The 57,671-nt window shown below is 60.4% G+C and carries 46 protein-coding genes and 1 pseudogene; 19 read left to right on the top strand and 28 right to left on the bottom strand.

Annotated elements, in window-relative coordinates; all coding sequences use genetic code 11:
* Positions 1 to 379: 379 nt before the first annotated feature.
* Complete coding sequence (locus ASD60_RS23910) at positions 380 to 850, bottom strand: hypothetical protein (RefSeq protein ID WP_056856357.1); 471 nt, start codon at positions 848 to 850, stop codon at positions 380 to 382.
* Positions 851 to 1,311: 461 nt separating this feature from the next.
* On the opposite strand from ASD60_RS23910, the gene ASD60_RS23905 reads away from it, so the two are divergent.
* Positions 1,312 to 2,247: a chemotaxis protein CheV gene (locus ASD60_RS23905; protein ID WP_056856356.1), complete on the top strand. Its 936-nt coding sequence runs from the start codon at positions 1,312 to 1,314 to the stop codon at positions 2,245 to 2,247.
* 91 nt (positions 2,248 to 2,338) lie between these two features.
* Positions 2,339 to 3,145 carry an MOSC domain-containing protein gene (locus ASD60_RS23900; RefSeq protein ID WP_056856355.1) on the top strand — a complete coding sequence of 269 codons (807 nt, stop codon included), beginning with the start codon at positions 2,339 to 2,341 and terminating at the stop codon, positions 3,143 to 3,145.
* 70 nt (positions 3,146 to 3,215) lie between these two features.
* Here ASD60_RS23900 and ppnP read toward each other — a convergent pair whose 3' ends face one another.
* The 8 genes from ppnP to ASD60_RS23860 all read right to left on the bottom strand — a co-directional run bounded on the left by ppnP (position 3,216) and on the right by ASD60_RS23860 (position 12,707).
* The gene (gene ppnP / locus ASD60_RS23895) at positions 3,216 to 3,500 is read right to left on the bottom strand and encodes a pyrimidine/purine nucleoside phosphorylase (RefSeq protein ID WP_056856354.1); all 285 of its coding nucleotides are present in this window, start codon (positions 3,498 to 3,500) and stop codon (positions 3,216 to 3,218) included.
* A gap of 69 nt (positions 3,501 to 3,569) precedes the next feature.
* Positions 3,570 to 4,112: an exonuclease domain-containing protein gene (locus ASD60_RS23890; protein ID WP_056856353.1), complete on the bottom strand. Its 543-nt coding sequence runs from the start codon at positions 4,110 to 4,112 to the stop codon at positions 3,570 to 3,572.
* Positions 4,113 to 4,183: 71 nt separating this feature from the next.
* Positions 4,184 to 6,145 (bottom strand): acetyl/propionyl/methylcrotonyl-CoA carboxylase subunit alpha, encoded by a 1,962-nt coding sequence (locus ASD60_RS23885; protein ID WP_056856352.1) that lies wholly within the window; start codon positions 6,143 to 6,145, stop codon positions 4,184 to 4,186.
* Positions 6,146 to 6,302: 157 nt separating this feature from the next.
* Positions 6,303 to 7,100, bottom strand: coding sequence for an enoyl-CoA hydratase/isomerase family protein (locus tag ASD60_RS23880; protein WP_056856351.1), 798 nt, complete (start codon positions 7,098 to 7,100; stop codon positions 6,303 to 6,305).
* The gene (gene atuD / locus ASD60_RS23875; RefSeq protein ID WP_056856350.1) at positions 7,097 to 8,254 is read right to left on the bottom strand and encodes a citronellyl-CoA dehydrogenase; all 1,158 of its coding nucleotides are present in this window, start codon (positions 8,252 to 8,254) and stop codon (positions 7,097 to 7,099) included. Before atuD ends, ASD60_RS23880 begins: the two co-directional genes overlap by 4 nt.
* 148 nt (positions 8,255 to 8,402) lie before the next feature.
* Positions 8,403 to 10,019: a geranyl-CoA carboxylase subunit beta gene (gene atuC / locus ASD60_RS23870; protein ID WP_056856349.1), complete on the bottom strand. Its 1,617-nt coding sequence runs from the start codon at positions 10,017 to 10,019 to the stop codon at positions 8,403 to 8,405.
* Between the two features lie 3 nt (positions 10,020 to 10,022).
* The gene (locus ASD60_RS23865; RefSeq protein WP_056856348.1) at positions 10,023 to 10,892 is read right to left on the bottom strand and encodes an SDR family oxidoreductase; all 870 of its coding nucleotides are present in this window, start codon (positions 10,890 to 10,892) and stop codon (positions 10,023 to 10,025) included.
* Positions 10,893 to 10,904: 12 nt separating this feature from the next.
* Positions 10,905 to 12,707 carry an acyclic terpene utilization AtuA family protein gene (locus ASD60_RS23860; RefSeq protein ID WP_056856347.1) on the bottom strand — a complete coding sequence of 601 codons (1,803 nt, stop codon included), beginning with the start codon at positions 12,705 to 12,707 and terminating at the stop codon, positions 10,905 to 10,907.
* 163 nt (positions 12,708 to 12,870) lie between these two features.
* On the opposite strand from ASD60_RS23860, the gene ASD60_RS23855 reads away from it, so the two are divergent.
* The 3 genes from ASD60_RS23855 (at position 12,871) to ASD60_RS23845 (ending at position 15,513) form a co-directional block, all read left to right on the top strand.
* Entirely contained in the window at positions 12,871 to 13,494 is a 624-nt protein-coding gene (locus tag ASD60_RS23855) for a TetR/AcrR family transcriptional regulator (protein ID WP_056856346.1), read from the top strand.
* 94 nt (positions 13,495 to 13,588) lie between these two features.
* Positions 13,589 to 14,395, top strand: a complete 807-nt coding sequence (locus tag ASD60_RS23850) for a substrate-binding periplasmic protein (protein WP_177336604.1) — start codon at positions 13,589 to 13,591, stop codon at positions 14,393 to 14,395.
* Between the two features lie 101 nt (positions 14,396 to 14,496).
* Entirely contained in the window at positions 14,497 to 15,513 is a 1,017-nt protein-coding gene (locus ASD60_RS23845; RefSeq protein WP_056856345.1) for a GNAT family N-acetyltransferase, read from the top strand.
* 154 nt (positions 15,514 to 15,667) lie between these two features.
* On the opposite strand, the gene ASD60_RS23840 is transcribed toward ASD60_RS23845, so the two are convergent.
* Positions 15,668 to 16,216, bottom strand: a complete 549-nt coding sequence (locus ASD60_RS23840; RefSeq protein WP_056856344.1) for an RNA polymerase factor sigma-70 — start codon at positions 16,214 to 16,216, stop codon at positions 15,668 to 15,670.
* 384 nt (positions 16,217 to 16,600) lie between these two features.
* On the opposite strand from ASD60_RS23840, the gene ASD60_RS23835 reads away from it, so the two are divergent.
* Both ASD60_RS23835 and ASD60_RS23830 read left to right on the top strand, forming a co-directional pair.
* Complete coding sequence (locus tag ASD60_RS23835) at positions 16,601 to 29,599, top strand: non-ribosomal peptide synthetase (RefSeq protein WP_056856343.1); 12,999 nt, start codon at positions 16,601 to 16,603, stop codon at positions 29,597 to 29,599.
* A gap of 205 nt (positions 29,600 to 29,804) precedes the next feature.
* A complete protein-coding gene (locus ASD60_RS23830; protein ID WP_056856342.1) occupies positions 29,805 to 30,617 on the top strand; it encodes an alpha/beta fold hydrolase in 813 nt (270 codons plus the stop codon).
* Positions 30,618 to 30,773: 156 nt separating this feature from the next.
* On the opposite strand, the gene dsbG is transcribed toward ASD60_RS23830, so the two are convergent.
* Genes dsbG through dsbD form a run of 3 tightly spaced genes read right to left on the bottom strand, consistent with a single transcriptional unit; the run spans position 30,774 to position 34,107 of the window.
* Complete coding sequence (gene dsbG, locus ASD60_RS23825; protein WP_056856341.1) at positions 30,774 to 31,541, bottom strand: thiol:disulfide interchange protein DsbG; 768 nt, start codon at positions 31,539 to 31,541, stop codon at positions 30,774 to 30,776.
* A complete protein-coding gene (locus ASD60_RS23820; RefSeq protein WP_056856340.1) occupies positions 31,517 to 32,371 on the bottom strand; it encodes a TlpA disulfide reductase family protein in 855 nt (284 codons plus the stop codon). Before ASD60_RS23820 ends, dsbG begins: the two co-directional genes overlap by 25 nt.
* Positions 32,371 to 34,107 carry a protein-disulfide reductase DsbD gene (dsbD, locus tag ASD60_RS23815; RefSeq protein WP_056856339.1) on the bottom strand — a complete coding sequence of 579 codons (1,737 nt, stop codon included), beginning with the start codon at positions 34,105 to 34,107 and terminating at the stop codon, positions 32,371 to 32,373. Before dsbD ends, ASD60_RS23820 begins: the two co-directional genes overlap by 1 nt.
* Before the next feature lie 152 nt (positions 34,108 to 34,259).
* Here dsbD and ASD60_RS23810 point away from each other — a divergent pair, with 152 nt between their 5' ends.
* The 6 genes from ASD60_RS23810 to ASD60_RS28550 all read left to right on the top strand — a co-directional run bounded on the left by ASD60_RS23810 (position 34,260) and on the right by ASD60_RS28550 (position 39,536).
* Positions 34,260 to 34,940, top strand: a complete 681-nt coding sequence (locus tag ASD60_RS23810; protein ID WP_056856338.1) for a response regulator — start codon at positions 34,260 to 34,262, stop codon at positions 34,938 to 34,940.
* Positions 34,937 to 36,262, top strand: a complete 1,326-nt coding sequence (locus ASD60_RS23805) for an ATP-binding protein (protein ID WP_056856337.1) — start codon at positions 34,937 to 34,939, stop codon at positions 36,260 to 36,262. The genes ASD60_RS23810 and ASD60_RS23805 overlap by 4 nt, the downstream gene beginning before the upstream one ends.
* A 251-nt stretch (positions 36,263 to 36,513) precedes the next feature.
* Positions 36,514 to 36,996 (top strand): GNAT family N-acetyltransferase, encoded by a 483-nt coding sequence (locus tag ASD60_RS23800; RefSeq protein WP_056856336.1) that lies wholly within the window; start codon positions 36,514 to 36,516, stop codon positions 36,994 to 36,996.
* 57 nt (positions 36,997 to 37,053) lie between these two features.
* Complete coding sequence (locus ASD60_RS23795; RefSeq protein WP_056856335.1) at positions 37,054 to 38,460, top strand: aspartate aminotransferase family protein; 1,407 nt, start codon at positions 37,054 to 37,056, stop codon at positions 38,458 to 38,460.
* An 81-nt stretch (positions 38,461 to 38,541) separates the two neighbouring features.
* Positions 38,542 to 38,766 (top strand): MbtH family protein, encoded by a 225-nt coding sequence (locus ASD60_RS23790; RefSeq protein WP_056856334.1) that lies wholly within the window; start codon positions 38,542 to 38,544, stop codon positions 38,764 to 38,766.
* A gap of 461 nt (positions 38,767 to 39,227) precedes the next feature.
* Positions 39,228 to 39,536: a hypothetical protein gene (locus tag ASD60_RS28550; protein ID WP_156386295.1), complete on the top strand. Its 309-nt coding sequence runs from the start codon at positions 39,228 to 39,230 to the stop codon at positions 39,534 to 39,536.
* Between the two features lie 467 nt (positions 39,537 to 40,003).
* Here ASD60_RS28550 and ASD60_RS23780 read toward each other — a convergent pair whose 3' ends face one another.
* From ASD60_RS23780 to ASD60_RS29535, 10 genes and pseudogenes are all read right to left on the bottom strand, one after another.
* Complete coding sequence (locus tag ASD60_RS23780) at positions 40,004 to 40,906, bottom strand: metal ABC transporter substrate-binding protein (protein WP_056856332.1); 903 nt, start codon at positions 40,904 to 40,906, stop codon at positions 40,004 to 40,006.
* Positions 40,907 to 41,806: a metal ABC transporter permease gene (locus tag ASD60_RS23775; protein WP_056856331.1), complete on the bottom strand. Its 900-nt coding sequence runs from the start codon at positions 41,804 to 41,806 to the stop codon at positions 40,907 to 40,909. It abuts the gene before it with no gap.
* On the bottom strand, positions 41,806 to 42,666 hold the full coding sequence (locus tag ASD60_RS23770; RefSeq protein ID WP_056856330.1) for a metal ABC transporter ATP-binding protein: 861 nt from the start codon (positions 42,664 to 42,666) through the stop codon (positions 41,806 to 41,808). Before ASD60_RS23770 ends, ASD60_RS23775 begins: the two co-directional genes overlap by 1 nt.
* Complete coding sequence (locus ASD60_RS23765; protein WP_056856329.1) at positions 42,663 to 43,589, bottom strand: metal ABC transporter substrate-binding protein; 927 nt, start codon at positions 43,587 to 43,589, stop codon at positions 42,663 to 42,665. Before ASD60_RS23765 ends, ASD60_RS23770 begins: the two co-directional genes overlap by 4 nt.
* A gap of 35 nt (positions 43,590 to 43,624) precedes the next feature.
* Positions 43,625 to 44,197: a DUF6162 family protein gene (locus tag ASD60_RS23760; RefSeq protein ID WP_056856328.1), complete on the bottom strand. Its 573-nt coding sequence runs from the start codon at positions 44,195 to 44,197 to the stop codon at positions 43,625 to 43,627.
* A gap of 2 nt (positions 44,198 to 44,199) precedes the next feature.
* Positions 44,200 to 44,535 (bottom strand): hypothetical protein, encoded by a 336-nt coding sequence (locus ASD60_RS23755; RefSeq protein WP_056856327.1) that lies wholly within the window; start codon positions 44,533 to 44,535, stop codon positions 44,200 to 44,202.
* Positions 44,532 to 45,074 (bottom strand): hypothetical protein, encoded by a 543-nt coding sequence (locus ASD60_RS23750; RefSeq protein WP_056856326.1) that lies wholly within the window; start codon positions 45,072 to 45,074, stop codon positions 44,532 to 44,534. Before ASD60_RS23750 ends, ASD60_RS23755 begins: the two co-directional genes overlap by 4 nt.
* Positions 45,071 to 46,270: a PepSY-associated TM helix domain-containing protein gene (locus tag ASD60_RS23745; protein ID WP_056856325.1), complete on the bottom strand. Its 1,200-nt coding sequence runs from the start codon at positions 46,268 to 46,270 to the stop codon at positions 45,071 to 45,073. The genes ASD60_RS23750 and ASD60_RS23745 overlap by 4 nt, the downstream gene beginning before the upstream one ends.
* Before the next feature lie 372 nt (positions 46,271 to 46,642).
* A complete protein-coding gene (locus tag ASD60_RS23740; RefSeq protein ID WP_056856324.1) occupies positions 46,643 to 47,101 on the bottom strand; it encodes a VOC family protein in 459 nt (152 codons plus the stop codon).
* Between the two features lie 203 nt (positions 47,102 to 47,304).
* Positions 47,305 to 47,415: pseudogene (locus ASD60_RS29535) on the bottom strand (hypothetical protein); the annotation flags it as partial.
* 193 nt (positions 47,416 to 47,608) lie between these two features.
* Between ASD60_RS29535 and ASD60_RS23735 the strand changes: the two are divergent.
* The 4 genes from ASD60_RS23735 to ASD60_RS23720 all read left to right on the top strand — a co-directional run bounded on the left by ASD60_RS23735 (position 47,609) and on the right by ASD60_RS23720 (position 51,831).
* A complete protein-coding gene (locus ASD60_RS23735; protein WP_056856323.1) occupies positions 47,609 to 47,878 on the top strand; it encodes a hypothetical protein in 270 nt (89 codons plus the stop codon).
* 102 nt (positions 47,879 to 47,980) lie between these two features.
* Positions 47,981 to 48,595 (top strand): LysE family translocator, encoded by a 615-nt coding sequence (locus tag ASD60_RS23730; protein WP_056856322.1) that lies wholly within the window; start codon positions 47,981 to 47,983, stop codon positions 48,593 to 48,595.
* 206 nt (positions 48,596 to 48,801) lie between these two features.
* Positions 48,802 to 49,959, top strand: coding sequence for a cysteine desulfurase family protein (locus tag ASD60_RS23725; RefSeq protein WP_056856321.1), 1,158 nt, complete (start codon positions 48,802 to 48,804; stop codon positions 49,957 to 49,959).
* A 63-nt stretch (positions 49,960 to 50,022) separates the two neighbouring features.
* Entirely contained in the window at positions 50,023 to 51,831 is a 1,809-nt protein-coding gene (locus ASD60_RS23720; protein WP_056856320.1) for an aminopeptidase P family protein, read from the top strand.
* Here ASD60_RS23720 and ASD60_RS23715 read toward each other — a convergent pair.
* Complete coding sequence (locus tag ASD60_RS23715) at positions 51,824 to 52,744, bottom strand: LysR family transcriptional regulator (protein WP_177336603.1); 921 nt, start codon at positions 52,742 to 52,744, stop codon at positions 51,824 to 51,826. The two genes, ASD60_RS23720 and ASD60_RS23715, sit on opposite strands and share 8 nt — an antisense overlap.
* A 104-nt stretch (positions 52,745 to 52,848) precedes the next feature.
* Here ASD60_RS23715 and ASD60_RS23710 point away from each other — a divergent pair, with 104 nt between their 5' ends.
* Positions 52,849 to 53,847, top strand: coding sequence for a zinc-dependent alcohol dehydrogenase family protein (locus tag ASD60_RS23710; protein WP_056856318.1), 999 nt, complete (start codon positions 52,849 to 52,851; stop codon positions 53,845 to 53,847).
* On the opposite strand, the gene ASD60_RS23705 is transcribed toward ASD60_RS23710, so the two are convergent.
* Positions 53,844 to 54,434, bottom strand: coding sequence for a 2-hydroxychromene-2-carboxylate isomerase (locus ASD60_RS23705; protein ID WP_056856317.1), 591 nt, complete (start codon positions 54,432 to 54,434; stop codon positions 53,844 to 53,846). The genes ASD60_RS23710 and ASD60_RS23705 overlap by 4 nt on opposite strands.
* Before the next feature lie 39 nt (positions 54,435 to 54,473).
* Positions 54,474 to 55,202 carry an SDR family oxidoreductase gene (locus ASD60_RS23700; protein ID WP_056856316.1) on the bottom strand — a complete coding sequence of 243 codons (729 nt, stop codon included), beginning with the start codon at positions 55,200 to 55,202 and terminating at the stop codon, positions 54,474 to 54,476.
* 92 nt (positions 55,203 to 55,294) lie between these two features.
* On the opposite strand from ASD60_RS23700, the gene ASD60_RS23695 reads away from it, so the two are divergent.
* Complete coding sequence (locus tag ASD60_RS23695; protein WP_056856315.1) at positions 55,295 to 55,855, top strand: TetR/AcrR family transcriptional regulator; 561 nt, start codon at positions 55,295 to 55,297, stop codon at positions 55,853 to 55,855.
* A gap of 11 nt (positions 55,856 to 55,866) precedes the next feature.
* Here the strand turns inward: ASD60_RS23695 and ASD60_RS23690 are convergent, their stop codons facing one another.
* Positions 55,867 to 56,148, bottom strand: a complete 282-nt coding sequence (locus tag ASD60_RS23690) for a hypothetical protein (RefSeq protein WP_056856314.1) — start codon at positions 56,146 to 56,148, stop codon at positions 55,867 to 55,869.
* Positions 56,149 to 56,315: 167 nt separating this feature from the next.
* On the bottom strand, positions 56,316 to 57,203 hold the full coding sequence (gene rhtA, locus ASD60_RS23685; RefSeq protein WP_056856313.1) for a threonine/homoserine exporter RhtA: 888 nt from the start codon (positions 57,201 to 57,203) through the stop codon (positions 56,316 to 56,318).
* Positions 57,204 to 57,671: the final 468 nt, after the last annotated feature.

Genomic DNA, 57,671 nt, shown 5'->3' with positions numbered 1-57,671 from the left:
GAACTTGGTCGTTGCAGTCACCCACAATCACATCGCCATTAATTGACGTCAACTAATGGGCGCCATAATAACACCGAACATACCGTTGGTCGCGCTTGGGTTATATGTCCAGGAAGTCAGGAAACAGTCCGTTTTGTACGGTAGTTCCATGTTGGGAAATGTGTGGTCGCTGCTGTCACCGGTTCCCCTTGAACATAGGGGTTTGGATCCATTTGCGCCAAGCGACGCTCTGGACGAGCTGGCAGGAAAAACGCAGGAATAATGGTTTGTTCGAAGATGTCGTTAATGGGTACGTAATGTTCAATTACGACCTGTACTTGGCCAGGTTATATAGCACCGTTGGCCACAAACACATGGAGCTGCGCTCTATTGATGGCATTCAAGCCTGGCGTTCCATATAGGAAATGAGTGTAAACGGTCTGGAATTAACCGCAGGCTGGAAATGCTGCTGACCGACCTGGAAGGCGAACGCTTCGATCAGGGTCGTCTGTTCGCTTTCGTCGAGACTGAGTTGGCCGGTCTTCTGATCGATCAACTCAAGTTGCCAGGCGATCAACGTCAGGCAGTCCTTGAGTGCGGCCAGGGCTTCGTCGTGCAGATCCATGTGATGCTGCGCATGATTGAGCAAGCCGTGGATGTGCAACGAAAACTCTGAAACGGCCGCCAGTGCGAGGGCATCGGCCTTGCTGGCGAGCTTGAGAAGGGTGCTGAGCAAGCAGTCGATGGCGTCCTTGTCATTGCTGATCAGTTGCAGGTGACTGAGGCATTCTTCGGTTTTGGCCAGGAGGGTTTCGGCTTCGACAAGAAACTCCGGGACCCGCTTTGCCCATTCTGTGCGATTGTTCGGCATGCTTATCTCCACAACGTCATGTCAAATGAGGGGATGTCGTGTGTGTCGACGAGGACGATTGTCGCCCCGGTGTAACCGGGTCGTCGTGAGATCGCGCTCTGGCCGGCAGGAGAGCAGGCTGGAGAAGTCAAAAGGGTAGCTGGCCACTTACTTGCGATCGCACACAAAAGCCTGACTCCGTTCATGCAATGAGAATGGCGTCACATTAATGGCTATTGGATATCGCGAATATCAGGTTGCACCTGATTGTTGCTAGGGGAATCCCTTACGCAACGGAACCTGACGCGTAAACTATTGTCGCGCCTGGGAAATGTAGCAGATGAAAATACAACGCCAGTAAAGCATGATGTTAATGTGACATCAATGTTTGGACGCGGCATTTTGAACAGGGTCAAGGTCCGGCAAATACAGCCGATAACCCTCTATTAGTGATTTCATCAGTACAAGCCCAGGAGTGATTGATGGCCGGCATTCTCGATACGGTAGACCAACGTACGCAACTGGTGGGTGAGAATCGCCTGGAAATTCTGATGTTCCGGCTTGCCGGGCGGCAATTGTTCGCAATTAACGTGTTCAAAGTGCAAGAAGTCCTGCAATTGCCAAAGTTGACGTTGATGCCCCAGCGGCATCCGTTTGTGTGCGGTGTGGTCAACCTGCGTGGCCAGACTCTGCCAGTGATCGACCTGTCCCAGGCGATCGGCATGCGTCCACTGGTGCCCGGCCCTGGCAGCACGATCATCGTCACTGAGTACAACCGCTCGGTGCAGGCATTCCTGGTTGGAGGTGTGGATCGCATCGTCAACATGAACTGGGAAGCGATTTTGCCGCCGCCGACCAGCGCCGGTCGCCAGCATTACCTGACTGCCATCAGTAAGGTCGACGACCAATTGGTGGAAATCATTGATGTCGAAAAGGTCCTGGCCGAAATCGTCCCTTATAACGCCAAGGTGTCCCGCGACAAGCTTGATGATCCGGTGCTGGAGCGCGCCCGTGGTCGTGAAGTACTGCTGGTGGATGACTCCAATGTGGCGCTGGCGCAACTGCGCGACACGTTGGGTCAGCTAGGGGTGAAAATGCACATCGCCAGCGACGGTTTGAAGGCGCTGAACATGCTCAAGGCCTGGGCCGATACGGGTGTGAACATGACCGACAAACTGCTGATGGTCTTTACCGATGCGGAGATGCCGGAAATGGACGGTTATCGCCTGACCACGGAAATTCGCAATGACCCGCGCTTGCGCGGTCTGTATGTTGTGCTGCACACGTCGTTGTCCGGCAGTTTCAATGATTCGATGGTCAAGAAGGTCGGCTGTGACAACTTCCTCTCCAAGTTCCAGCCGGACAAACTCGTCGACGTGGTGCGCCAGCGCCTGATGCTCGACGCCGTTCCAGCCTGACCTTCGCACATGAGGCTGGCGTTGAGTCAGCCTTTGATTCGGCGATCAAGCTCGTATAGGGTGGCGTTTTTGGTCCATCAGGGAGCTGGTCATGCTGCGTCTGAGTGCGCTTTATCGTTATCCGTTGAAATCCGGCAAGGGCGAAATCCTGCAACAGATCGGTCTCGACAAGCTTGGCCTCGACGGGGATCGACGCTGGATGCTGGTGGACGAGGCCAGCGGGCGTTTCCTGACCCAGCGAGCGGTGGCGAAAATGAGTCAGCTGTCGGCGTTGTGGAATGCTGCTGGCGGCTTGACCCTCAGTGCCCCGGGCCATGCGCCGATTGATATCGCCTTGCCCGCCAGCGAAGCCGAACTGCGCGGTGTGACCATCTGGCGCGATACGCTGCGTGTGCCCGATGCCGGTGACGCCGCAGGTGCCTGGGTCAGTGAATTTATCGGTAAACCGACACGCCTGGTGCAAGTGCCACTCGACCGTGCCAGAACCACCCAGGCCGGATATGGCAAGGATGACGATCAGGTTGCGTTCGCGGATGGCTTTCCGTTGTTGTTGATCGGGCAGGCGTCGCTGGACGATCTGTCGGAAAAAGTCGGGCGGCCTATGGAAATGCTGAGATTTCGCCCGAATCTGGTGATCGAAGGCGCTGATGCGTTTGCCGAAGATGGCTGGAAGCGTATTCGCATTGGTGAAGTCGAATTCCGTGTCGTCAAGCCGTGTTCACGTTGCATCCTGACCACCATCGACCCTCAGACCGGCGAACGCAACGCCGATCGCGAACCGTTCGCCACTTTGCAAAAATATCGGTCCGAAGCGGATGGCGCGATGTTCGGGCAAAATCTGGTCAACGACGGTAATGGCCGGCTGGAAGTCGGCATGCCGGTGACCATCCTTGAATAAAATCGTTGAATAAAAAAATGCCCGCGTCCTTGGATGCGGGCATTTTTTTTGCGCTGTGAAACCCAGGGGATCAGCCGTGGTATTCGCACAGGTAAGCGGTGTCGACGGCCACTTTCAGCTGGAACTTGCTATTGGCAGGCACGTTGAACTGGCTGCCGGCGGCGAAGGTTTCCCAGTCGTTGCTGTCTGGCAGCTTGACGGTCAGGGCACCGGACACCACGTGCATGACTTCACGCTGGGCAGTGCCGAATTCGTATTCGCCCGGAGCCATGACGCCGATGGTCGCCGGACCGTCAGCGGTGCCAAAGGCGATCGACTTGACGGTGCCGTCGAAGTACTCGTTGACTTTAAACATGGGCGATTCCTCGAAAAGGGCTAAAAATGGCCGGCCAGTATGCACAAGGCCTTTGTTGGCGTCACCTGTCTAAAGCGGTAGAACCAGTGGTAGCAGTCGTGCGGTATTGCGAGCGTCTTCCAGCGCCCGATGCTGCTGACCGGTAAATTGCAGACCGGCCAGTTGCAAGGCGCCATTGAGGCCCAGCGGACGTTCCAGCCGTCGGGCTTTGGCAAAGCGTTGTTTGAGATTCATGTGCTGGATGCGACTCAAGACGCTGTCGAGTTGCAGGCGCTGCCATTCCTGCAGCAATTGCTTGCGATCGTAATCGCCCCAACTGGCCCAGCCTTCGAGGCGGCTGTGATGTTGGCCGAGCCAACGCTCGAACAAGGGCCAGACATCGCCCAAGGGTTGCGCGGTATCGATGTTGGCTTGGGTGATGTGCGTCAGGTCCCGGCAAAATGGTGTGAGCAACGGTCGGCGCGTTGGGCGGACAAATCGCTGGAAATGATCCAGTTCACGTCCCTTGCGATCCACCAGGGTGGCACCGATTTCGATGATTTCCATTTCTGTAACGGGCCAGCCACCCTCGTCGGTGGTGGCTTCCAAATCAATGACCAGCCAATGAGGCATCGCAGGGTTCCTGGTATCCGCGTCCTGATAGCCTTTGAGCGTAGCCAAACCCGGCGGTTCCGCCTAGCGGCTTATTCGACCTCCAACAGAATCTGGCGGTTTTTCACTTGGTCGCCGACCCGAACCTGCAAGCGCTTGAGCACGCCGTCGATGCCGGATTTGAGCGGATGCTCCATTTTCATCGCCTCGAGCACGACCAAAAGCTGGCCTTTGCTGACGGCGCTGCCCTCGCTGACCAGCACGTCGACGATCGCGCCGTCCATCGGCGCCTTGAGGGTGCCTGAACTGACGTTGGCCTGGCTGCTGACCCGGGCCTGGGTTCGGTCCTCCAGCGCCAAGCTGCCGGGGCGGGTGAACAGGCACAGTTGTTTGCCCTCAAGGCGATAGGCATGGCGTTGACGGATCCCGTCGATTTCCAGCGTGGCCCAGTGTCCGTCGCTGTGAATGAGCTTCACCTCAAGACTGTGGCCGACGGCTTCAATCCGGTAGATCTCTCCCGGTCCGGCGTTCAACACCACCGACCATTGCTGATCCTCCAGGCCGAGGCGATAGTGCAGCGGCACGCTGGCGTTATTGCGCCACCCGGCCAATGAGGCACGGTGCGTCCCGGCCGAGGCCTGATAGAGCAGGGCGGCGGCGATTGCCAATTGCTCAGGGTTGGGCGCAAAGGGTTGCAGGCACGGATGATCGGCAAACGCTTGGGCGATCAATCCAGTGCTGAATTCTCCAGCGATGAATGCCGGATGTTGCAACAGGCTGGCGAGCAGGCGCTGATTGCTTTGCATGCCCAGCAGGACGCTGTCCTGCACCGCCCGCAGCAGCTTGCGCCGGGCCTCTTCGCGGGTGGCGCCGTAAGCAATGATTTTGCCCAGCATCGGGTCATAGAAGGGGCTGATGTTCTGACTCTCGATCAGGCCGTGGTCGACCCGCACGCCGTCGCGCAAAGCGGGTTCCCACCCCGCAATGCGTCCGGTTTGCGGGAGGAAGCCTTGGGCGGGGTCTTCAGCATACAAACGCACTTCCATGGCGTGGCCGGTGAGTTGTACTTGCTCCTGACGCAATGGCAGCGGTTGGCCATCGGCAATGTTCAGTTGCCAGGCCACCAGATCAAGCCCGGTGATCAACTCCGTCACTGGATGTTCTACTTGCAGGCGGGTGTTCATTTCCAGAAAGTAAAACTGCCCCCGTGCATCTAGCAGGAACTCCACCGTGCCGGCGCCGACGTAATTCACGGCCCGCCCGGCCTTGAGCGCCGCTTCTCCCATGGCCTGGCGCAATACGTCAGTCATTACCGGGCAAGGGGCTTCCTCGATGACCTTCTGATGGCGACGCTGGATCGAGCAGTCCCGTTCACCGAGATAGATCAGGTTGCCATGCTGGTCGCCGAACAACTGCACCTCGACATGGCGTGGCTCGATCAACGCCTGTTCCAGAATCAGTTCACCGTTGCCAAAACCGTTCAACGCTTCAGAGCGTGCCGTGCGGATCTGCTCCAGCAAAACCCTGCTGTCATGCACAAGGCGCATGCCCCGCCCGCCACCGCCGGCGCTGGCTTTGATCATCAACGGATAACCAATGCGTTCGGCTTCGCGACTCAGGGTCGCGTCATCCTGAGCGGCACCTTGATAGCCTTTGATGCAGGGCACACCCGCTTCGCTCATGGCGATTTTCGACAGGCGTTTGCTGCCCATCAATTCAATCGCTTCAGGGCTGGGACCGATGAAGGTGATGCCGGCCTCCCGGCAGGCGAGGGCGAATCCAGCGTTCTCCGAGAGGAAACCGTAGCCGGGATGGATGGCATCGCTGCCGGTGCGCCGGGCGGCGTCGATGATTGCCGGGATATTCAAATATGATTGTTGCACCGGGGCCGGACCGATGTTGACGGCTTCGTCAGCCATTTCTACGTGCAGTGCATCGGCATCGGCATCGCTGAACACGGCGACGGTGCGATAACCCAGCGCCTGGGCGGTGCGTTGGATGCGGCAGGCGATTTCACCGCGGTTGGCGATGAGGATTTTGCTGAATCCGGGCATGGGATAGCTCTCTTGAGTTTGCAGTGCTTGTTCGGGCCTCATCGCTGGCAAGCCAGCTCCCACAGGTTGTGTGTGCGACACAGATTCCTGTGGCAGCTTTCACAGGTTGTGTGTGCGACACAGGTCCCTGTGGGAGCTGGCTTGCCAGCGATGCTTTTCAGGAGGCCCACCCCGGTTTGCGTTTTTGCACAAAGGCCATGGTTCCCTCGACGCCCTCGGCCCCGGTCACCGCTTCGCTGAACCACTCGGCGGCTTGGTCGAGCAGCGCGTCCGAAGGTTGTCCGGCACTGGCCAGCAGCAGTTTTTTGGTTGCAGCATTGGCTTGCGGTGCGCAGCAAAGTACATGCGCCAGCACCTCATCGAGACGCTCGGCCAAGGCTTGCGGATCGTGCTCGACAAAGTGCACCAGGCCCATCCGCCGCGCTTGGGTGCCATCGAAGCGCGCCGCCGTCAGTGCCAGGCGCCGGGCCTGGGTCAGGCCGATGCGCTGGACCACGAACGGTGCGATTTGCGCCGGCAGCAGGCCAAGGCTGGTTTCTGGCAGGCCAAATTGCGCCGAATGCTCGGTTATGGCGATGTCGCTGACACAGGCCAGCCCAAAACCACCGCCAAGCACAGCGCCTTGCAATACGCAAATGACCACTTGCGGTGCGTGTTGCACTTCTTGCAGCAGCGCACCGAACACCCGGTTCAAATCGCGGTGCGCGCTGCTACCCTGGGTACGGGCGTTGGCCATGTCCTTGATGTCGCCACCGGCACAGAAGTGGCCGCCGGCACCGCCGATGACCAATGCACGAACGGTGCGGTCGTCATGAATCGCCGCCAGCACCGCGCGCAGTTCGGCAACCATCTGCAAGCTCATGGCATTGCGGCTTTGCGGGCGGTTGAGGGTGACGTGCAGCACGCCGTTGTGCAGTTCCAGCAGCAGCGTCTGGCAATCGGGCAGGGTGCTCATTTCTTTTTCCCCGGCAGGATGCCCATGAGTTTGCAGATGATGCCCAGCATGATTTCGTCGGCACCGCCGCCAATCGACACCAGGCGCACATCGCGATAAGCGCGGGCCACCGGGTTGTCCCACATGAAACCCATGCCACCCCAGTATTGCAGGCAACTGTCGCTGACCTCGCGGCCCAGCCGACCGGCCTTGAGTTTGGCCATCGACGCCAGACGCGTGACGTCCTGGCCTTTGATGTACTGTTCGGTGGCCTGATAGACCAACGCACGCAGGCATTCGATTTCGGTTTGCAGTTCAGCCAGGCGGAAGTGAATGACCTGGTTGTCGATCAACGCATTGCCGAAAGTCTTGCGCTCCTTGCAGTACTCGATGGTGCTGTCGATGCAGTACTCCAGGCCTTTGATCATGTTGGCCGCGCCGAACAGGCGTTCCTCCTGGAACTGCAGCATCTGCATCATGAACCCCGCGCCTTCATGGCCGATGCGGTTGCGCTGCGGCACGCGCACGTTGTCGAAAAACACTTGGGCGGTTTCCGAACTGCGCATGCCGAGTTTGTCCAGGTGCGAGCTCAGGCTGATACCTGGCGTGTTCATCGGCACCATGATCAGTGACTTGTTGATGTGCGGTTTGTCGTCCGAAGTGTTGGCCAACAAACAGATGAAATCGGCGCTTGGCGAGTTGGTGATCCACATCTTGCTGCCGTTGATCACGTAGTCGTCGCCGTCCTTGCGCGCGGTGGTTTTCAACCCGGCCACATCGGAACCGGCACCGACTTCGGAGACGCCAATGCAACCGACCTGCTCGCCGCTGATGGCCGGGCGCAGGAACTGGTCTCGCAGTTCATCGGAGCCGAAGCGGGCGAGGGCCGGGGTGCACATGTCGGTCTGCACGCCGATGGACATCGGAATGCCGCCGCAATGAATGGTGCCGAACTCTTCGGCAGCGACAATCGAATAGCTGTAGTCCAGGCCCATGCCGCCGAATTTTTCCGGTTTGGAAATGCCCAGCAGACCGAGGTCGCCCGCCTTGCGAAATATCTCATGGATCGGAAAACGCCCGGCTTTTTCCCATTCCTCGACATGGGGGTTGATCTCGTGTTCGACGAATTGGCGAACGGTGCGGCGCAGTGCTTCGTGTTCCTGGGTGAAGATCATTTTTATTGTTCTCCTCTGATCCATGATCGTTTCCACGTCGAGGCGTCGAACCGTCTGCGTGGTAACGCCTCTATGGACGCTCTGCGTCCGCTTTTGGGACGCAGAGCGTCCCGGGCTGCATTCCCACGCGGAGCGTGGGAACGATCAATCACAAACGGGCTACACCAAAACTGTTGGCTTGCAGCGGCCGCACCCGGGCCTCCTGACAGATATCCAGCAAGTAACCCAGCAGAGTCCGGGTATCGCGCGGGTCGATCAAACCGTCGTCCCACAGGTTGGCACTGCCGTAGAGCGCCGTGGCTTGGCTGTCGAGTTTCTGCGCCGTGACCTGCTCGAGCATGTCGAGCATTTTCGGATCAGGTACCAGCCCGTCCTTGGCCTGTTTGGCCTCGGTGACGATGCGCAGCACTTTGCCCGCCTGCGCGCCGCCCATCACCGCGGTACGGCTGTTGGGCCAGGCGAAGATGAAGCGCGGGTCCAGGCCGCGCCCGCACATCGCATAGTTGCCGGCGCCGTAGGAACCGCCGACCACGATGGTCAGCTTGGGCACACGGGCATTGGCCACTGCCTGAATCATCTTGGCGCCATGCTTGATCACACCTTGCTGCTCCGATTCGGTGCCGACCATGAACCCGGTGGTGTTATGAAAGAACAGCAAGGGGGTCTGGCTCTGGTCGCAGAGCTGGATGAACTGCGCCGCCTTGCTTGCACCCTTGGGTGTGATCGGGCCGTTGTTGCCGATGAAGCCGCAGGCGCGGCCCTGGATTTTCAGCTGTCCGCAGACGGTCTGCTGATCGTATTCGGCCTTGAACTCGAGGAAGTTCGAGCCGTCGGCGATGCGGGCGATGATCTCACGCACGTCGTAAGGTTTCTTCGGGTCATCCGGGATCAGTCCCAACAGTTCGTCGATCGGGTAGAGCGGCTCTTCCCAGCGGAGTTCGGGTGACCATTGCAGTTGTTGGTTCCACGGCAGCATGGCGACAATTTCGCGCACCTGACGCACGCCATCGGCATCGTTTTCTGCCAGGTATTCTGCGGTGCCGGCCGTTTGTGCGTGCATCTCGGCGCCACCCAGCTCTTCGTCTGTGGCGATTTCCCCGGTGGCCGCTTTCAGCAGCGGAGGCCCGGCAAGGAACAGTTTGGCCTTGCCGCGCACCACCACCACGTAGTCCGACAATCCAGGCTGATAAGCGCCGCCCGCCGTGGCAGAGCCATGCACCACGGTGATCTGCGGCAGGCCCATGGCCGACATCCGCGCCTGGTTGGCGAAGCTGCGCGCACCTTCGACGAAAATCTCTGCCGCGTAGTTGAGATTGGCGCCGCCGCTTTCGGCCAGGGTGATCACCGGCAGTTTGTTTTCCATGGCGATCTGTTGCAGGCGCAGGGATTTTTTCAAGCCGCTGGGGGAAATGGTCCCGCCCTTGATGGCGCTGTTGTTCGCCACCACCAGCACCCGCACACCGGACACATAACCAATGCCGGCGATCAAGCCGCCGCCGGCCGAACTGCCGTCCTTGTCATCGTGCAGTTTATAGCCGGCCAGGCTTGCCAGTTCGAGGAACGGCGCGCCGGGGTCGAGGAGCAGATTGAGGCGTTCACGGGGCAACAGTTGACCGCGCTTGTCGAATTTGGCTTTGGCTTCGGCCGCCTTGTCCAGCAGGTTCTGTTCGAGGGTTTGGACCTGTTCGACCGCGCTGAGCATCGCCGCACGGTTTTGCGCGAACTGTTCGCTGTCGGGATCGAGTTGCGACTGGATCACCGGCATGGGTTATTCCTTGTCCTTGAGGACGTCGGGAAGGTAGGCGCGGTGGAAGCCGTTATAGGATTCGCTGTTCGTCGCCTTGTGAATCGGCCATGCCCGTCCGCCAAGGCTGGCGGCGCCGTCGATGCGTAAGGTGCTGCCGCTGATGAAGGCTGCGGCAGGGCTGAGCAGGAAAACAATCGCCGCGCTGACTTCCGATTCAGTACCGATACGCTTGAGCGGCACGTGTTCGCGCAAAGTCGGGATCACTGCCTTGAACGCACCTTCGTAGGTGTCCATGCCACTGGAAGCAATCCAGCCTGGCGCCACGGCATTGACCCGCACCCCGGCGTATCCCCACTCGAATGCGGCTGTCTTGGTCAGGTTGTCCATACCCGACCGCGCCGCCCCCGAATGCCCCATGCCCGGCATGCCGCCCCACATGTCAGCGAGCATGTTGACGATCGCCCCGCCGTGTTTGCTCATGGATTGGTTGAACACTTCACGGGCCATCAGGAAACCGCCCACCAGATTGGTGCGCATCACCGTTTCGAAACCTTTCTGATTGATCGAGGCCAGTGGCGACGGGTACTGCCCTCCGGCATTGTTGACCAGACCGTGAATCGGCCCGTGTTTACGGATCAGTTCGCTGACCAGATGCGTCACGGCTTCTTCTTCGCGAATGTCGCAGGTGCTCCAGTCGGCCTTGCCGCCGTCGTCGATAATCTCGCTGGTGACCGCTTTGAGTTTGTCCGCCTTGCGCCCCACCAGCAGCACATGCGCGCCGAGGGCCGCCAGTTCGTGGGCGGTGCAGCGACCAATGCCACTGCCGCCGCCGGTGACGATGATGTTTTGGCCGGCAAACAGATCGGCTTTGAAAATCGAATCGTAGGCCATGGCGGTTGTCCTCTAGTTGACCTGGTCGGCGATGCGCTGCGGCACCGGAATCTGGATCTCCAGCAGTTGCTGGGCGAAGGCCTTGCCTTGCGGATCGATGCGCAGGCTGGCGACGCCACCGCCACCGAGGGCGTTTTCCAGCAGGAAGTTCAGGCTGTGCGTGGCTGGTAAGTACCAGCGCTCGACGCGACCCAGTACCGGGTCGAGAACATGGCTCATCCAGTCGACAACGACCTCCGGCGTCAGCGCCTCGGCGATCCACGGTAGGTACTCGGGATCGCGGGCCATCACGCCGATGTTGCTGTGATTACCCTTGTCGCCGGAGCGCGCCACCGCGAGTTTGACCAGCGCCACGCTGGCGTCGGCCAGACCAGTGGGTTTCGGTGGGTCGAGCACTGTGGGCAGTTCGGCGCTGTCGAGCGCATCGAGGGCGGGCAGGACACACGGGTGGCGCTGGCCCATGAAATCAATTTCCAGTGTGCAGACGCTTTTGTCGATCAGGAACGAGAACAGTCGGATCAGCGGATAGACCGTGGGCCGGCCGCCGACGATGCCGGTCAGCCCGGGCGCCATTCCGGTGGCGGCCTGGGCGATTTCCCGGGAGAACACGATCAACGCCTGTTTGTTCGGATGACGCACCGCGAGTTTGATCACCACTTCGCGGCTGTCTGAGCGCTGGCCGTGGGGACCGTAGGTCGCCTCGCTGCCGAGCAGTTCGACGTTCACCTCACTGAAGGGACGCCAGCCGCGTTGAGTGAATATTTCCGAGGTCTTGTTGATGATGGCTTCACTGACGCGCCGGGCCTTGTCCACCGCATCGATACCTGCGATCAGGCAACTGGCGGTGCATCGGAAACCATCCGGATACGTGGCGCTGACCTTGTACTGATCGGTAGGCGGCAAGCCTTTCGCACCGTGCACCTGCACGGCGTTCTTGCCCTGCTGGTGCAATTTGACCTGAGTGAAGTCGCAGACCACATCCGGCAGCAGATACGCGCGCGGATCGCCGATTTCATAGAGCATCTGCTCGCCCACTGTCAGCGGCGTGACCAGACCACCGGAACCTTCGGGTTTGCTGACAACAAACTGGCCGTCGGCGCTGACTTCGACGATGGGGAAACCGATGTGCTCGTAATCGGGCACATCGCGCCAGTCGGTGAAGTTGCCGCCCGTGCACTGGGCGCCGCATTCGATGATGTGCCCGGCCAGTGCGGCCTGGGCCAGCTTGTCGTAATCGTGCCACGACCAGCCGAACTCATGCACCAGCGCGGCACTGACCACCGCGCTGTCGACCACGCGCCCGGTGATCACGATGTCCGCTCCCAGGCGCAGGGCTTCGACGATGCCCGGTGCGCCGAGGTAGGCGTTGGTCGACACGCACATCGGTGGCAATGGCGCTCCGCTGAACATTTCATGGATGCCCAGGGTGTTCAATCGTTTGAGTTGCGGTTGCAGGTCATCGCCCAGCAGCACGGCGATCTTCAATGAAACGCCGGCCTTGTCGCAGGCTGCTTGCAGGGCGGCGGCACAGGCTTGCGGGTTGATCCCGCCGGCATTGCTGATGACCCGGATATTTTGCTCGGCAAGTTGTGGGAGCAGGGGGCTGAGGACCTCGATGAAATCGCCCGCGTAACCGCTCAAGGGGTCTTTCATGCGCGCGCCGGCCATGATCGACAGGGTGATCTCGGCCAAGTAGTCGAAAACCAGATAGTCCAGACGTCCGCCATTCACCAGTTGCGCGGCCGCGGTCGAGGTATCGCCCCAGAATGCGCTGGCGCAGCCAATGCGAATCGTTTTTGGCGCAGTCAATTCCATAACCACCTCCAACAGAGTGCATCGAGACTACCAAGCAAGCGCTTGGTTTGTAAATCACGAAAAATATCTTCTGCCCGAGCGCTTGCTTGGTTCGGGCCGTCAGCTTAAATTGCCCGCGCAACCCCGCTGTTTTAGCGGTGATCACGACTGTAGGAGAGATCGGGTGGATGAGCAAAGAGCCCTTGGAGTCATGCGCGAATTGGTCGACAACGGCCAGTTGACCGATCCGGACAGTGCCCGTGGCAAGTTGCTGCAAGTGGCGGCTCACCTGTTTCGCAATAAAGGTTACGAGCGCACCACCGTGCGCGATCTGGCCGGTGCGGTAGGCATTCAGTCGGGCAGCATTTTTCATCACTTCAAAAGCAAGGATGACATCCTGCGCGCGGTGATGGAGGAGACCATTCGTTACAACACCGCGTTGATGCGTGCCGCCATTGCCGAGGCCGGCAATGTGCGCGAGCGCGTTCTGGCGCTGATCCGTTGTGAATTGCAGTCGATCATGGGCGGCAGTGGCGAGGCCATGGCGGTATTGGTCTATGAATGGCGGTCGCTGTCTGAGGAGGGGCAGGCCAAGGTGTTGGCATTGCGCGACATCTATGAAGACATCTGGTTGCAGGTATTGGGTGAAGCCAAAAGCGCCGGTTTTATCCGGGGTGATGTGTTCATCACACGACGTTTTCTGACCGGGGCGCTGTCCTGGACAACCACCTGGTTTCGCGCCGATGGCAGCATGAGCCTGGATCAACTGGCCGACGAAGCACTGATTCTGGTACTTGAGGAAAAATGATTTGCTTTGTAGGTTGGCGGGAAACTGGCTAACTGGGCGAAACCGCCTAGCTTGAATGCATTGATGCAGTACTTTTGGGGAGTGGCTTGTCTTGATGTCTTCGCCAATTCGGACAGCTTCGCGGCTTTTGCTGACGGTGCTTGTGGCGTTATGGATGCTGCCGTCCCAGGCCGCGCAATTGGTGCGAATCGGTGCCGCGCATTTTCCTCCGTACACCGTGCGCCCCGAGTCCGGCGCCGATACCGGCTTGCTGCCGCAACTGGTCGAGGCCTTGAACGCCCTGCAGAGTGACTATCAGTTCGTCCTGGTTCCCACTTCCATTCCTCGGCGCTTTGGTGACTTCAAGCAAGGGCGGATCGACATGGCGATCTTCGAAAACCCCGCCTGGGGCTGGAAAGACATTCCCCACACCGATGTCGACATGGGCCTGGAAGACGCGGAGATTTTCGTCGCACAACGTCAGCCCGAGGGGCGTGCGATTCGCCAGCAAGACTATTTTGCAGACCTGACCGGCAAGCGCCTGGCACTGTTCAGTGGTTACCACTACGAATTCGCCAACTTTATTGCCGAGCCCCAGTATCTCGCCAAAAACCATAACGCCACGTTGACCTACTCCCATGACAGCAACCTGTTGATGGTCTTGCGCGGGCGGGCCGACATCGCGCTGGTCACGCGTTCCTATCTCAACGACTATTTTTTGCGCAATCTGAATGTGGCCAATGAGTTGCTGGTGTCCGATCGCATCGATCAGATCTATCACCATTACGCCATCCTGCGCCCGGCAGCGCCCATCAGTGGCGAAGCGTTCGGCAAGTTGCTGCAAGGGCTGCGGGACAATGGCCAGATGCTGAAGATTTTCGATCCGTACAAGATTGCGGTGGTGCCCGTTTCCGGTAACTGAGCGCGTTGCTTGAGATCAACCCTTGAGCGACTTCTCTTAAATTTTCCGCCGCGGCTGACGTCACATTGTTGAACTGTCGACCATTAGCGTGAGCCCGACCCATGTCCAATCAGAATGACCTGACCGCCCTGGTTTTACCTTCGGGCAGTCGACTTGTAGCCGATGAAACCGAAAACCGCCTGAGCCTCAGCCTTGACGGCCAACCGCTGGTCCAGCTGCGCCTGACTCGCGATCCTGAGCTGCAGCTGCAGCTGCAGCGGGAGGAAGGCTGCGGCCAACCGGATGTAGCGGCTCTGTGGGCGGCCTGTTATTGGCTGTTCGCCCGGGATCCGGCCTGCCAGCGCCTGACCTGGCATCTCGATGAAGCCCCGGCCGAGGCATTGCTCAGTGGTTTGCTGGTCACCACGGACACGGCCAATCAATACCGTTGTGAGCGCACGCTGTTCTGGCAGTTGCCACAGCCGTGGCGGGTGCAATTGACCAACAGCTATCCCCAGCAAATGGTCATCAGTGGCGGCAAGCGTCACCCTTTGCGGCCGGGCAAGCCACGAGGCGAGGTTTACCGACGATTCGATGTGCGCCTGGGCATGTGGATTTCCCTGCGCACCGTGGACATCGATGTCGATCTGGCGCGTTTCAATCGGTGGCAGAACAGCGCGCGAGTGGCGAGTTTTTGGCAGGAGGAGGGCAGCCTCGAACAGCATCGCGAGTACCTGAGCAAACTCCAGGCCGACCCCCACACCCTGACGCTGATCGGTTGTTTCGACGATCAACCGTTTGCCTATTACGAAGCCTATTGGGCCAAGGAAGATCGCATCGCACCGTTCTACGATGCCAACGATTATGACCGTGGCATCCACATGCTGGTGGGCGAGGAGAATCACCGTGGCCCGCACAAGGTGGCGAGCTGGTTATCGGCGTTGGTGCATTACCTTTTTCTTGATGATCCGCGTACGCAGCGAGTGGTCGCCGAGCCCCGGGCCGACAACGCCAGGATGATCGGCTACATGCAGGATCAGCGGTTTTACCGCGAGAAAGAGTTCGACTTCCCGCACAAGCGTGCCGCGTTGATGGTGTTGGGGCGTGAGCGGTTTTTCGAGCGGTGTGGGTTGGTGTGAAGGGGAGGGCTCAAGGCTTGTTCTGATCTTGAGTCCGTCATCGCTAGCAGGCTAGCTCCCACAATGGAACTTTGGTGTACATGGTTTTCGTGAACACCAGAGATCAATGTAGGAGCTAGCTTGCTAGCGATTGGGGTGACGCAAATTTCAGATCTTAACGACGAGCAAAGGTATCCGCCCGACTGCCCGAGACCTTGCGGCAGTGCACCAGTGCATCGCGAATCATGAAGTTCACCAGGGTTGGCGAGACGCCGAGTTCCTTGGCGATGTCTTTCTGTGGCACGCCGTGCAAGCGATACATCTCGAAAGCGTAGCGGGTGCGGCTCGGCAGCTCTGTCAGTGCGTCGGCGATGTTTTCCAGGGTCGAGAAATTGATGTGCGACGTTTCCGGCGAAGCTCCCTGGATCACCACGTTCAGACCTTCCTCTTCAGGCCCGGAATACTTTTGCTCCAGTGCCTGTTTACGGTAGTGATCAATCGCCAGGTTGCGCACGATCTGGAACAGATAGCTGAGCTGGGCCTTGAACGACGACGTGATCTGCGGTGCGGATTGCAGCCGGAAAAACGCGTCCTGCACCACGTCCTCAGCGCGTGATCGGCAGCCGGTGATGCGGGCTGCAATCTTGACCAGAATCAGTCGATTGTCGACGAATGCCTGAAGTAGCGGCGAGTCGCACCTGCTTGTGGAGACTTGTTCCGTCATGGAAATCACCCTGCTGCCAAAAGGTTAGTGGGACGGCAAGAAGTCCGTGGCCGCCCTACACATCGAGCGACAAATTATGTTGAATGATAATGATTGTCAATTGAGAAAGAGAACTAATGCTCCTCAAAGGTGCAGAGTGCGAACTGCGACACGCTGACGCACGCTTGCCGCCTCCCGGCCTGGTTGGCGCTAACGCCTGCCGACTAATTATTTCCAGATGTCATCCGTCCTCATTGGTGAATGGCTCCGGGCAGTTGCCCTGGCACAACCGTATGCCCAATGCCTTGCGCGGTCGGCAAAGACCGCGCCCTGCGCGCCCTTGAATGGGGCGTGACGACAGAAAAACCGATTCCATTTGCAAGCCGAATTCAGGCAGGAAAGCTCATGACCGACGCGTTCGAACTCCCCAGCACACTGGCCCACGCCCTTCAGCGCCGCGCGGCCCTGACGCCGGACCGTGTGGCCTTGCGTTTTCTCGCCGAAACCCGGGATCAGGCTGTGGTGCTCAGTTATCGCGAGCTGGATCAACGGGCGCGAATCATTGCCGGTGCTTTACAGGCCGAGGCGGATTTTGGCGACCGTGCGGTGTTGCTGTTTCCCAGTGGCCCGGATTACGTCGCGGCGTTTTTCGGTTGCCTGTATGCCGGCGTGATTGCAGTGCCGGCTTATCCGCCAGAGTCTGCCAAGCGTCATCATCAGGAGCGTTTGCTGTCGATCATCAGCGACGCCGAGCCGCGCCTGTTGCTGACCAGCGCCGACCTGTGTGATGCGTTGCTGCAAATCGAAGGCGCGCCGCCGTTGCTGTGTGTCGATACCCTTGACAGCGCCATGGCCGAGCGTTGGCAGGCACCGGGTCTGCAAGACGCTCACATCGCATTCCTGCAATACACCTCCGGCTCCACCGCGCTGCCCAAAGGCGTGCAAGTCAGCCACGGCAATCTGGTGGCCAATGAGTTGCTGATCCGCCACGGTTTCGGGATCGACCTCAACCCCGATGACGTGATCGTCAGCTGGCTGCCGCTGTACCACGACATGGGGCTGATCGGCGGCCTGCTGCAACCGATTTTCAGCGGCGTAGAATGCGTGCTGATGTCGCCGGCGTACTTCCTCGGCCGGCCGCTACGCTGGCTCGAAGCGATCAGTGAATATGGTGGCACCATCAGCGGCGGGCCGGACTTTGCCTATCGCCTGTGCAGCGAGCGAGTCAGTGATTCGGCGCTGGAGCGCCTCGACCTGAGCCGTTGGCGCGTGGCGTATTCCGGTTCCGAACCGATCCGCCTCGACACTCTGGAGCACTTTGCCGAAAAGTTTGCCGGCTGCGGTTTCACGGCAGACAACTTCATGGCTTCTTATGGTCTGGCTGAAGCCACGCTGTTCGTCGCCGGTACGCCGCGCGGCCATGGCATCGGCAACCTGCGCGTGGACGATCAGGCCCTGACGCAGAACCGCGCCGAGCCGGGCGAGGGCAGTGCGATCATGAGCTGCGGCATCGCTCAGCCGGATCACGCGGTGTTGATTGTCGATCCAGCGTCGCACACTGAACTGGCCGACAATGCCGTCGGCGAAGTCTGGGTTGCCGGCCCGAGCATCGCCCACGGATACTGGCGCAACCCCGAAGCCTCGGCCAAGACGTTCGTCCAGCATGCCGGTCGTACCTGGCTGCGCAGCGGTGACCTGGGTTTCATGCGCGGCGGTGAGCTGTTCATCACCGGCCGCCTGAAAGACATGCTGATCGTGCGCGGTCACAATCTTTATCCGCAGGACATCGAACAGACCGTCGAGCGTGAAGTGGAGGTCGTACGCAAAGGGCGCGTTGCTGCGTTCGCCGTCAGTGTGGACGGACAGGAAGGCATCGGCATCGCCGCGGAAATCAGTCGCAGCGTGCAAAAAATCCTCCCGCCCGAAGCGCTGATCAAAGCGATTCGCCAGGCTGTTGCCGAGGCCTGTCAGCAAGCACCCAGCGTGGTGGTGCTGCTCAATCCGGGCGCACTGCCCAAGACTTCCAGCGGCAAATTGCAGCGCTCGGCGTGCCGCAATCGCCTGGCGGATGGCAGCCTCGGCAGCTATGCCGTGTTCCCGTCAGCCACGACCGAAAGCGCAGGCAATCCTCAATCGGGCTCTGAGCTGCAAAGCCTGATAGGCCGGATCTGGTGCGAACAATTACAGGTCGAGCCAGTGAGCGCCGACGATCACTTCTTCCTGCTCGGTGGCAACTCCATTGCGGCCACTCAGGTGGTGGCGCGTCTGCGCGAGGAACTGGGGCTGGAGTTGAACCTGCGCCAGCTGTTCGAAGCACCGACCCTCGGCGCATTCGCCGCTGCGCTGGCTCGCCAGCAACAGGACGGTGGCCTTGCCCAAAGCACAATCACTGTGCTGTCGCGCCATCAACCGATGCCGCAATCCCTGGCGCAAAACCGTCTGTGGATCACCTGGCAACTCGACCCCGTGAGCTGCGCCTACAACATTCCCGGCGCCCTGCGCCTGCGTGGCGAGTTGAATCAAGACGCCTTGTGCGCCAGTTTCCAGCAGTTGATCGAACGCCATGAATCCCTGCGTACACGCTTCTTCGAGCGCGACGGCGTGGCACTGCAACAAGTCGTTGCGGCCGGTGAGTTCAATCTGCAACTGATCGACATCAGCGATCTGCCGCTGGCCGAGCGTGAAGCCCGTGCGCAGCAGATCCGCGAAGACGAAGCGCGGACTCAGTTCGATCTGGAGAAAGGCCCATTGTTCTGGGTGACGCTGGTGCGCCTTGACGACGAAGATCATCAGCTGTTGCTGACGATGCATCACATCATCGCCGACGGTTGGTCGCTGAACGTGTTGATCGACGAGTTCGCACGGTTGTACCCGGCGGCCTGTCAGGGGCAGCAAGCAACGCTCGCGCCGTTGCCAGCCCAATACGCCGACTTCGGCAACTGGCAGCGGCAATGGCTGGCGCAAGGCGAGGGCGAGCGTCAATTGGCCTACTGGAAAGAGCAGTTGGGCGATGAACATCCTACCCTGAACCTGGCCACCGACCATCCGCGCTCGGCCCAACAACTGCACAGCGCCACCCGCCACACCGTGCGTTTGGACGTCGCCCTGAGCGACGCGATTCGCCAGACCGCGCAGGCCCATGAATCGACCACCTTCATGCTGTTGCTGGCCGCGCTGCAAAGCCTGTTGCATCGCTACAGCGGCCAGCGTGATATCCGCATCGGCGTACCGAACGCCAACCGCCCGCGCCTGGAAACCCAGGGCCTGATCGGTTTCTTCATCAACACCCAGGTACTGCGCGCCGAACTGGATTCGCGGATGCCCTTCACCGAACTGCTGGCGCAAACCCGGCACGCGGCAATGGGTGCGCAAGCGCATCAGGACTTGCCGTTCGAACAACTGCTCGAAGCCTTCCCGCAGGCCCGTGAACAAGGCTTGTTCCAGGTCATGTTCAACCACCAGCAGCGCGACCTCAGCGCCTTGAAGCGCCTCCCGGGGTTGCTCGCTGAAGAGTTGCCGTGGCATAGCCGCCAAGCCAAGTTCGATCTGCAATTGCACAGTGAGGAAGATCGTAACGGCCGCTTGAGCCTCTCGTTCGATTACGCCAGCGAGCTGTTCGATGCGACGACCATCGAACGGCTGTCCGAGCATTTCAATCACCTGTTGCGCGCCATCTGTGCTCAACCGCAAACCGCCATCGGCGACCTGCAACTGCTGACCGTTACTGAGCACGAGCAGCAGGCCGACTGGTCCGTTGCACCGTGCACGCCCGCCAGCCAATGGCTGCCGGAACTGCTCAACGAACAGGCACGCCAGACGCCGGAACGCACCGCGCTGCTGTGGGAAGGCGGCCAAATGGACTTCGCTGAACTGCACACCCAGGCCAATCGCCTGGCCCATTACCTGCGTGACAAAGGCGTGGGGCCGGATGTCTGCGTGGCCATCGCCTGCGAGCGTTCGCCGCAACTGCTGATCGGCCTGCTGGCGATCATCAAGGCTGGCGGCGCCTATGTGCCGCTGGACCCGGATTACCCCGCCGAACGCCTGGCCTACATGCTCGGCGACAGCGGCGTGCAATTGCTGCTGACGCAGACTCAATTGTTGGAGCACTTGCCGGCGCCTGACGGCGTCAGCGTGATCGCCATGGATGCCCTGCATCTGGAGCGCTGGCCGAGCCACGCGCCGGGTTTGCACCTGCACGGCGACAACCTCGCGTACGTGATTTACACCTCCGGCTCCACTGGCCAGCCCAAAGGTGTCGGCAACACCCACGCGGCGCTCGCCGAACGCCTGCAATGGATGCAGAACACCTATCGCCTGAACGACAGCGACGTGCTGATGCAAAAGGCGCCGATCAGTTTCGACGTGTCGGTGTGGGAGTGCTTCTGGCCGCTGATCAGCGGCGCCCGGCTGCTGATCGCCAGCCCTGGCGAACACCGCGACCCGCACCGTATCGCGCAGCTTGTGCAGACGTACGGCGTGACCACGCTGCACTTCGTGCCGCCGCTGCTTTCACTGTTCATCGATGAACCGCTCAGCGCGCAATGTACCCGCCTGCGACGCGTATTCTCCGGCGGCGAAGCCTTGCCAGCGGAGCTGCGCAACCGCGTGCTGGCGCAACTGCCAGCCGTACAATTGCACAACCGCTACGGTCCGACCGAAACCGCGATCAACGTCACCCATTGGCAGTGCTCCAGCGCCGATGGCGAACGCTCGCCGATTGGCCGGCCATTGGCCAACGTGATTTGCCGCGTACTCGACAGCCAACTCAACCCTGTTCCGGCCGGCGTGCCGGGTGAGTTGTGCATCAGTGGCATTGGTTTGGCGCGAGGCTATCTGGGCCGTCCTGGGTTGACTGCTGAGCGCTTTGTCGTCGATCCATTGGGCGAGCAGGGCACCCGTCTGTATCGCACCGGTGATCGTGCACGCTGGACTGGCGACGGCGTGATCGAATACCTCGGTCGCCTCGATCAGCAGCTCAAGTTGCGCGGCTTCCGCGTCGAACCGCAAGAAATCGAAGCGCGACTGCTTGCCCAGGATGGCGTGGCTCAAACTGTCGTGTTGGTGCGCGAAACTTCGGCCGGCGGACAACTGATCGCTTACTACACCACGACGGATCCCACCGAAGCCATCGATGCGCAAACCGCCCGCCTGAAAAATGCCTTGGCGGCTGAACTGCCCGAATACATGGTTCCAGCGCAACTGATGCGCCTGACTGAAATGCCCCTCGGCCCGAGCGGCAAACTCGACCGACGCGCTCTGCCGGAACCGCAGTGGCAGGTTCGCGAACACGTCGAACCCGTGACTGAACTGCAGCAACAGCTCGCCGGCATCTGGCGCGAAGTGCTGGGTCTGGCGCAAGTCGGCCTGCGCGACGACTTCTTCGCCCTCGGCGGCCACTCGCTGCTGGCCACGCAAATCATTGCCCGCACCCGTCAGGCCTGCGACATCGAGTTGCCGTTGCGTGCGCTGTTCGAGAACAGCGAACTGGGCGCATTTGCCGAGCAGGTGCGCCTGATCCAGGCCAGTGGCAGCACCAACAAACAGCCACCCATCGAGACAGTCGACCGCAGCCAACCGGTGCCGCTGTCCTATTCCCAGCAGCGCATGTGGTTCCTCTGGCAGATGGAGCCGGACAGTCCGGCCTACAACGTCGGCGGCATGGCAAGACTGCGCGGGGTGCTGGATGTCGGGCGCTTCGAAGCGGCCTTGCAAGCGCTGATCCTGCGCCACGAAACCTTGCGCACGACATTCCCGAGCGTCGATGGCGTGCCGCATCAGCAGGTGCATGTCGAGACGGGCGTGCGCATGGACTGCAAGGATTTCACTGCGCTGGAGGCCGAGGCGCGCGAGTGGCAAGTCCAGCAGCTGGCCGAGGCGCAAGCGCACAAGCCGTTCGATCTGGAAAGCGGACCGCTGCTGCGCGCCTGCCTGGTCAAGACTGCCGAGCAGGAGCACTACTTCGTACTGACCTTGCACCACATCGTCACCGAAGGTTGGGCGATGGACATTTTTGCCCGCGAATTGAGCGCGCTTTACGAAGCGTTCGTCGATGACCGCGAATCCCCGCTGGCGCCGCTGCCGGTGCAGTACCTCGATTACAGCGTGTGGCAGCGGCAGTGGCTGGAGTCCGGTGAGCGTCAGCGCCAGCTCGACTACTGGACAACGCAACTGGGTCGTGAACATCCGCTGCTGGAATTGCCCGCCGACCGTCCGCGTCCACCGGTGCAAAGCCATCAAGGTGAGTTGTACCGTTTCGACCTGAGCGACGACCTCGCGGCCCGGGTCCGCGCCTTCAATGCGCAAAACGGTCTGACCCTGTTCATGACCATGACTGCCGCCCTGGCCACGCTGTTGTACCGCTACAGCGGCCAGACCGATTTGCGCATCGGCGCTCCGGTGGCCAACCGGATTCGTCCGGAAAGCGAAGGGCTGATTGGCGCGTTCCTCAACACCCAGGTACTGCGTTGCCAGCTCGACGGGCAGATGTCCGTGGGCGAGTTGTTCGAGCAGGTTCGCCACACGGTCATCGAAGGCCAGTCCCATCAGGACTTGCCGTTCGATCATCTGGTGGAAGCCTTGCAACCGCCGCGAAGCGCCGCCTATAACCCCCTGTTCCAAGTGATGTGCAACGTGCAGCGCTGGGAATTCCAGCAGAGTCGTCGCCTGGCCGGCATGACCGTCGAGTACCTGGCCAACGATGCCCGCGCGACCAAGTTCGACCTCAACCTGGAAGTCACTGACCTCGACCATCGCCTGGGTTGCTGCCTGACCTACAGCACCGATCTGTTCGACGAGCCGCGGATTGCGCGCATGGCCGGGCATTGGCGCAACCTGCTCGAAGCGTTGATTGCCGATCCGCAACAGCGACTCAGTGAACTGCCGCTGCTGGAGGCCGCGGAACAAACCAGGCTGCTCGATAGCCTTGGCGTCGAACCGGGCGAACATCGTCTGGACCAGTGCATCCATCAGCTGTTCAGCGCGCAGGCGTGTGCCCGCCCCAATGCCCCGGCACTGACGTTCGCCGGGCAAACCTTGAGCTATGCCGAACTCGACAGCCGATCCAATCGCCTGGCGTGGATGCTGCGCGAGCGCGGCGTCGGGCCGCAGGTGCGCGTGGGCCTGGCATTGGCGCGTTCGCTGGAGATGGTCGTCGGCCTGCTGGCGATCCTCAAGGCCGGTGGCGCCTATGTGCCGCTGGACCCGGAATACCCGCTCGATCGATTGCATTACATGATCGAAGACAGCGGCGTCGGCCTGCTCTTGAGCGATGCGGCAATGTTCAAAGCCTTGGGCGAATTGCCGTCGACGGTCGGCCGCTGGTGCGTGGAAGAAGATGCGGCAAGCCTGGCTGATTATCCCGTTACCGAGTTGCCGTTTATCAGCCTGGCGCAACATCAGGCGTACCTGATCTACACTTCGGGCTCCACCGGCAAACCGAAAGGCGTGGTGGTGCCCCACGGTGAAATCGCCATGCACTGCCGTGCAGTGATCGAGCGCTTTGCCATGCGCCCCGACGATTGTGAACTGCATTTCTATTCGATCAACTTCGACGCTGCGACCGAGCGTTTGCTGGTGCCGTTGTTGAGTGGCGCGCAAGTGGTTCTGCGGGCGCAGGGCCAATGGGATGCCGAAGAAATCTGCGCGCTGATCCGCACCCATCGCATCAATGTCCTCGGTTTCACCCCGAGCTACGGCAGCCAGTTGGCGCAGTGGCTGGCGACCCGCAACGAGACGCTGCCGGTGCGCATGATCATCACTGGCGGTGAAGCCCTGACCGGTGAGCACCTGGCGCGCATTCGCGCAGCGTTCAAACCGAGCGCGTTCTTCAATGCCTACGGCCCGACGGAAACCGTGGTCATGCCGCTGGCCAGTCTGGCCCCGCAAGTGTTGGAAGAAGGTCTGGGCAGCGTGCCGATCGGCAGCGTCATCGGTGATCGCGTGGCGTACATCCTCGACGCCGATCTGGCATTGGTGCCGCAAGGCGCGACTGGTGAGTTGTACGTTGGTGGCGCGGGCCTGGCCCAGGGTTATCACCAGCGCCCGGGCATGACCGCTGAACGCTTTGTGGCTGACCCGTTCGCCGACAACGGCGGGCGCATTTATCGCACCGGCGATCTGGTGCGCCAGCGCGCGGATGGTTTGGTGGAGTACCTGGGACGGATTGACCATCAGGTAAAAATCCGTGGTTTCCGCATCGAACTGGGTGAAATCGAAACCCGCCTGCTGGAACATCCGTCGGTCCGTGAAGCCGTGGTGTTGGCGCTGGATGCACCGAGTGGCAAGCAACTGGTTGGTTATCTGGTGAGCGAAGTCGCAGAGCTTGGCGAAGCGCAACAGGCCGAACTGCGCGAAGCGCTCAAGGCGCATCTCAAGTCGCAACTACCGGATTACATGGTACCCACGCACCTGATTCTGCTGGCCAGCATGCCGCTGACCGCCAACGGCAAACTTGACCGCCGCGCATTGCCGGCACCGGACCCGGAGCTGAACCGTCAGCAGTACGTGGCGCCGGGCAACGAACTGGAAGGCACGCTGGCGCAGATCTGGTGCGAAGTGCTGAACGTCGAACAGGTTGGGCTCAACGACAACTTCTTCGAACTGGGCGGCGACTCGATCCTGTCGATCCAGGTGGTCAGCCGCGCGCGGCAGCAGGGCATTCATTTCAGCCCGCGTGATCTGTTCCAGCATCAGACTGTGCAGACCCTCGCCGCCGTGGCGACCCGCACCGAGCAGGTCACCGCCGAACAAGGCTTGCTCAGCGGCGAGTCGCGCCTGACGCCGATCCAGCACTGGTTCTTCGACACCGATATTCCACAGCGCCAACACTGGAACCAGGCGTTGCTGCTGCAACCGACCGCACCGCTGGAACCCCATCGCCTGGAGCAGGCGTTGCTGGCAGTGATCGAGCAACACGATGCCCTGCGCCTGCGCTTCAGCAAGGTGGCTGGCCAGTGGCATGCTGAACATCAGACGATGGCCGATACGCCGGTGCTGTGGCAGGTGCGCGTTGCCTCCATGGACAAATGCGCCGCGCTGTTCGCCGACGCCCAGCGCAGCCTCGACCTCGAAGAAGGACCGCTGATGCGCGTGCTGCTGGTCGATGGTCCCGAGGGCCAGCAACGGCTGTTCATCGCGATTCACCACTTGGTGGTCGATGGTGTTTCCTGGCGTGTGCTGCTCGACGATCTGCAAACCGTGTATCGCCAGCTCGATGCCCGGCAGTCGCTGAAACTGCCGGCCAAAACCAGTGCGTTCAAGGACTGGGCCGCACGCTTGCAGGCCTATGCCGGCAGCGAATCCCTGCGCGAAGAGCTGGGCTGGTGGCAGGCGCAACTGGCGGGGCCGAGCGCCGATTTGCCGTGTGATCGTCCCGAGGGTGGTCGGCAAAATCGTCACGCGCAAACCGTCAGCGTGCGCCTCGACAGCGAACGCACCCGGCAACTGCTGCAACAGGCGCCAAGCGCTTATCGCACCCAGGTCAACGACCTGCTGCTGACCGCATTGGCCCGTGTGCTGTGCCGTTGGAGCGGTCACGCCTCGGCGTTGATTCAGCTGGAAGGCCATGGCCGCGAAACGCTGTTCGACGAGATTGACCTGACTCGCACTGTCGGCTGGTTCACCAGTGCTTATCCGCTGCGCCTGACCCCGTCGAACATTGAAGAGGCTGCAGGGCAGGGCGCTTCGATCAAGGCGATCAAGGAGCAACTGCGCGCCGTGCCGCACAAAGGCCTGGGTTATGGCGTGCTGCGATATCTCGCCGACGACCAGAGTCGCCGCAGCATGGCCGCGTTGCCAGTGGCGCCGGTCACCTTCAACTACCTGGGGCAGTTCGACCAGAGCTTTGCTGCCGATGCGCTGTTCCATCCACTGGATGAAACCATCGGCGCGGCCCACGATGCCAATGCACCGTTGCCCAGCGAGTTGAGCGTCGACGGTCAGGTCTACGGTGGGGAACTGGTATTGCGCTGGACCTTCAGCGCCGACCGCCACGATCCGCAGACCATTGGCGATCTGGCGGATGCCTACCTTGGCGAATTGCAAAGCCTGATCGAGCATTGCCTGCGTGATGACGTCGGCGGCCTGACGCCGTCGGACTTCCCGCTGGCCCGGCTCAACCAGACGCAACTGGATGCGCTACCGGTTCCGGCGGCGGTGATCGAGGATGTCTACCCACTGACCCCGATGCAGGAAGGCATGCTGCTGCACACCTTGCTGGAACCGGGTACCGGCCTGTACTACATGCAGGATCGCTATCGCATCAACAGCGAACTTGATCCGCAGCGTTTCACCCAGGCCTGGCAAGCGGTCATCGCTCGTCACGAAGCCTTGCGCGCGTCGTTCTGCTGGAACGTCGGCGAAGACATGCTGCAGGTCATCCACAAACCGGGCACTACGCCGATCGAGTACCTCGACTGGAGCGCTATCCTTGAGGCCGAGCAGGAACCGAAGCTGCAGACATTGCTCAAGACCGAGCGTGAGGCCGGCTTCGATCTGCTCAACCAGGCACCGTTCCACTTGCGCCTGATTCGTGTAGGGGCGGCGCGCTACTGGTTCATGATGAGCAACCATCACATCCTCATCGATGCCTGGTGCCGCTCGCTGTTGATGAACGATTTCTTCGAAATCTACAGTGCCTTCGGCGAGGGCCGGGATGCGCAACTGGCGGTGCCGCCGCGTTACCGCGATTACATCGGCTGGCTGCAACGCCAGAGCCTGGCCGAAGCGCGGCAGTGGTGGAAAACCAACCTGCAAGGCTTTGAACGCACGACGCCGATCCCGAGCGACCGGCCGTTTTTGCGCGAGCATGCCGGCGACAGCGGCGGCATGCTCGTCGGCGACCGCTACACCAAACTCGACGCCCGTGACGGTGCACGATTGCGTGAACTGGCGCAGGCCCATCAACTGACCATCAACACGTTTGCCCAGGCAGCGTGGGCTTTGGTGCTGCGGCGCTTGAGCGGTGATCGTGACGTGTTGTTCGGTGTCACGGTGGCCGGGCGACCGGTGCAGATGCCAGAGATGCAACGCACTGTCGGCCTGTTCATCAACAGCATCGCGCTGCGGGTAAAAATGCCTCAGGACGATCGGCGTTGCAGCGTGCGCCAATGGCTCAGCGACTTGCTCGACAGCAACATGCAACTGCGCGAGTACGAATACCTGCCGTTGGTGAATATCCAGGAACAAAGCGAATTGCCCAAGGGCCAGCCGCTGTTCGACAGCCTGTTCGTGTTCGAAAACGCTCCGGTGGAAACCTCGGTGCTGGACAGTGCGCAGAGCCTCAACGCCACTTCCGATTCGGGTCGCACCCACACCAACTTCCCGCTCACGGCGGTGTGCTATCCGGGTGACGACCTGGGCTTGCACCTGTCCTATGACCAGCGCTACTTCGATGAAAACACCGTCGAGCGCATGCTCGGTGAGTTCAAGCGATTGTTGCTGGCGTTGGTCGAAGGCTTCCACGGTGACATGGCCGATCTGCCGTTGCTGGGAGCCGAGGAGCAGGCGTTTCTGATCCACGCCTGCAACCAGAGCGAGCACCATTACCCGCTGGAGCAAAGCTATGTCGCCTTGTTCGAAGCGCAAGTGGCCGCGCATCCGCAGCGGATCGCCGCCAGTTGCCTGAATGAGCAGCACAGTTACGCCGAGTTGAATCAGCGCGCCAACCGGCTCGGTCATGCGCTGATAGCGTCCGGTGTCGGGCTGGATCAACCGGTGGCCTTGCTGGCCGAGCGCAACCTCGATCTGCTGGGCATGATCATCGGTAGCTTCAAGGCCGGGGCGGGTTATCTGCCGCTGGACCCGGGGCTGCCGAGCCAGCGCCTGAGCCGCATCATCGATCTGAGCCGTACGCCATTGCTGGTGTGCACGCAGGCCTGTCGCGAGCAAGCGCTTGGGCTGCTGGAAGAATTCAGCTGTGCCAATCGGCCTCGATTGCTGGTCTGGGAACAGGTGCAGGCGAGCGATGTTGCGTTGGGCAATCCGGGTATCTACAGCGCCCCGGACAACCTGGCCTACGTGATCTACACCTCCGGTTCCACCGGTTTGCCCAAGGGGGTGATGGTCGAACAGCGCGGCATGCTCAACAACCAGTTGAGCAAGGTGCCGTATCTGGACCTGAGCGAGTCCGACGTGATCGCGCAGACGGCTTCGCAAAGCTTCGACATTTCAGTCTGGCAGTTTCTCGCTGCGCCGTTGTTCGGTGCTCGGGTGGACATCGTGCCGAACAGCATCGCCCACGATCCGCAAGGCTTGCTGGCCCACGTGCAGGCCCAGGGCATCACTGTGCTGGAAAGCGTGCCGTCGTTGATCCAGGGCATGCTCGCTCAGGAGCGGATGAGCCTCGATGGCTTGCGCTGGATGCTGCCGACCGGGGAAGCGATGCCGCCTGAACTGGCGCATCAATGGTTGCAGCGTTACCCGGCCATCGGCCTGGTGAATGCCTACGGCCCGGCGGAGTGCTCGGATGACGTGGCGTTTTTCCGCGTGGACACTGCCTCCACCCGCGGCAGCTATTTGCCGATCGGCTCGCCGACCGACAACAACCGCTTGTACCTGCTCGACGGCGCACTGGAACTGGTACCGCTGGGCGCGGTGGGCGAGTTGTGCGTCGCTGGCACCGGCGTCGGACGCGGTTACGTCAGCGATCCGCTGCGCACCGCGCAGGTGTTCGTGCCCAACCCGTTTGGCGCACCGGGCGAGCGTTTGTATCGCACCGGCGACCTGGCTCGGCGTCGCAGCGACGGCGTGCTGGAATACGTCGGGCGCATCGATCACCAGGTGAAAATTCGCGGTTACCGCATCGAGTTGGGTGAAATCGAAGCGCGCCTGCATGAACAGCCGCAAGTACGCGACGCGGCGGTCGGTGTGCAGGAAGGTGCGAATGGCAAGCATCTGGTCGGCTATCTGGTGCCTGCCGATTCAACGCTCAATCCAGCCGAATGCCTGGAACGCATCAAGCAGCGCCTGCGCGCCGAACTGCCGGAATACATGGTGCCGCTGCACTGGCTGTGGCTGGACAAAATGCCGCTCAACGCCAACGGCAAACTGGACCGCAAGGCGCTGCCGGTGCTGGAAATCGGTCAGTTGCAAAGCCAGGATTACCAGGCGCCGCGCAATGAGCTTGAGCAGACCCTGGCCGCTATCTGGGCCGAGGTATTGAAGGTGGAGAAGGTCGGTGTTCGCGACAATTTCTTCGAGTTGGGCGGGCATTCGCTGCTGGCCACGCAGATCGCCTCGCGGGTGCAGAAAACCCTGCAAAGGGATGTACCGTTGCGGGCGATGTTCGAATGCAGCACGGTGGAAGAACTGGCCGGTTACATCGACGGGCTGGCGGCCAGTGAGATCACCGAGGACAAGGTGGATCGGCTGAATGATCTGCTGACGCAGCTGGAGGGGCTTTGATTCTTTAGTGCCTGGGCTGACGCCATCGCTGGCAAGCCAGCTCCCACAGTGATTGATGTCGTGCACAAAATCCATGTTCGACTCAGAACCCTGTGGGAACTGGCTTGCCAGCGATGGCGTCAGCAGGAATACATACATTGGTGCGATTGACTGCAACCTGCCAGCCGCGCAGTCTTGCTGTTCCATTTTTACTGGCGCAGACACGATGCCTTTCGTAACCCTAGACGGCCAACCCCTCCATTACATTGATCAAGGCTCAGGCCCGGCAGTCCTGCTGGCCGGCAGTTATCTGTGGGACCAGACCATGTGGGCGCCGCAGATCGCGGCGCTGTCACAACAGTATCGAGTCATCGCGCTGGACCTGTGGGGTCACGGTGAATCGGGGGCGCTGCCTGCTGGCACGGCATCGCTGGACGATGTGGCGCGCCAGGCCTTGGCATTGCTCGATTATTTGAATATCGCTCGTGTGACCCTGATCGGCCTGTCGGTCGGCGGCATGTGGGGCGTACGCCTGGCGTTGTCGGCACCGCAGCGGCTCAATGGCCTGGTGTTGATGGACACCTATGTCGGTGTCGAGCCGGAACCGACCCGCCAGTACTATTTTTCGTTGTTCGACATGATCGAACAAAGCGGCGTGATTGCACCGCAGTTGCTGGACATCGTGGTACCGATTTTCTTCCGTCCGGGCATCGATCCGCAGTCGGCGTTGTATCAGGCGTTCCGCGCCAAACTCGCTGCATTGCCAGCGCAACGTCTGCGTGAAAGCATCGTACCGATGGGCCGGATTACGTTCGCGCGTGATGATCTGTTGCCGCGTCTGGGCGAACTGGACGCGGCGAGTACGCTTGTATTGTGTGGCGATCAGGACAAGCCGCGTCCACCAAGCGAAGCGCAGGAAATGGCCGAGCTGATCGGTTGTCCCTGTGTGCTGGTGCCGGAGGCGGGGCATATTTCCAATCTGGAGAATCCGCAGTTTGTCACTGAGGCGTTGCTCGAGTTTTTGGCTCAAAGAAATTAGTTGGTTTGAGATCGTTCCCACGCTCTGCGTTTGAGATCGTTCCCACGCTCTGCGTGGGAATGCCTCTTCGGACGCTCTGCGTCCGGCTCTGGAAGGGCGCGAAGCGTCCCGAGCTGCATTCCCGCGCGGAGCGTGGGAACGATCAAAATCAGAACACTATTTAGGCCCGAGAATCTTCGCCAGTTTGTCCGGCGACGGCGCACCTTGCTGCTGTTGCAGTTCACCCTTGCTGTCCATGTAGAAAATGGCCGGAGTGGCTTGCAGCTCCAGGTCTTCCATCAACTGCATGTTGGCCGCCAGTTTCGCTGCAATTGCCGGTGGTACTTCCTTGAGGGCTTTAAGCGTACTGGCCTTGCCGGCGGATTCGTGGTCTTGCAACGCTTTTTGCGGGTCCTTGGCGGCGAGCAGGGCGGCGGATTTACCGGGGCTGTCTTCGCGGATGATGCCGACCATGATGTGACGCAGCTGCACTTTGCCGGCCTTGACCCATGGCCGCGCCTGTTCCCAGAACATGCTGCAGTAAGGGCAGTTCGGGTCACTGAACATGTAGACGATACGCGGCGCATCCTTGCTGCCATCGGCAATCCAGTTGCTCGCTTCCATCTTGCCCCAGACTTCCTTGGCCATTGGCGCGTACACCAGTTTCTGCAACGGTGCGCTGCTCAGGTCATTGCCTTGGGCGTCATACAGATTGCCCAGCAGCACGTGTTTGCCATCCGGCGTCAGGTACAGCGCCATGCCTCGGTTCTGGTATTGCGCGGCGTACCCGCGCAAGCCATCAGGGGCATCGAACTGGCCGACGATCTTCGCGCCTTTGGCTTCGATCTTTTTGATCGCCTCGGGCAACTCTTCGGCCTGCACCCATGGCAAGTGCAGCAGGACGGCACCGAGGCTCAGGGTCAGCAGATGGCGGAGGCGGGGCATGGCAGTTTCCTTGAAGAGGTGGCAGGTACGGAATCGAAGTTTTCCAGGGCGCGGGCCAGGCTGGCCTGCGACAGTTCACCCAGATGGCTGCCCAGCAAGCGACCGTCGGGGCTGTAGAACAGCGTAGTTGGCAATGCCATTGAGCCGACGGCCTGACCCAGGCGACCACTGCCGTCGAACAATACATTGGACAGACTGAGGCCTTGGGTTTCCAGGAACGTTGCGACGCTTTGCATGCTTTCGGCCTGATTGACGAACAGGAACGTCAGGTCCGGGCGTTGCTGTTGAGCGTTCTCCAGCACCGGCATTTCCCGGCGGCATGGCGGACACCAGGTGGCCCACAGATTGATCACCAGCGGGCCGCCCTTGTAGTCGGCCAGTTGCACCGTTTCACCGGCGGCATTACGCAAGGCGATTTCCGGCAAGCGCGTGCCTTGCTCGTAGATCGCCAGGGAGAAGGTCGCCAATAGCCAGAACGCCAGGCCGCTGGCGACACCAAAGCCCAAAGGGCGGCGCAAACCCGGTCGACGCCAGCCTCGGTACAGGGTGGCAAGCACCAGCGCGATCACCCCCGGCCAAGCGAGGAAACCGCCGTCGCGCAGGTCGATGATCTGCCAGGGATCACTGCGATAGTGGTTCCAGTAAACGGCGACGAAACCGACCCGCGCCGCGAGCATGCCGATCAGGAACAGACTGAACAGCGCCGACTCTGGGTTCTCGCCCCCACGTTTGGCCACTCGCCAACCGACAAAGGTCGCCAGTGCCAAGGCACTGATCAGCAGCAGGTGGTTCAGCGCGATTGCAAAGGTGCCGAGGGTGAAAGTCAGCATTAGCGAGCGTCTCGGGTGGTGGTCCAGCGTTTCAGGAACGTGTCGGCATCGACCTCGCCGGTGATGCGTTGGCTGCGACGCTCAACGCCGTCGGCACCGATCCACAACAGGCTCGGCGGCCCCGGTACTTTGTAGCGACCGAGTAATTCACGGCTGGCGGCATTGTCGGCGGTGACGTCCAGCCGGAGCAAGCGCACATCGCTCAAGGCTTCAAGCACGCTGGTTTTACCGAACACTTGTTTTTCCATGACCTTGCACGCCACGCACCAGTCGGCGTAGTAATCGAGCAGTACCCATTGGCCCTGCGCTTGCGCCGCGTCGAGTTCCCGTTGCAGGGCTTGCGGGTCCTTGACGGTAGTGAAGGCGTCGTGACCGACCGGGACAGCCGCAACGGCCGAGTTCGAAGCGCGGAAAACCTGCAATGGTTTGAACAAATCATCGCTGCCGCCTGCTGCGCCGATCATCAACAAGCCTCCCCACATGCCCAGCAACAACGAAGTAGCACCGAACAGATGCGCCACGCGACCGAAGCCGTCCGATTGCTTCCAGGCGCTGTAGGCCGCAATCACCAGCAACGCGCCACACAAACCGAGCCACAGGGACTCATCCAGCACCGGACGCAGCATCAGCAGCGCAGTGGCGAGGAACAGGAAACCGAAAATGCCTTTGACCAGGTTCATCCAGGCGCCAGGCTTGGGCATGAAGCGATTGCCGACCGTCACCAGCAACAGCAGCGGCATGCCAATGCCAATGCCCAGGGCAAACAGGATCAGCCCGCCGTGCAACGCGTTGCCACTTTGCGCGATGTAGAGCAGGGCGCCGGCCAGCGGCGCGGTCATGCACGGCCCCACCAACAGGCCAGACAAAGCCCCCAGCACACCGGCGCCGACCAGGCTGCCGCCGCGCTGATTGCGCGAGACATTTTCCAGCCGATCACGAACCGCCACCGGCAATTGCAGTTCGAAGAAGCCGAACATCGGTAACGCCAACAATACGAAAATCGCCGCGAAGCTGCCCAGTAGCCAAGGATTTTGCAACAGTGCCTGCAGATTCGCCCCCAACAGCGCCGCCAGCACGCCCATCGCTGCGTAGACCAATGCCATGCTCACCACATAACTGCCTGCGAGGGCAAAACCGCGCTTGGTCGAGGCGCCGCTGCCGACGATCAAACCCGCCAGAATCGGCAACATCGGCAGCGAGCAGGGGGTAAACGCCAGCAACAGTCCGAGGCCGAAAAACACCAGCAAGCTCCAACCCAATGCCTGCTTTTGCAGGCCGCTGGCCAATGCCTGGTCCGGCGCTTCGTCAGTTGCAACGGCGGCGTCGCTGTTACCCAGATCCACGACCTGGGTTTGTGGCGGATAACACAAACCTGCGTCGGCACAGCCCTGGAACCCGACCTTGACCTGGCCGGTGGCACCGGCAGGAATCTTCAACTCCAGACCCTGGCGATAGACTTGCTGATCACCGAAAAACTCGTCGCTGTGCGCTTCGCCCTGCGGTAATGCAGGTTGCTGCCCGATCGGTAAACCGTCGAACTTCAGCCGCTTCTGATACAGGTAATAGCCGTCGGCGATCTGCCAGAACAATTGGGTTTCGCCGGACTCAAGGCGCTGCGAGGTAAAGACAAACGCTTTGTCGACCGGCAGAAACTCGGGCTTGGTTGCAAACGGATCAGTGCCGGCCTGGGTCAGGCCGGAGAACAACAGGGCGACGAGTAGGAACAGATGGCGCATGGAAAAGCCTTATCTTTTGCAAGTGAGCAGCACAATGGGTGGCGACGATTAACCGATGATTAACCTTGGCAGCCTTGTGGCAATGGCACTTGCGGCATAATGTCCGCTTAATCGGTCGCCGGCCTAATCCGCTTTATTTACACGAGGCTCTTATGCACGTACTGGTTTGCGAAGACGATGAGTTGATCGCCAGCGGCATCGTCGCCGGCCTGACCGCCCAGGGCCTGACCGTTGAGCACGTGGCCACCGCGTCTGCAGCCCGGGCGATGCTCAAGGTGGCGGAGTTCGACGTGATGGTGCTCGATCTCGGTTTGCCCGATGAAGACGGCCTGAAGTTACTTCAGCAATTGCGCCACAACGGTCTGGAGCTACCGGTGTTGATCCTCACGGCCAGGGACTCGGTCATTGACCGCGTCGACGGTCTGCAGGCCGGCGCCGACGACTATTTGCTCAAGCCTTTCGACCTGCGCGAACTGGCCGCGCGCCTGCATACGCTGTTGCGGCGGGTGGCAGGGCGTAGTGTCAATCTGATCGAACACGGCGCCCTGACCTACGACCCGAGCAGCCGCGAAACCACGCTCGCCGGTCGTCCAGTGGACCTCTCGCGTCGCGAACAGTCGCTGTTGCAGGCTCTGCTGCATAACCGTGGCCGGGTGTTGTCCACCGAGCAACTCAAGGACAGCGTCTACGGCTTCAACGACGAACTGGAAAGCAACGCCCTCAACGTGCATATCCATCACCTGCGCAGCAAACTGGGTAAAGGCATCGTTGAAACAGTGCGCGGTCTGGGCTATCGCCTGGGGCCGGCCGACGGGGGAGATCAATCGAAGTGATGAGTTTGCGTTTGCGCCTGAGCCTGACGCTCGGCGCCGCGTTTGCGCTGATCTGGGCGCTGGCCGCGGCCTGGATGCTCAGCGACTTGCGCAACCAGATGATGTTCTCCCTCGACCAGCGCCTGGTGGCTTCGGCGCGGATGGTCGCCGGGCTGATGGAGCAATTGCCGCCATTGCCGAGCAAGGGCGAGGGCACGCATTTCAGTGCCGAACAGCTGAGCATTCCCGGTGGCATGGCGTGCCAGGTCAGCTCGCTGCGTGGGGAAATCCTCGCCCGCAGTCACACGGACCCTGGCCAGACCCTGGAAGCCGAAAAAATGGGCTTCCACGATCAGATGATCGACGGCGCACCGTGGCGCAGTTTTACCCTGGCGCGAGGCGATCTGCGGATCACCACCGCGGATCGGCAAATTGAACGGGAAGCGTTGAACATGTCGATCCTGCTGGCCGCTTCGGTGCCGGTGGGTGTGGCGCTGCTGGGTTGCCTGTGCCTGTTGTGGCTGGGGATCGGCCAGGGACTGGCGCCGCTCAATCGCATGCGCGATGCCTTGATGCGTCGCAGCGCCGACTCCCTGGAACCTTTGCAGGTTCAGCCGTTACCCAGCGAACTGCAACCACTGCTCGATACGCAGAACCAGCTGTTCCAGCGCATCGGCAAGACCATCGAGCGCGAGCGCCGGCTGACCGGTGACGCGGCCCATGAATTGCGCAGCCCGCTGACCGCGATCAAGACCCATCTGCAGGTGGCGCGCATGACCGATGGCGCGGCTCGGGATCAGTCCCTGGCCCGGGCCGAGGAGGGCGCCGACCGTCTGCACCGCACGCTTGAACAATTGTTGTTGCTGGCCCGGGTCGAGGGCAGTTTGTCGTTTGACGACGGTGTGCAATGCAGCGCTGAGCAGGTGGCAAAACTGGCGATTCAGGACGCCGCCGGCGGTGATCGCCAGCGCATTAAATTGCAATTGCCCGCCAGGGTTTCCCAGGCGCCGGTACAAATGCCTGCGGTGCTGTCGATTGCCGCGCTGCGCAACTTGCTGGACAACGCCTTGCGCCATACGCCCGGCGAAGGTGAGGTTGAGCTCAGCCTGCAAACCAGCGGCAACCGTGTGCAGTTCGTGGTCCGCGATCATGGGCCGGGCATTGCCGAGGATGACGTGCAACACCTGACCCAGCGATTCTGGCGCAACGGTCAAAGTACCGGTTGCGGTCTCGGCCTGGCAATTGTCCAGGCCATCGTCCAGCGCTGTGGTTGTACGTTGCATTTCGACAGCCGCCCGGATGGGTTGCGGGTTGAATTGAGCATGCCGTTGCAACCGGTCTGACCAAACACCACAGGTCTTGTGTTGGCCGCATCAACCGGGCACGACACATTACCTGTGGGAGCTGGCTTGCCAGCGATGAGGTCGGCAGATTCAGCATCAATATCGCCTGCCAGGACGCCATCGCGGGCAAGTCGAATCGTCGCACCGCCGCTCCCGCGGGCGCTACATCAAATGTAACGTCTCTGCATTGGTCGTCCGGCTCTCGTACAACTATCGTTCCCTGACACTCAATGGATTGAGGTTACGGCGCCATGGACGAACCCATACATACCTGCAAGGCGACTCCGGCCGATGCCGGTATTATCAACCGCATCATCGAGCGCTCCATTCGGGTCGGTTGCGCCCTCGACCATCGTAATCAGCCGCAAGTCGTTGCGACCTGGACGCAAAATCAAACCCACGAAAACATCCAGCTTTGGCTCTCGGATCAACAGCTGTACCTCAACCTCGCCCTGCTGCACGACAAACCGGTGGGGGTGGCGATGGCGTCGAATCAGGGGCAGGTTGCGTTCTGCTATGTGATGCCGGAGTGGTTTCGTCGCGGGGTCGGCCAAGCGTTGGTGCGCGATCTCGAGGGCTGGCTGATCAATCAGGGGCTGCGCCAGTCGCGACTGAACAGCACGCGAACCGGCGAAGCCTTTTATCGGCGCCTGGGCTACCAGCCGCAGGCCGAACCTCTGACAGTGGCGGGTCTCCCCGTCATCCCTATGCACAAAGCCTTGTCGAAGGTCTAAATCCTTGAGTCCCTGATGCGTTTCCACAACAGGAAAACCTTATTGAGGGGTCGAGAGATGTCAGTCGCTACCAGTCTTATCGAAGATCAGCCGGCCCGGGTCGCCCCGACCGAGTCGCTTTATCAGTTCGCCGAATCGCCGTTACTGGCCCGTCAGAGCCAACAGGAATCCAACGCCCGCAGCTACCCGCGACGCATTCCACTGGCCCTCAAGCGCGCCAAGGGCATTCATGTCGAAGACGTCGAAGGTCGCACGTTCATCGACTGCCTGGCGGGCGCCGGTACCCTTGCGTTGGGGCATAACCATCCGGTGGTGATCGAAGCCATCCAGCAAGTGCTGACTGACGAGTTGCCTCTGCATACGCTTGACCTGACGACGCCGGTCAAGGACCGGTTCGTACAGGACCTGTTCGGCTTGTTGCCGCCAGCATTGGCCGCGCAAGCGAAGATCCAGTTCTGCGGTCCCACCGGCACCGATGCCGTAGAAGCGGCGCTGAAACTGGTGCGCACCGCCACCGGTCGCAGCACCGTTTTGTCGTTCCAGGGCGGTTACCACGGCATGAGCCAGGGCGCGTTGAGCCTGATGGGCAGTCTGGGGCCGAAAAAGCCGCTGGGCGCTTTGCTCGGCAATGGCGTGCAGTTCATGCCGTACCCTTACGATTACCGTTGCCCCTTTGGTTTGGGCGGCGCGCAAGGGGTCAAGGCCAACTTGAGTTATCTGGAAAACCTGTTGAACGACCCGGAAGCCGGCGTGCTATTGCCGGCGGCGGTGATCGTTGAAGTTGTGCAGGGCGAGGGCGGGGTGATCCCGGCCGATCTGGACTGGTTGCGTGGGTTGCGCCGGATTACCGAGAAGGCTGGCGTCGCGTTGATCGTCGACGAGATTCAGAGCGGTTTCGCCCGCACCGGCAAGATGTTCGCCTTCGAGCATGCGGGGATCATTCCGGACGTGGTGGTGATGTCCAAGGCCATCGGCGGCAGTCTGCCGTTGGCGGTGGTGGTGTATCGAGACTGGCTCGACACCTGGTTGCCGGGCGCCCATGCCGGGACGTTCCGTGGCAATCAGATGGCCATGGCTGCCGGTTCTGCGGTGATGCGTTACCTGGTTGAACACAAAGTGTGCGAACACGCCACCGCCATGGGCGAGCGCTTGAGCGAACACTTGCGCATCCTGCAGCGCGACTTCCCGCAACTGGGTGACATTCGCGGTCGTGGCTTGATGCTTGGCGTCGAACTGGTCGACCCGACGGGGGCGCTGGACGCGTTGGGGCATCCGCCTGCCTTTGCGCGTTTGGCGCCGCTGGTGCAGCGCGAATGCCTCAAGCGTGGCTTGATCCTGGAGCTGGGTGGCCGCCATGGCGCGGTGGTGCGTTTCCTGCCGCCGCTGGTGATTACCGCCGCGGAAATCGACCGTGTCGCCGAGATTTTCGGCCGGGCATTGGCCGCTGCAACCACCGGGCTTTAAATTTTCCGGGGGCCGGAACGTTCCTTCTACATCGCGGCTGCACGCAGCGTGCGGCCCACCCTACACTGACGGAGAAACAGCATGACTTCAGTATTCGACCGCGAGGACATCCTCTTTCAGGTCGTGGTCAACCACGAAGAGCAATACTCGATCTGGCCCGACTACAAAGCTGTGCCGCAAGGCTGGCGTACCGTGGGCAAGAGCGGGTTGAAAAAGGAGTGCCTGGCTTACATCGAGGAGACCTGGACTGACATGCGTCCGTTGAGCTTGCGGCGCAAGATGGATGAGCAGGGTGTGGCTCTCTGAGTGTTTTGCAAAAAAAGGAGCTCGCTGGACTGGTGACGGTTAGCGGGTTTTTTTGTTTTGGTGGTGTACATATCCGTTGCTTTGGTAACGGCGGCTTTTATGTTGTGAGGTGTACATATCCGTTGCTGCGGTAACGGCCACTTAGGGTTCCGCTCTTACAGCGGGTCACTTTGAAAAGCGCAAAGTAACCAAACGCTCTTGCCCCTTTCGTTCGGTGCCTCGCCTAGGCTCGGCATGCCCTCGCTCCGGTCCTGCTCCGTGGGCCCGCCGCCATCGGCCATCCATGGCCGGGGGCGGCTAACCCGGCATCCNTGTCGTTCGGTGCCTCGCCTAGGCTCGGCATGCCCTCGCTCCGGTCCTGCTCCGTGGGCCCGCCGCCATCGGCCATCCATGGCCGGGGGCGGCTAACCCGGCATCCATGCCGGGTTGCCCACTACGCAGAACCTCCACTCGGCCTCTCGATGGGGCAAGAAAATCAAAAGCCAAAGCCAAAGCCAAAGCAAGAGCGAGGCGGCCTACCGGCCGGCCTGACTCTGGGTGGGTGTGCGCTGTCGAGTCAAAGAAGTTTTGATGCTTTGCTTTGCTTTGCTTTGCTTTGCTTTGCTTTGCTTTGCTTTGCTTTGCTTTGCTTTGCTTTGCTTTGCTTTGCTTTGCTTTGCTTTGCTTTGCTTTGCTTTGCTTTGCTTTGCTTTGCTTTGCTTTGCTTTGCTTTGGCTTTGGCTTTTGATCTCCTGCCCCGTTTCCAGAGGCCGAACGCAGGTATTGCGTAGGGGGCACCTCGGCATGGATGCCGAGGTAGCCGCCCCCGGCCATGGATGGGCGATGGCGGCGGGCCCCCGGAGCAATGCCGGAGTGAGGGCATGCCGAGCCTTGGCGAGGCACCGAATGGTGGGGCAGAGCCCTTTGGTTACTTTGGGGCTTTTCCAAAGTGACCCGCTGTAAGAGCGGAACCATAAGCCGCCGTTACCGCAGCAACGGATATGTACACCTCACAACGTAAAAGCCGCTGTTACCGCAGCAACGGATATGTACACGAATCAAAAATGCGTAAATTGACACGAAGCCATCGCGCGCAGGCTCGCCGCCGTTACCGCAGCAACGGAAATGTACACGAATCAAAAATGCGTAAATTGACACCCACGGAACTCTTCAGTGGGGCATTAATCGCAAGTAAGACCGCGGCCCCTACGTGGGAGCCAGCCTGCTGGCGATGAACGATAACCCGGTAGAACTGCCGTCAGGCCCCACTCAACCCCTTGATCAGCAAATCCACATCGCCCTCCAACTCCGCCACCGGATCAGCCGCGTCGACACTCAACACCACCAACCGGCTCCCCGCTTCTGCAATCACCGCTTTCAGCGCATCCGAAGGCTGGCGATGATGCAACACCAGCGCCACGTCATTGTCCTTGAGCGTCGCCCCCAACGCCTTCAACGCCTCAGGCGTCCACTCGGCATCGGGCCTCGCATCAAGGCCGACAAGCTCAAGATTGAGACCACCGATCAGGTAGCCGAAGTGATCGCTCAGGCTCATCACACTGAGGTTGTCAGCGGCAGCCAGGCGCGCCTCGCTTTCAGCGCTGAGCTTGAGCAGGCGCTGTTTGAGTGTCGCCAGATTGGCTTCGATTGCCGGCTTGGCCTCGGGCGCCAGGCGCACCAGGTCCGCCGCCATCACGTCCGCCATGCGTCCCATGTTGTTGCTGGCCAGCCACGGCTGACTGTTCAAGCCATCGACCTTGTTGCCAGGTTGCACGGCGATGCCGGGCAGGGCGCCGTCCACCGGGCGGGCGGCGTCGACTTCGACGATACGGATGTTGCTGCGCCGTGAGATCGGATACAGCGGATCATCCGGCCACAACGAACGCAGGCCGATCACCGCGTCGGCGTCGGCCGCCAGTTTTGCCAGCGCCGGAGCGCCCCGGCCAGTGAAGTAGGCGGTCTGACGGCTGCCGGGCAGATTGTCCGGCGCTGCGCGTTGCAGACTGACGTCGGTACCTTTGAGCAGCGCTTCGCCCAAGCCATAAGTGATCGGCAAAGACGCGATCACGCGCAGCGGTTTGTTGTTGTCAGCGGCGAAAGAGGCGGTAGTCAGCCCGCACAGGGTGATCGCCAGGGTCAATTGGCGTAGAGAAAAAGTCATTTATCCAAGGTTCCCTTTCAGGCTGGGGACGACGCCGCGCGCGATGGCGGCCAGGGCGAAGGCGATACCGGCCACCAGAATGATCGCGGCACCAGAGGGGATCGGCAGGTCGAAGACGATCGGCGCGAGAATCCCGCACAGTGTGCTGATCGTGGCGATCAACACCGAACACCAGAAAAAGCCTTTCAACGATTGGCTGAGCAACCGTGCCGCTGCGGCCGGAATTACCAGCAGGGCACCGACCAGAATTGCGCCGATGACTTTCACCGCGGCGACGGTGATCAGCGTCACCAGAATCACGAACAGATAATCCAGCGACTTCACCGCTACACCGCGAACCGCCGCCAGTTGCGGATTGAAACTGGCGAGCATGATGCGGTTGTACAGCGGCAAAGCCAGGGCCATCACCAGCGAGCCGACGATGGCCAGCACCAGCAAGTCATTACCGTTGACTGTCAGCACCGAGCCGAACAGCACGTTTTCCAGAATGTGCACGTTGATCTTGCCCGCCAGAATCAGCAGCAGGCTCGCCCCCAGCGCCAGGGACACCGACAGGAACACGCCGATCAAGGTGTCCGGTGCCAGGCCGGTGCGGTTGCGCAGGTAGTTGAGCAGGATGCCGAACAGCAGACAGTAGCCGAACAGGCTGCCATAAGGGCCGGTGTAGGGTTCGCCGAGCAAGATGCCGATGGCCACGCCGGTTAGTGCGGCGTGGCCCACCGCTTCGGAGAAGAACGCGAAGCGCTTGACCACCACCAACGTGCCCAGACCGCCCAGTACCGGGCCGATCAGCAGGCCGGCGAGCAGCGCGTTGACCACAAATCCATAGGCCAGCGCCTCAGGCAGATAACCCGACGATGCCCAGCCCTGGACCATCAGGCGAAAAGCTTCGTAACTCATCAGGCAACGCTCCGCGGGTGGGTCGAAAACAGGCTCAGCAAACGGTCCGGCGTCAGCGCCTGTTTCGGTGTGGCGTCGAACAGTACCCGGCGATTGAGACCGGTAACGTGATCGGCCAGACGGCCCACGGCCTCCAGATCGTGCTCGATCCACAACACGGTGATCCCCGCCGCACGCCAGTCGCCGAGCAAACGCTCGAACACCTGGATACCGGCCTCATCGAGGGCTGACATCGGTTCGTCGAGCACCAGCAATTGCGGCGCCGGAATCAGCCCTTGCGCCAACAACACCCGCTGACGTTCGCCACCTGACAGCGCACCCATGCGCCGCTTGCGCTTGTCCTGCATGCCGACCCGCTCCAGCGCCTCGCCAATCGCCGCCGCGTAGTGCTTGCTCACACCGAGGAAGGCCGGGCGGCGCTGGCACATGGCAGCCATGAAATCGTCGACGGTCAGCGGCAGGCCGCGGTCGAACTCCAGGGCTTGCGGCACATAACCGATGGTCCCCAATTCGCCCGGCCATTGCAGACTCAGGCGACCCTGATGCGGCATCTGCCCGAGCAAGGTCTTGATCAACGAACTCTTGCCGCCTCCGTTGGGGCCGACCAGTGCATGCACGCTGCCGGGCCGAACCTGAAAGCTGACCTTGTCGAGGATCGTCGTGCGACCCAACGTCAGGCTGACCTCTGCGAAATCCAGCGTTGGCCCCACCCCCTGTAGGAGCGAGCCTGTCGAATCGTCGCACCGTCGCGATTGCGGTGTTTCAGTTGACAGTGATGCTGGCTGACCGGACGCCTTCGCGAGCAGGCTCGTTCCTACAGGGCTTTGCGTGTCGGCCAGGATGGTTTCCTTCGATGTCATTGGCCTGACTCCTGAATCGCCCGCACTACGGTGTTGAGGTTACCGGTCATTTCCTTTTCGTACTTGTCGGCGGTGTATTCGCCGTAGGAAATATGGGACAGCGGATACAACTTGACCCCGGATTCACGCTGAATGGTGTCGACATAGGACGACGGGAAATCCATCTCCGAGAAGATCACCTTCACGTCCAATTCACGCAGTTGGTCGATGGTTTTCTTCAACTGACTCGGGCTTGGTTCGATACCGTGGGCGGGTTCGACCACGGCGGTGACCTCCAGGCCGAATTCGCGCAGCAGATAGTCGTAGGCCGCGTGCACCGTGGCCACACGCAGTTCGGCGTTGGGAGCCTGGGTCAGTCTGGCCAGGGCATCGGCGCGCATCTTGCGCAGGCGTTTGCCGTAGGCGCGGGCGTTTTCGGTGTAGGTCTTGGCGTTAACCGGGTCGAGCTTGCCCAGCTCCCGGGCAATGTTGTTGACCTGGGCAATCGACGCGCTGATCGACAGGAAGGTGTGCGGGTTCACCACCTTGCCGGCACCGCGCGCAGCGACGCCGGTGGCGGCCAGTAGCGGTACGTTTTCGTTGGCTTCGATCACCGGCACCTTCGGCGTTTCGCTGGCGGCGATCATGCGGTCGGCAAAGTCGTCGTGGCCCACGCCATTGAGCACGATTACATCGAGGCCGCTGATGCGCTTGATGTCTTCGGCGCGAGGTTCGTAGGCATGGGGATTGAAACCGGCAGGAATCAGCGGCACCACTTCGGCCTTGTCGCCGACGATGTTGGCCACGTAGCTGTAATACGGATGCAGGGTGATGCCGATGCGCAGGCGCTTGGCCTCCTCGGCGCTGGCCAGGGGTGTCAGCAGGCAGGCCAGCAGGCCGACCAGTGTCAGGCGCAGAATCGAGCGTAGCGATGAAATAGGCATGGGAAAGCGGTCTTCTCTCGGGTGAAAGCGAGGGTTCAGTGCCGGTGCTGGCGGGTCACGCCGGCATCGAATTGCGCGACGATCTGCTGCCAGCCGGCGCTTTCGAGCGCGGCATCGCTGAGGTCGGCAGGGGGCTTGAGGTCGGTGGCACGGTTGAGCCAGATGTCCGGCGCGTCATCCTCGGCGGTCAGGCGCATCAGAAACGAGCCGGCCACGCTGGCAGCCTGGCTCTGGCCGAAGTAAGCCCTGGCATCGAGCAATTGCCAGGCATGGCCGCCGCGACTGACCGAACTGGCGTCTTGGGCAAACGGCGCGAAGCCCTCAGCGGCAAGGGTTTCAGGTGCCGGCAGGGTGTGTTGTTCCTGGCGCAGCAAGTGAATTTCGTCCAGCGTCACCCGCAGATCGGCGTAGATGCCTTGTTCTGAAGCGCTGAGGTCGCGTCGGGCATCCAGCTGATGGCTGTTGACGCTGCTCGCTTCCTGCGACTCACCACGCCAGGCGACCACCGACCCGGCTACTGCCAGAATGATCAGGCACAGCAGCAATACGTAGAGCGTTTCATGACCGGCACCGGCCGGGCGGACGACTTGCGTGGTTGGCGGACTCATGCTCATGTCCCGGGCGCCTCGATGTCCGCTTGGTCGATTTCGACCACGTGGCCGGGGCCTGCGTCGAACAGCACATAAAACTCGGCGCCGGGCTTCTTGAAGGTCAGGGTCGAATCGGCCCCGAGCTTGCCTGGAACCAGAATGGTTTCGTCATAGCCGATCACGTCGAGGGTCACGCCGGGTGCGCCGCTGCCGTCGGAGAAACCGCCGGTGCACTTGATCTGCTCGGCGTCGATGGCCTTGCATTCGCACATCGGGTTGTGGGCCAGGGCGCTGGCGCTGAAACCGGCGCAAAACAATACAAGCGCAGCGCTGAAAGGACGGATAACGTTGATCATGGTTTGCCTCCTTGAATGCTCAACCAGGCGATGGTGGCGGGCGATGCCTGGCTCAGAGGAATGGATGCCTGATGCATGGAGCCGTCCCAGCCTTCCATGGTGATCCACAGTTCGGCGTCGGCTTTGGTTTTTTCCGGGATCGGCAACATGGCGCCCATGCGGTACGGCGTGCCGAAGAAAATCACTCCGGCGGCGCGCAGGCTGCGGGGTTTGCCGATGCGCAGGTAAGTGGCCTTGACCTGCTCGCGGCAGCTGGCGCATAGCGCGGCATTGAAGCTTTTCATATGGCCGGCCGGGCCATCGGGCCGTGGTGCTTCATTGCGCAACTCAGCCAGACGTACGCTCCACGGGCCGACCTGAACTTCACCGATTTCTCGCTCGCCAAGCCCGGTGTCACCGCGAAACAGTGCGGCGTCGGCGAAGTACTTGGGCATGAAGCCCAGCGGCACCAGCAATAGCAGAACGTTGATGTGGAAACGCCATTTGTGCCAAAAGCGGCTCAGTGCCGAGCCCGGTTTTTCCGCGGCGAACAGGCTCATTGGCTGACCTCCGTGCTTTCACGGCTGGTCACCGGGATACTTTCGTTACGCGGGCGTTTGTGGCTGCGCTTGAGGGCATTGGCGGTAGCCAGGGCGGTGCGTTTGGTCCAGATCAACAGACCGCTGAGCACCATCATGCTCAGCAGCAGGCCAAAGAAGAACCAGATCAGCTTGATCCACAATCCACCGAAATCACCGGTGTGCAGTGGACGCATGGACTCGGTCACGAATTCCAGGCCCGAGCGGTCCGACAGCAGGCGCGTGGCAGCCACCTCGCCGCTGTACGGGTTGATATCGGCGGTCTGGAACATCAGCGGATACCAACTGCGACCACCCACCGACAGGTAGCTGTAGGCGTTGGCCGGCATGCTGACAAAACTTTCGTCCAGGCCGGGAATGCGCGCCTTGGCTTCACGAATCGCGGCCTCCAGGCTGATCATCGGCGCCGCCGAACCATCCGCGGTGAGCGGCACGTTCTCACGCGGCACCACAGCCGCCACCGGAGCGGTGGAGATGGAAATCTGGTTGTCGAACATGAACGCTTCGATCAGGAACCAGGTACTGGTGACGGAAATCACCGCAATGAACCAGATCGACCAGATGCCGCTGAGCCGGTGAAAATCACCCCAGAAAATCCGCGCGCCGTGGCGAATGCGCAGGGTCGGGCGCAAGAAACCTTTCCAAAAGCGCTTGTACACCACCAGCCCGGTGATCAACGAAGCCAGCAACGGCAGGCTGAGGAACGACACCAGATACCAGCCCCAGCTATAGCCATTGGTGAACGGCACCAGCCACCAGCCATGCAGCGCACGGGTAAACGCCTTGAAGTTGAATTGCGGAGCAGGGCCTTGAATGGCGCCGGTGTAGGGGTTGACGTAGACCGTCAGTGAACGCCCGTCGGGATAATTGACGCTGACGTCGAGGGCAAAGTGCGACTCGTCGGGACGACTGATGCTATCGATGATGATATCGGGCTCGGCCTTTTTGATCGCGCTGACGATCTGGTCGTAATTGAGCCGCGGCGCATCGTCCGACGGTTGGCTGGCGCGCATTTGCGGGTTGGCCAGCCAGACGATTTCCTGGCTGACCACGGCCAGTGTGCCGGTCACGCAGACGATCAGGACAAAAAACCAGATCGGCAGCGCCAGCCAGCTATGGACCAGGAACCAGAGTTTTGAACGGGATTTCTTCGACATGATGAGGGTGTCTTATATCGATGAAAGGCCTCTGCTACGGGCTTCGCAGCGATGAGGTCCATGAAAGGCCCGGCCGTGGCTTTTGCCTGGGCGACAGGACTGCATCTATATAGGACGGATGAGCACCCAAAATCCCGAAGGGTGATATGAAAGAAAATGTTTCGCGTTGTCTTTCTTCTTCGTTCCCCGTAGGAGCCGGCTTGCTGGCGATGAATACCCCGCGTTCAACCAGACATCACGCGTAATCGTCAACGACCCTCGCCAGCAAGCCGGCTCCTACAGGTATCCCGGCGCTCACGCATGATGTGCACGCCATCAATCCCTGTGGGAGCGGGCTTGCCCGCGATGAGGCCTGTTCAGGCACCGAAGCTTTCAGCCCTGCTGAAACATCTCCTTGGCCCGCTGCTCAATCTGCTCTTGAGTCAGGTCCTCTTTACGGGTAGCCAAAAACCAGAGATGCCCATAGGGATCCTTCAAGGTACCGGTACGGTCGCCGTAAAACTGATCCTTGACCTCGGACACCACGGTGCCACCCGCGTCGATCGCCTGTTTGTAGGACTTGTCCACATCGGTTACATACACATGCAGGCCCACCGACGGTGAGTTGTCCGGATTGCTCAACGGCCCTTGATCGCATGGCGTGCCGAGCATGATCGGGCAGTCGCCGATACGCAGCTCGGCGTGTCCGATACCGCCGTCCGGCATCGACAGGCGCATGACTTCGATGGCACCGAAGGCTTTCTTGTAGAAGTCGATGGCTTCAGCGGCTTTGGCAATGCCCAGGTACGGCGTGATGCTGTGATAGCCCTCGGGAATAGGTTTAACGCTCATGATGGTTCTCCCTGTTCTTGTTGTGAATTCGCTGCTTTCTAGCAGGACCATCAAGTGTAGGAGCTGCCGAAGACTGCGATCCTTAGATTTGATCTTCAGCAGGTTTCAAGTTCACCCATTACATCAGGCTGCCGACAGGCGTAGCGCATCAATGCCACTGTTCAGCACTTGGCCTGGTATTTGTCCTGCAAGAACGGCGAGGATCAAGCCGTAGGTTGGGTGAGCAATACATTATTGGCGAACATTTCGCCGAACGGCCCTGCCAGGATGGTGAGGCCGCGCCCGGCGAGACTGGCGAAGGGTTCGGGCAACAGTGTTATAAACGCGGTCTGTTATTCCTAAAAAGTCATAAAAAAGCACGTATAGAACTGTTACGACTATATAGCTCGAATCAGTCAAGCATCAGGAAAACTCGATAGCGACTATCGAGACGGTTGATTTCTGCTCATCCAATGGCGCGAGTAGCCTGTGTTCATTGCCCCGAACCCAGATGACAGGACGCCGAACATGAAAACTTTCATCGCCACTTTCTTGCTGCTTGCGATCTCCGTACTTGCCGGATGTGCCAGCCATGTCTCCCCGGAACTGCGGCCCTACACCGCCGAAGAAACCCGGCAATTGGCTCTGGAAGCGTTGAATCGTCGCGGCTTGTCTTTCGATGAATACCACGCGAAAAAAGCGGAACTGCTCGGGCAGCCGCAAAAGACTTTTGGGTTCGACAGAAAGGGCGAGATGAACGCCGAACGAGCTGTACAGCTGCACGGTCGTCAGAGCTGAGCAAAAACTGTACGGGTTCAACTTTCTCCCAACTGTCCATGGGTTTCACCGAGGGTGTGCGATAGGGTCTATACCTGACCGACCCTGATGGACTGCACCCCCATGACGCTCTCGCTTGATCTGCTGCTGGGCTTTGCCCTGTTTGCTCTTGTGACCTCGATTACGCCCGGCCCGAACAACACCATGTTGTTGGCATCCGGCGTGAATTTCGGATTTAACCGCACGATCCCCCACATGCTCGGCATCACATGCGGCTTCTTCGTGTTGGTAGTGGCGGTGGGTTTCGGGTTGGGCGCGGTGTTCCAGACTTATCCCTTGCTCTACACCGTATTGCGCTACGTCGGCGCGGCGTATTTGTTGTACCTGGCGTGGAAAATCGCGCACTCGGGGCCGGTCTCGGACAGTGCGAAGGGCGAGGCGAAACCGATCAGCTACCTCGGTGCCGCCGCTTTCCAATGGGTCAACCCCAAGGCCTGGATCATGGCGATCGGTGCAATCAGCACCTACACGCCAATGCAGGGTTATTTCACCAATGTGATTGTGATTGCGGCGGTTTTCGCCCTGATCAACTTGCCCAGCGTCGGTGTCTGGGCGGCATGCGGCACGCTGCTGCGCAACGTTTTGAAGGATCGCCGCTGGCTGCGCCTGTTCAACTGGAGCATGGCTGCATTGCTGGTGGCGTCGCTGTATCCGATCCTGCTCGAAAGCTTCAACTGACGCATTGCTTCAACCGATTGCCCGATGCCTGTTAAGCTCACTTTTCAGGAGCGTTCCTACGCACTTTTAAATGAAGTTGTACTTCTTTAACGGCATCCGATCAGGTATTGGTAACGTTCTGAAAACCGCACGCAGCTCACAAGGCTGCGTTTTGCCGTTTGCAGTCACGAGCCTCCTGATCCCGGAACACGCTCTGCGAGTCTTTTATGAATAAACGTCCGCTGTATTTCGACTACGCCGCCACCACGCCGGTGGATGAGCGTGTCATCAAGGTCATGGTCGAGTGTCTGGGCTTCAACGGCAACTTTGGCAACCCCGCGTCCAGCTCCCACGCTTTCGGTCAACAGGCCCGGCAATCGGTCGAGCAAGCGCGGCGCCAGGTCGCCGAGCTGGTAGGCGCCGAGGCTGAGCAAATCGTCTGGACCTCCGGTGCCACCGAATCCAATAACCTGGCCCTCAAGGGCGTGGCCCAGGCGCGCGGTGTCGCCGGCGGTCACATCATCACCAGTCAGATCGAACACAAGGCAATCCTCGACACTGCCCGTCAGCTGCAGGAGTGCGGCGTCGAAGTGACCTACCTGGTGCCGGACGCCGATGGTCTGATCACCGCGCAAGCGGTCAGCGAGGCCATGCGTGAAGACACCTTTCTGGTGTCGTTGATGTTGGTCAACAACGAGCTGGGCACTGTCAACGACATCCCGGCCATCGGCCAGGTAGTGCGCGAGCGCGGTGCGCTGTTGCATGTCGACGCGGCGCAGGGCGCGGGCAAGGTCAGGATCGATCTGGCCGAGTGGCCGGTAGACTTGATGTCGTTTTCGGCGCACAAGCTCTACGGCCCCAAAGGCATCGGTGCGTTGTACGTCGGCCCGCGGGCGCGCTCGCGTTTGCTGGCCCAGATCCATGGCGGCGGGCACGAAGGTGGCCTGCGCTCCGGCACCCTGGCAACCCACCAGATTGCCGCCATGGGGGCGGCCTTTGCCTTGGCTGCGGCTGCTTTCGACGAAGAAAAAGCCGTGATCGCGGGTCTGCGCGAGCGCTTGCTCGATCAGCTGCTGAGCATGCCCGGCGTGCGACTCAATGGCAGCCCGACCCAACGCATTCCGCACACCTTGAGCCTGACCTTCGGTGAAGGCGAGTTCAACTCAACGGCATTGCTCGCGTCGATCGCTTTTTCCGCGACCTCGGCCTGTAATTCCGCGAGCAATGCGCCGTCCCACGTGCTGCTGGCGCTGGGGCATGACGCCCGTTCGGCGAGTCGCACCATTCGCTTGAGCCTCGGACGTTTCACCACCGAGCAGGATATCGATCAAGCCGTACAACTGATTAAAACGGCCTGCGCCAGTGCCCCGGCATTCTGGCAGTAAGGCGAAAAGCGCCGGCATTGATCGGCACTGAACAATAATGATGAGTGGTTAGCAGGAGTCATGATGAATACGCAGTTTTCGATTACAGGATCAGTGCCTCAGCGACTGGCGCATACCCGCGAGCTGATGAGCCGGGAGGGCATTTACGCCTTGCTGGTGCCGTCGGCAGATCCGCACCTGTCCGAATATCTGCCGGGTTACTGGCAAGGGCGGCAATGGTTGTCGGGTTTCCATGGCTCGGTCGGCACGCTGATCGTCACTGCGGACTTTGCCGGAGTCTGGGCCGACAGCCGTTATTGGGAACAGGCAACGAAGGAACTCAAGGGCAGCGGCATCGAACTGGTCAAGCTGCAACCGGGTCAGCCAAGCCCCCTGGACTGGCTCGCCGAGCAAACCCCGAAAGGCGGCGTGGTGGCGGTCGATGGTGCGGTAATGGCCGTGGCCTCGGCGCGTACCTTGGGTGGCAAACTCGAAGAACGCGGTGCACGCCTGCGCACCGACATCGATCTGTTGAGTGAAGTCTGGAGCGATCGCCCGACGCTGCCGAACGCGCCGATCTATCAACACTTGCCTCCGCAGGCGACAGTCAGCCGTGGCGAAAAACTCGCCAGGCTGCGTGAAACCCTGCAGGCACGTGGCGCTGACTGGCATTTCATCGCCACCCTCGATGACATCGCCTGGCTGTTCAACCTGCGCGGCGGCGATGTCTCGTTCAACCCGGTTTTCGTATCTTTTGCCTTGATCAGCCAGCAGCAGGCGACCCTGTTTGTGGCGCTGAGCAAGGTCGACGCCGAGCTGCGCACGGTCCTTGAACAGGACGGCGTGACCCTGCGTGATTACAGTGAAGTGGCCGACGCCTTGCGCGCGGTGCCGAACGGCGCAAGCCTGCTGGTCGATCCGGCTCGCGTAACCGCAGGTTTGCTGGATAACCTGAACGATGGCGTCAAACTGGTCGAGGGCTTGAACCCGACGACCCTGGCCAAGTCGCAGAAAAGCCTGGCCGATGCTGAACACATTCGGCGGGCCATGGAACAGGACGGCGCGGCACTGTGCGAATTCTTCACCTGGCTGGACTCGGCACTGGGCCGCGAACGCATTACTGAACTGACCATTGACGAAAAACTCACCGCTGCCCGTGAACGTCGTCCGGATTACGTGTCGCTGAGCTTCAATACCATTGCCGCATTCAACGCCAACGGCGCCATGCCGCATTACCACGCCACCGAAGAAGAGCACGCAGTGATCGAAGGTGACGGTCTGCTGTTGATCGATTCCGGCGGTCAATACCTCGGCGGCACCACCGACATCACCCGGATGGTGGCGGTGGGAACGCCGACTGACGAGCAGAAGCGCGATTGCACCCGAGTGCTCAAGGGCGTGATTGCCTTGTCCCGCGCGCAGTTCCCGAAAGGCATTCTGTCGCCACTGCTGGACGCCATCGCCCGGGCGCCGATCTGGGCCGAAAATGTCGATTACGGGCACGGCACCGGCCATGGTGTCGGTTACTTCCTCAATGTTCACGAAGGCCCGCAAGTCATTGCCTACCAGGCCGCGCCGGCGCCGCAAACCGCGATGCTGCCGGGCATGATCACCTCCATCGAGCCGGGTACGTATCGTCCTGGTCGTTGGGGCGTGCGCATCGAAAACCTGGCGATGAACCGCGAAGCAGGCAGCAGCGAATTCGGCGAGTTCCTGAAGTTCGAAACCCTGACCCTGTGCCCGATCGACACCCGTTGCCTCGAAACCTCGTTGCTCAACGAAGAGGAAAAACAATGGTTCAACGCTTACCACGCGCAAGTGCGGGAGCGTTTGAGCCCGTTGCTCGACGGCGCCGCCCTTGAGTGGCTGAACACACGCACTGCGGCTATTTGATTGCTTGCAGCTCGGGCGCTGCCTCCAGCGCCTGGCTCATGTAGTCGACAAAGGCTTTGACCCTGGCGGATTGGCGACGATTCGCCGGGGACACGGCATGTATCGGCAGTGACTGCGCACTGTAATCCTGCAAAATCGCGGTCACTTTCCCTGCTTTCAAATCCTCGCTGAACAGCCACACTGGCGACAATGCAATCCCCAATCCCCCCAGCACCATTTCGCGAATGGCTTCGGAATTGTTGCTCTGCGCATTGCCTTTGATCCGCACTTCATGACGACCAGTACCATGGTCGTAAACCCACAGGTTTTGACTGGTCAGCAGATTGAACTGCAGGCAGTTGTGCTCGCGCAGATCCTCCGGCGTTTGCGGTTCGCCGTGTTGTGCCAGGTACTGCGGCGTCGCGACGGTTAGCCGGTGAGTGGTGCCGATCTGCCGTGCAATCAGGCCGCTGTCGTTCAACGCACCGATCCTGAACGTGACATCCAGGCCTTCGCTGACCAGATCCTGGTTTTGATCGCTCAGTTGCAGGTCAATCTGAATCCCGGGATAACGCGCGAGAAACGCGGGCAGGCGCGGCGCGATCTGCAGGCGCCCGAAACTGACGGAAGAACCGATTCTCAAAGGGCCGGCGATGGTCTCCCGCCCAGATTGGAAACTGTGTTCGGCAGCGTCCACGGCAGCCAGTATTTGCCGACATTGATCGTAGTAACGCTGACCTTCGTCAGTCAGCGATAACTTGCGGGTACTGCGAGCGATCAGTTTTCCGCCCAGTTCGCTTTCCAGCGCGCGTAGCACTTTACTGATGGTTGGCTGACTGGTCTGCATCTCTCGAGCGACGGCGGAAAAGCTCCCGCGTTCGACCACTCGGACGAAGATCGCCATTGCGTTTAATTTATCCACGAGACGCCTCATTAATGCTTTAACGGCATACGAACTATAGCGATCTGGCGTCTTATCGGCATGAGTTGGAAGGTTGAAGATCGTTCCTACAACCACCTCTGACGGGAGTATGCGAAATGACTGACTCAATGCAAATGCGTGCACTGATTGTTGAATCGGCTAATGCGCCGCTACGCTTGGTGTCCATTCCCAAGCCAGTTCCAGGTGTGGGGCAGGTCCTGGTACGGGTCGCGGCCAGCGGGGTGAATCCATTGGACGGCAAAATTCGTGCGGGCCAGGCCGCTCATGCGCGGCAACCGTTGCCGGCCGTGTTGGGCATGGATCTGGCGGGTACCGTTGAAGCGTTGGGGGAGGGCGTAAACGGCTGGGTGCCGGGTGATGAGGTCTATGCCATGGCAACGGGGATTGGCGGCGTTCAGGGTTCGCTGGCCGAGTACGCGGTGGTCGATGCACGGCTATTGGCGCGTAAACCGGGCAATCTGAACATGCGCGAAGCGGCCGGGTTGCCGCTGGTGTTGATTACAGCGTGGGAAGGATTGGTCGACCGGGCGCAGGTGCGGGCAGGGCAAAAAGTGTTGATTCACGGTGGGGCAGGGGGTGTCGGTCATGTCGCGGTGCAGATCGCCCGTGCATTGGGGGCCGAAGTTTTTGCCACGGGCTCTGCGCGACATCGGGAAACTATCGAGGGCCTGGGCGCAACGTTCATCGATTACCGCCAGTCTTCAGTCGAAGAGTACGTGGCGCAATACACAGCCGGGCAGGGCTTCGATATCGTTTACGACACGGTGGGCGGTGAAACCCTGGACCTCTCTTTCAAGGCTGCGCGGGTGTATCACGGACATGTCCTCAGTTGCCTTGGGTGGGGACAGCACAGCCTCGCGCCGCTCTCGTTTCGTGGGGCGACCTATTCAGGTGTGTTCACTTTGCTGCCATTGCTGACGGGCGAGGGGCGTGAGCATCACGGCGAGATACTTCGGCAAGCGGCAGGTTTGATCGAGGCAGGCAAGCTCAAGCCCATACTCGATCCGCGCCGATTCAACCTGCAAAACGCCGAGACCGCCCATGAGCTGCTGCAATCGGGAGCAGCGCAGGGACGGTTGGTTATCGAGATCTAGTTCAGGGCTTCAAGAACGAAGTCCAATCGATCCTGGCCGAAGAACAGCTGATCATCGACAAACATGCTCGGCGCACCAAATACACCGCGCTGTACTGCTTTTTCGGTATTGACCTTCAATGCGGCTTTGATCTCTTCCTCGGCGGTCAGAGCCAGCACTTCGTCGGGATCGAAGCCGCTTTGAGTCAATACTGCGGCGACCGTTGCCGGTTCATCGAGGCTGCGACCATCAACCCAGAGCGCTTTGAACAGACAATCGACGAATGCCAAAAAACGCTGCGGATGGCGCAACTGCATGCCAGTGACGGCACGCATCAGCATGAGGGTGTTGATCGGGAAATGCGGGTTGAACTTCAACGGCACGCCATATCGTCTGGCATAGCGGTCAAGGTCCTGAAACATATATTTCCCCTTGGCCGGAATAGTCGCCGGGGAGGCATTGCCGGTGGCTTTGAAAACGCCACCAAGCAGAATCGGAACGTAGATGAGTTGGCTGTCGGTTTGTTCACAGATCTTGGGCAACTGGGTGTACGCCAGGTAGGTGGCGGGGCTGCCCAGGTCGAAGTAAAACTCCACGGTTTTGCTCATGGTCGTTGCGCTCTGATTGTTGTTGTAGGGGGGGAAGGCTTACCAGCGTTCGCTCCATGGGCGCAGGTCCAGCTCGAAGGTCCAGGCGTCGCGAGGCTGGCTGTGCAGGTACCAATAGTTCTCGGCAATATGCTCGGGGTTGAGAATGCCGTCCTGGTCTTTGGTTGCGTACTTTTCGGGAAAGCTGTCGCGGATGAAATCGGTATCGATCGCACCATCAACGATGACATGGGCGACGTGAATGTTCATCGGCCCCAGTTCACGGGCCATGCTTTGCGCCAAGGCACGAATGCCGTGCTTCGCTCCGGCAAACGCGGCAAACCCGGCGGCGCCGCGCATGCCGGCGGTGGCGCCGGTGAACAGGATCGTTCCCCGTTGTCGCTTGGCCATGCGAATGGCTACCTCGCGGGCATTGAGAAATCCCGAAAAACAGGCCATTTCCCAGATCTTGAAATACTTGCGGGCGGTTTCTTCCAGAATGCTGCAAGGCACGTTTGCGCCGATATTGAAGACAAACGCTTCGATGGGGCCAATGTCGTTTTCAATCTGCTCGATCAATGCCACCACTTCTTCTTCCTTGCGTGCATCGCAGGCAAAGCCGTGAGCCAGTCCTCCGTCCTCCAGAATCGAATCAACCAGCGGCTGGAGTTTGTCTGCGCTGCGACGGGTGACACAGGCTGTGAATCCTTCCTTGGCAAAACGCTTGGCAATAGCGCCCCCGGTGGCATCGCCAGCACCAACAACCAGTACGACCTTCTTGTTATTCATGGCTAGAGCCCTTTGGTAAACGATCGTTAACTAAACGAACGTTATGCTACGATTCGACAGGCGTCAAGACGATCAACTCTGAGGGAAAGGCCATGCGTTACTCAGCTAATCACAAGCTGCAAACCAGGGAAAAACTACTGCAGAGCAGTGCGGTATCGGCCAAGAGATCCGGTTTTTCGACGGTGGGCGTGGATGGCTTGATGAAGGCGATCGGCTTGAGTGGCGGGGCTTTCTACAGCCACTTCTCCTCAAAGGACGAGTTGTTTGCTTCAGTTGTCGAACGTGAACTGAGGCAAAGTCTGGAGCGATTGGGAGCGGAGCAGGATCGTGACAAGCTCGAGCGTTGCTTGAAGCAGTACCTGAGCATGTCCCACGTCGAACATCCGGAAACGGGCTGTGCACTGCCGGCATTGGGTGCGGAGATAGCCCGTTCCGACGTGACGATTCGCCAGGAGGCTGAGCACTGGATTTGTCGGTTGCAGGAGAGCTGGGCGCAGGTGCTGGAGAGCGACAGCCTGGCTTGGGCCATCCTGTCGCAATGTATCGGGGCGTTGGTGGTGGCGAGGATGCTCGCCACTACGGAGCTTCAGCATACCGTGTTGAAGTCCAGTTACGATGAAATCGGACGGCAAATGGCGAGTCCGAGAACCTGACAACTCGCAATCTATTTGCAGATGACGATCATGCTGCGACTGGTATAACCGGCAGGATTGAGGCCAAACGGATAGTCACCGGGCTCTTCAACCGCATCGCCTGACTTGGCGATGACCTTGTACCCTTTCGGTGCGCACGAGTTGGTGGCACTGGCGTAGCACTGATCCCAAGAGGACGACAGCCCTGAACAGTTGATGTGCAGCCCTTTCCTGCCATGTTTGACCTGGGTCTTCGATGTCGCTGAGCAGCCCGCAATCGCGAGTACGGCGATCAAAATCAAAATTCGTTTCATTGCTGTCCTTGTTGCTGTCCCGGATCTCGCGCCCGGTCTGGCAGTATTCGCTTTCGCATGAAGCGTGTTGATATCCCTTTCTTCAAAAGTCCATGGCTGACATTGGGTTGCGGGGCTAAACATGGCCTAAATGAGCGGCAAATACCAGAGGCTCGTCAAATCTTGCATCAATCGGCAGCAATGGCAGGCTTGGCGGAGCTGCCCATGGTCATGGTTGCACCAACGGATGCCAGGATGATGCACAAGATAGCCATCCACTGTGACAAAGACAGGTACTCATTGAGGAACAACAGACCTGACAGCGCGCCAAATGCCGGTTCGATGCTCATTAATGTGCCAAATGTTCTGGCGGGCATACGTGTGAGAGCGACCATCTCCAGGGTATAGGGGAGGGCAGTGGACAGAATGGCGACACCGATGGCAATTGGAATCAGTGACGGGGTCAGCAGCGCGGCGCCGGCGTGAACTATGCCTATCGGTGCTACGAACAGGGCGGCAATCATCACCCCTAACGCAGCAGTCTGTACGCCATTGTCGGCTCCGGCTTTTTGCCCGAACAGAATGTACAGTGCCCAGCAAACACCAGCGCCCAGTGCGTAACCGGCACCTACCAGGTCGATACCCGCAGTTGTCGCGCCGGTCGGTATCAGCAATAGCAAGCCAACCGCTGCAAGAGCAATCCACAGGAAATCGATGGCACGGCGTGAAGCATAAATGGCCACGGCCAATGGGCCGGTGAACTCAAGGGCCACGGCGATACCCAGGGGTACTGTGCGCAGTGACATATAGAAGAGGAAGTTCATGCCGCCCAGTGCCATGCCATAGACGATGACAGTGCGCAGGGATTTGGCGCTGAGCTTCGCACGCCATGGGCGCAGGAGCAGCAGCATGATCACGCTGGCAAATATCAAGCGCAAAGTGGTGGTCCCCTGGGCGCCAATAACTGGGAACATGCTTTTCGCCAGGGAAGCTCCGGATTGGATCGATGCCATGGCTATTAAAAGCAGGCCGACCGAGAACAGGGTCGAGGCAAGACTGCGAGGCTGGTCATTCATTGAAAGGCATCGTCCAAAGTAGGGTGAAGCTGGAGCGTAATTGTTGTGTTGGGCAATATACTGCGCATTCCTTGATGGCGCGTCTATATATAAGCAGTGAATTTGCTCATCCTGATAGAAAAACCAAATCAACGCTTGACGGCAGATCTCAGGTGTCTATAATTCGCCCCACTTCCGGCGCAGTCGAAACGGAAAACTCCTTGGTAAACAATGAGTTACGCAGTTTTGGTCATCGAAGCCAGAAGGAAGTTGAAAAAGAGGTGTTGACAGCAGCGTGTAACGCTGTAGAATTCGCCTCCCGCTGACGAGAGATCGACAGCGCAAGTGGTTGAAGTTGTTAAGGATTCCTTGAAAACTTCTGAAAATAATCACTTGACAGCAAATGAGGCTGCTGTAGAATGCGCGCCTCGGTTGAGCAAAGCGCTTAACCAACCGCTCTTTAACAACTGAATCAAGCAATTCGTGTGG

It is taken from the genome of Pseudomonas sp. Root562 (genome assembly GCF_001427125.1).
Classification (GTDB): domain Bacteria; phylum Pseudomonadota; class Gammaproteobacteria; order Pseudomonadales; family Pseudomonadaceae; genus Aquipseudomonas.
Note: the sequence above shows the minus strand (reverse complement) of the source record. Positions and strands in the feature narration are given on the sequence as shown.

Coding starts and splice junctions, on each gene's coding strand:
- ASD60_RS23845 (WP_056856345.1), top strand. CDS start 14,497: ATGTCCAATCAGAATGACCTGACCGCCCTGGTTTTACCTTCGGGCAGT.
- ASD60_RS23890 (WP_056856353.1), bottom strand. CDS start 4,112: ATGCCTCATTGGCTGGTCATTGATTTGGAAGCCACCACCGACGAGGGT.
- ASD60_RS23740 (WP_056856324.1), bottom strand. CDS start 47,101: ATGAGCGTTAAACCTATTCCCGAGGGCTATCACAGCATCACGCCGTAC.
- ASD60_RS23725 (WP_056856321.1), top strand. CDS start 48,802: ATGAATAAACGTCCGCTGTATTTCGACTACGCCGCCACCACGCCGGTG.
- ASD60_RS23750 (WP_056856326.1), bottom strand. CDS start 45,074: ATGAGCCTGTTCGCCGCGGAAAAACCGGGCTCGGCACTGAGCCGCTTT.
- ASD60_RS23790 (WP_056856334.1), top strand. CDS start 38,542: ATGACTTCAGTATTCGACCGCGAGGACATCCTCTTTCAGGTCGTGGTC.
- ASD60_RS23710 (WP_056856318.1), top strand. CDS start 52,849: ATGACTGACTCAATGCAAATGCGTGCACTGATTGTTGAATCGGCTAAT.
- ASD60_RS23705 (WP_056856317.1), bottom strand. CDS start 54,434: ATGAGCAAAACCGTGGAGTTTTACTTCGACCTGGGCAGCCCCGCCACC.
- ASD60_RS23755 (WP_056856327.1), bottom strand. CDS start 44,535: ATGATCAACGTTATCCGTCCTTTCAGCGCTGCGCTTGTATTGTTTTGC.
- ASD60_RS23885 (WP_056856352.1), bottom strand. CDS start 6,145: ATGCCCGGATTCAGCAAAATCCTCATCGCCAACCGCGGTGAAATCGCC.
- ASD60_RS23720 (WP_056856320.1), top strand. CDS start 50,023: ATGAATACGCAGTTTTCGATTACAGGATCAGTGCCTCAGCGACTGGCG.
- ASD60_RS23730 (WP_056856322.1), top strand. CDS start 47,981: ATGACGCTCTCGCTTGATCTGCTGCTGGGCTTTGCCCTGTTTGCTCTT.
- ASD60_RS23910 (WP_056856357.1), bottom strand. CDS start 850: ATGCCGAACAATCGCACAGAATGGGCAAAGCGGGTCCCGGAGTTTCTT.
- ASD60_RS23905 (WP_056856356.1), top strand. CDS start 1,312: ATGGCCGGCATTCTCGATACGGTAGACCAACGTACGCAACTGGTGGGT.
- ASD60_RS23810 (WP_056856338.1), top strand. CDS start 34,260: ATGCACGTACTGGTTTGCGAAGACGATGAGTTGATCGCCAGCGGCATC.
- dsbG (WP_056856341.1), bottom strand. CDS start 31,541: ATGCCCCGCCTCCGCCATCTGCTGACCCTGAGCCTCGGTGCCGTCCTG.
- atuD (WP_056856350.1), bottom strand. CDS start 8,254: ATGATCTTCACCCAGGAACACGAAGCACTGCGCCGCACCGTTCGCCAA.
- ASD60_RS23850 (WP_177336604.1), top strand. CDS start 13,589: ATGTCTTCGCCAATTCGGACAGCTTCGCGGCTTTTGCTGACGGTGCTT.
- ASD60_RS23780 (WP_056856332.1), bottom strand. CDS start 40,906: ATGACTTTTTCTCTACGCCAATTGACCCTGGCGATCACCCTGTGCGGG.
- ASD60_RS23795 (WP_056856335.1), top strand. CDS start 37,054: ATGTCAGTCGCTACCAGTCTTATCGAAGATCAGCCGGCCCGGGTCGCC.
- ASD60_RS23690 (WP_056856314.1), bottom strand. CDS start 56,148: ATGAAACGAATTTTGATTTTGATCGCCGTACTCGCGATTGCGGGCTGC.
- ppnP (WP_056856354.1), bottom strand. CDS start 3,500: ATGTTTAAAGTCAACGAGTACTTCGACGGCACCGTCAAGTCGATCGCC.
- ASD60_RS23860 (WP_056856347.1), bottom strand. CDS start 12,707: ATGGAATTGACTGCGCCAAAAACGATTCGCATTGGCTGCGCCAGCGCA.
- ASD60_RS23695 (WP_056856315.1), top strand. CDS start 55,295: ATGCGTTACTCAGCTAATCACAAGCTGCAAACCAGGGAAAAACTACTG.
- ASD60_RS23835 (WP_056856343.1), top strand. CDS start 16,601: ATGACCGACGCGTTCGAACTCCCCAGCACACTGGCCCACGCCCTTCAG.
- ASD60_RS23900 (WP_056856355.1), top strand. CDS start 2,339: ATGCTGCGTCTGAGTGCGCTTTATCGTTATCCGTTGAAATCCGGCAAG.
- dsbD (WP_056856339.1), bottom strand. CDS start 34,107: ATGCGCCATCTGTTCCTACTCGTCGCCCTGTTGTTCTCCGGCCTGACC.
- ASD60_RS23745 (WP_056856325.1), bottom strand. CDS start 46,270: ATGTCGAAGAAATCCCGTTCAAAACTCTGGTTCCTGGTCCATAGCTGG.
- ASD60_RS28550 (WP_156386295.1), top strand. CDS start 39,228: ATGGGGCAAGAAAATCAAAAGCCAAAGCCAAAGCCAAAGCAAGAGCGA.
- ASD60_RS23865 (WP_056856348.1), bottom strand. CDS start 10,892: ATGGCCTACGATTCGATTTTCAAAGCCGATCTGTTTGCCGGCCAAAAC.
- ASD60_RS23760 (WP_056856328.1), bottom strand. CDS start 44,197: ATGAGTCCGCCAACCACGCAAGTCGTCCGCCCGGCCGGTGCCGGTCAT.
- ASD60_RS23735 (WP_056856323.1), top strand. CDS start 47,609: ATGAAAACTTTCATCGCCACTTTCTTGCTGCTTGCGATCTCCGTACTT.
- ASD60_RS23700 (WP_056856316.1), bottom strand. CDS start 55,202: ATGAATAACAAGAAGGTCGTACTGGTTGTTGGTGCTGGCGATGCCACC.
- ASD60_RS23840 (WP_056856344.1), bottom strand. CDS start 16,216: ATGACGGAACAAGTCTCCACAAGCAGGTGCGACTCGCCGCTACTTCAG.
- ASD60_RS23820 (WP_056856340.1), bottom strand. CDS start 32,371: ATGCTGACTTTCACCCTCGGCACCTTTGCAATCGCGCTGAACCACCTG.
- rhtA (WP_056856313.1), bottom strand. CDS start 57,203: ATGAATGACCAGCCTCGCAGTCTTGCCTCGACCCTGTTCTCGGTCGGC.
- atuC (WP_056856349.1), bottom strand. CDS start 10,019: ATGCCGGTGATCCAGTCGCAACTCGATCCCGACAGCGAACAGTTCGCG.
- ASD60_RS23800 (WP_056856336.1), top strand. CDS start 36,514: ATGGACGAACCCATACATACCTGCAAGGCGACTCCGGCCGATGCCGGT.
- ASD60_RS23775 (WP_056856331.1), bottom strand. CDS start 41,806: ATGAGTTACGAAGCTTTTCGCCTGATGGTCCAGGGCTGGGCATCGTCG.
- ASD60_RS23880 (WP_056856351.1), bottom strand. CDS start 7,100: ATGAGCACCCTGCCCGATTGCCAGACGCTGCTGCTGGAACTGCACAAC.
- ASD60_RS23765 (WP_056856329.1), bottom strand. CDS start 43,589: ATGCCTATTTCATCGCTACGCTCGATTCTGCGCCTGACACTGGTCGGC.
- ASD60_RS23770 (WP_056856330.1), bottom strand. CDS start 42,666: ATGACATCGAAGGAAACCATCCTGGCCGACACGCAAAGCCCTGTAGGA.
- ASD60_RS23715 (WP_177336603.1), bottom strand. CDS start 52,744: ATGAGGCGTCTCGTGGATAAATTAAACGCAATGGCGATCTTCGTCCGA.
- ASD60_RS23830 (WP_056856342.1), top strand. CDS start 29,805: ATGCCTTTCGTAACCCTAGACGGCCAACCCCTCCATTACATTGATCAA.